At 73.9% G+C, this 56,310-nt stretch carries 58 protein-coding genes (1 of these 58 only partly in view); 17 read left to right on the plus strand and 41 right to left on the minus strand.

Going from position 1 to position 56,310, the window contains the following annotated elements:
- The 7 genes from rplS to proS form a co-directional block, all read right to left on the minus strand.
- On the minus strand, positions 1–340 hold a 340-nt coding region (rplS, locus tag FXF50_RS10180), incomplete at its 3' end, for a 50S ribosomal protein L19 (protein ID WP_148426986.1).
- Positions 341–482: 142 nt separating this feature from the next.
- Entirely contained in the window at positions 483–1,271 is a 789-nt protein-coding gene (gene trmD, locus FXF50_RS10185) for a tRNA (guanosine(37)-N1)-methyltransferase TrmD (RefSeq protein WP_148426987.1), read from the minus strand.
- A 15-nt stretch (positions 1,272–1,286) separates the two neighbouring features.
- Positions 1,287–1,880 carry a ribosome maturation factor RimM gene (gene rimM / locus FXF50_RS10190; RefSeq protein ID WP_148426988.1) on the minus strand — a complete coding sequence of 198 codons (594 nt, stop codon included), beginning with the start codon at positions 1,878–1,880 and terminating at the stop codon, positions 1,287–1,289.
- Complete coding sequence (locus FXF50_RS10195; protein ID WP_187399607.1) at positions 1,880–2,140, minus strand: RNA-binding protein; 261 nt, start codon at positions 2,138–2,140, stop codon at positions 1,880–1,882. Before FXF50_RS10195 ends, rimM begins: the two co-directional genes overlap by 1 nt.
- Entirely contained in the window at positions 2,115–2,573 is a 459-nt protein-coding gene (gene rpsP, locus FXF50_RS10200) for a 30S ribosomal protein S16 (protein WP_148426989.1), read from the minus strand. Before rpsP ends, FXF50_RS10195 begins: the two co-directional genes overlap by 26 nt.
- 242 nt (positions 2,574–2,815) lie before the next feature.
- Positions 2,816–3,436, minus strand: coding sequence for a DUF402 domain-containing protein (locus tag FXF50_RS10205; RefSeq protein WP_148427262.1), 621 nt, complete (start codon positions 3,434–3,436; stop codon positions 2,816–2,818).
- 49 nt (positions 3,437–3,485) lie between these two features.
- A complete protein-coding gene (proS, locus tag FXF50_RS10210; protein WP_148426990.1) occupies positions 3,486–4,892 on the minus strand; it encodes a proline--tRNA ligase in 1,407 nt (468 codons plus the stop codon).
- Positions 4,893–4,984: 92 nt separating this feature from the next.
- On the opposite strand from proS, the gene FXF50_RS10215 reads away from it, so the two are divergent.
- A complete protein-coding gene (locus tag FXF50_RS10215) occupies positions 4,985–5,620 on the plus strand; it encodes a TetR family transcriptional regulator (RefSeq protein WP_148426991.1) in 636 nt (211 codons plus the stop codon).
- A 13-nt stretch (positions 5,621–5,633) separates the two neighbouring features.
- On the opposite strand, the gene FXF50_RS10220 is transcribed toward FXF50_RS10215, so the two are convergent.
- The 12 genes from FXF50_RS10220 to ftsY form a co-directional block, all read right to left on the minus strand.
- A complete protein-coding gene (locus FXF50_RS10220) occupies positions 5,634–6,713 on the minus strand; it encodes an amidohydrolase family protein (protein ID WP_148426992.1) in 1,080 nt (359 codons plus the stop codon).
- An 18-nt stretch (positions 6,714–6,731) separates the two neighbouring features.
- Positions 6,732–7,310: a Uma2 family endonuclease gene (locus FXF50_RS10225; protein WP_148426993.1), complete on the minus strand. Its 579-nt coding sequence runs from the start codon at positions 7,308–7,310 to the stop codon at positions 6,732–6,734.
- 68 nt (positions 7,311–7,378) lie between these two features.
- Entirely contained in the window at positions 7,379–8,932 is a 1,554-nt protein-coding gene (ffh, locus tag FXF50_RS10230) for a signal recognition particle protein (protein WP_148426994.1), read from the minus strand.
- Between the two features lie 148 nt (positions 8,933–9,080).
- Positions 9,081–9,737, minus strand: coding sequence for a response regulator transcription factor (locus FXF50_RS10235; protein WP_148426995.1), 657 nt, complete (start codon positions 9,735–9,737; stop codon positions 9,081–9,083).
- Complete coding sequence (locus FXF50_RS10240; RefSeq protein ID WP_148426996.1) at positions 9,734–10,864, minus strand: sensor histidine kinase; 1,131 nt, start codon at positions 10,862–10,864, stop codon at positions 9,734–9,736. Before FXF50_RS10240 ends, FXF50_RS10235 begins: the two co-directional genes overlap by 4 nt.
- A 20-nt stretch (positions 10,865–10,884) precedes the next feature.
- Positions 10,885–11,706 carry an ABC transporter permease subunit gene (locus FXF50_RS10245; protein ID WP_148426997.1) on the minus strand — a complete coding sequence of 274 codons (822 nt, stop codon included), beginning with the start codon at positions 11,704–11,706 and terminating at the stop codon, positions 10,885–10,887.
- On the minus strand, positions 11,696–12,598 hold the full coding sequence (locus FXF50_RS10250) for an ABC transporter ATP-binding protein (protein WP_148426998.1): 903 nt from the start codon (positions 12,596–12,598) through the stop codon (positions 11,696–11,698). Before FXF50_RS10250 ends, FXF50_RS10245 begins: the two co-directional genes overlap by 11 nt.
- A gap of 76 nt (positions 12,599–12,674) precedes the next feature.
- A complete protein-coding gene (locus FXF50_RS10255; RefSeq protein ID WP_148426999.1) occupies positions 12,675–14,966 on the minus strand; it encodes a [protein-PII] uridylyltransferase in 2,292 nt (763 codons plus the stop codon).
- A gap of 16 nt (positions 14,967–14,982) precedes the next feature.
- Positions 14,983–15,321: a P-II family nitrogen regulator gene (locus FXF50_RS10260; RefSeq protein WP_013284578.1), complete on the minus strand. Its 339-nt coding sequence runs from the start codon at positions 15,319–15,321 to the stop codon at positions 14,983–14,985.
- A gap of 25 nt (positions 15,322–15,346) precedes the next feature.
- Positions 15,347–16,708: an ammonium transporter gene (locus tag FXF50_RS10265; protein ID WP_148427000.1), complete on the minus strand. Its 1,362-nt coding sequence runs from the start codon at positions 16,706–16,708 to the stop codon at positions 15,347–15,349.
- 230 nt (positions 16,709–16,938) lie between these two features.
- Positions 16,939–17,835 carry an aminoglycoside phosphotransferase family protein gene (locus FXF50_RS10270; RefSeq protein ID WP_187399608.1) on the minus strand — a complete coding sequence of 299 codons (897 nt, stop codon included), beginning with the start codon at positions 17,833–17,835 and terminating at the stop codon, positions 16,939–16,941.
- The gene (gene ftsY, locus FXF50_RS10275; RefSeq protein ID WP_148427001.1) at positions 17,810–19,003 is read right to left on the minus strand and encodes a signal recognition particle-docking protein FtsY; all 1,194 of its coding nucleotides are present in this window, start codon (positions 19,001–19,003) and stop codon (positions 17,810–17,812) included. Before ftsY ends, FXF50_RS10270 begins: the two co-directional genes overlap by 26 nt.
- Before the next feature lie 146 nt (positions 19,004–19,149).
- On the opposite strand from ftsY, the gene FXF50_RS10280 reads away from it, so the two are divergent.
- The 5 genes from FXF50_RS10280 (at position 19,150) to FXF50_RS10300 (ending at position 24,106) form a co-directional block, all read left to right on the plus strand.
- Positions 19,150–20,862, plus strand: coding sequence for an alkaline phosphatase D family protein (locus FXF50_RS10280; RefSeq protein ID WP_148427002.1), 1,713 nt, complete (start codon positions 19,150–19,152; stop codon positions 20,860–20,862).
- Between the two features lie 13 nt (positions 20,863–20,875).
- Entirely contained in the window at positions 20,876–21,301 is a 426-nt protein-coding gene (locus FXF50_RS10285; RefSeq protein WP_091312461.1) for a MarR family winged helix-turn-helix transcriptional regulator, read from the plus strand.
- A gap of 113 nt (positions 21,302–21,414) precedes the next feature.
- Entirely contained in the window at positions 21,415–23,034 is a 1,620-nt protein-coding gene (locus tag FXF50_RS10290) for an MDR family MFS transporter (protein ID WP_148427003.1), read from the plus strand.
- 4 nt (positions 23,035–23,038) lie between these two features.
- Positions 23,039–23,527 carry a universal stress protein gene (locus tag FXF50_RS10295; protein WP_148427004.1) on the plus strand — a complete coding sequence of 163 codons (489 nt, stop codon included), beginning with the start codon at positions 23,039–23,041 and terminating at the stop codon, positions 23,525–23,527.
- Between the two features lie 42 nt (positions 23,528–23,569).
- The gene (locus FXF50_RS10300; protein WP_148427005.1) at positions 23,570–24,106 is read left to right on the plus strand and encodes a DinB family protein; all 537 of its coding nucleotides are present in this window, start codon (positions 23,570–23,572) and stop codon (positions 24,104–24,106) included.
- A gap of 61 nt (positions 24,107–24,167) precedes the next feature.
- On the opposite strand, the gene FXF50_RS10305 is transcribed toward FXF50_RS10300, so the two are convergent.
- The 3 genes from FXF50_RS10305 to FXF50_RS10315 all read right to left on the minus strand — a co-directional run bounded on the left by FXF50_RS10305 (position 24,168) and on the right by FXF50_RS10315 (position 28,880).
- Positions 24,168–24,788, minus strand: coding sequence for an HAD-IA family hydrolase (locus tag FXF50_RS10305; RefSeq protein WP_148427006.1), 621 nt, complete (start codon positions 24,786–24,788; stop codon positions 24,168–24,170).
- Positions 24,785–28,384 carry a chromosome segregation protein SMC gene (gene smc, locus FXF50_RS10310; RefSeq protein ID WP_148427007.1) on the minus strand — a complete coding sequence of 1,200 codons (3,600 nt, stop codon included), beginning with the start codon at positions 28,382–28,384 and terminating at the stop codon, positions 24,785–24,787. The genes FXF50_RS10305 and smc overlap by 4 nt, the downstream gene beginning before the upstream one ends.
- Positions 28,385–28,685: 301 nt before the next feature.
- Entirely contained in the window at positions 28,686–28,880 is a 195-nt protein-coding gene (locus FXF50_RS10315) for a hypothetical protein (RefSeq protein ID WP_007456482.1), read from the minus strand.
- Positions 28,881–29,253: 373 nt separating this feature from the next.
- Between FXF50_RS10315 and FXF50_RS10320 the strand changes: the two genes are divergently transcribed.
- Both FXF50_RS10320 and FXF50_RS10325 read left to right on the plus strand, forming a co-directional pair.
- On the plus strand, positions 29,254–30,576 hold the full coding sequence (locus FXF50_RS10320; RefSeq protein WP_148427008.1) for a CAP domain-containing protein: 1,323 nt from the start codon (positions 29,254–29,256) through the stop codon (positions 30,574–30,576).
- A gap of 122 nt (positions 30,577–30,698) precedes the next feature.
- Entirely contained in the window at positions 30,699–31,592 is an 894-nt protein-coding gene (locus FXF50_RS10325; RefSeq protein ID WP_255509976.1) for an endo alpha-1,4 polygalactosaminidase, read from the plus strand.
- 179 nt (positions 31,593–31,771) lie between these two features.
- On the opposite strand, the gene FXF50_RS10330 is transcribed toward FXF50_RS10325, so the two are convergent.
- Positions 31,772–31,921, minus strand: a complete 150-nt coding sequence (locus FXF50_RS10330) for a hypothetical protein (RefSeq protein WP_255509977.1) — start codon at positions 31,919–31,921, stop codon at positions 31,772–31,774.
- Positions 31,922–32,099: 178 nt separating this feature from the next.
- Here FXF50_RS10330 and FXF50_RS10335 point away from each other — a divergent pair, with 178 nt between their 5' ends.
- Both FXF50_RS10335 and FXF50_RS10340 read left to right on the plus strand, forming a co-directional pair.
- Positions 32,100–32,315 (plus strand): AlpA family transcriptional regulator, encoded by a 216-nt coding sequence (locus tag FXF50_RS10335; RefSeq protein WP_244167843.1) that lies wholly within the window; start codon positions 32,100–32,102, stop codon positions 32,313–32,315.
- A 54-nt stretch (positions 32,316–32,369) separates the two neighbouring features.
- On the plus strand, positions 32,370–32,669 hold the full coding sequence (locus FXF50_RS10340) for a hypothetical protein (RefSeq protein WP_255509978.1): 300 nt from the start codon (positions 32,370–32,372) through the stop codon (positions 32,667–32,669).
- 95 nt (positions 32,670–32,764) lie between these two features.
- On the opposite strand, the gene FXF50_RS10345 is transcribed toward FXF50_RS10340, so the two are convergent.
- From FXF50_RS10345 to rsmD, 10 genes are all read right to left on the minus strand, one after another.
- Entirely contained in the window at positions 32,765–34,270 is a 1,506-nt protein-coding gene (locus FXF50_RS10345; protein ID WP_148427009.1) for an MFS transporter, read from the minus strand.
- Between the two features lie 168 nt (positions 34,271–34,438).
- On the minus strand, positions 34,439–36,658 hold the full coding sequence (locus FXF50_RS10350; protein WP_148427010.1) for an MMPL family transporter: 2,220 nt from the start codon (positions 36,656–36,658) through the stop codon (positions 34,439–34,441).
- A 236-nt stretch (positions 36,659–36,894) separates the two neighbouring features.
- Positions 36,895–37,752: a bifunctional DNA-formamidopyrimidine glycosylase/DNA-(apurinic or apyrimidinic site) lyase gene (gene mutM, locus FXF50_RS10355; protein ID WP_148427011.1), complete on the minus strand. Its 858-nt coding sequence runs from the start codon at positions 37,750–37,752 to the stop codon at positions 36,895–36,897.
- Positions 37,745–38,539, minus strand: a complete 795-nt coding sequence (rnc, locus tag FXF50_RS10360; RefSeq protein WP_148427012.1) for a ribonuclease III — start codon at positions 38,537–38,539, stop codon at positions 37,745–37,747. The genes mutM and rnc overlap by 8 nt, the downstream gene beginning before the upstream one ends.
- Entirely contained in the window at positions 38,536–39,495 is a 960-nt protein-coding gene (locus FXF50_RS10365) for a phosphate acyltransferase PlsX (RefSeq protein WP_255509998.1), read from the minus strand. Before FXF50_RS10365 ends, rnc begins: the two co-directional genes overlap by 4 nt.
- Before the next feature lie 128 nt (positions 39,496–39,623).
- A complete protein-coding gene (rpmF, locus tag FXF50_RS10370; protein WP_091312500.1) occupies positions 39,624–39,797 on the minus strand; it encodes a 50S ribosomal protein L32 in 174 nt (57 codons plus the stop codon).
- Positions 39,798–39,802: 5 nt separating this feature from the next.
- Positions 39,803–40,366: a DUF177 domain-containing protein gene (locus FXF50_RS10375; protein WP_148427014.1), complete on the minus strand. Its 564-nt coding sequence runs from the start codon at positions 40,364–40,366 to the stop codon at positions 39,803–39,805.
- Positions 40,367–40,530: 164 nt separating this feature from the next.
- The gene (locus FXF50_RS10380; RefSeq protein WP_091312510.1) at positions 40,531–41,028 is read right to left on the minus strand and encodes a hypothetical protein; all 498 of its coding nucleotides are present in this window, start codon (positions 41,026–41,028) and stop codon (positions 40,531–40,533) included.
- Positions 41,029–41,174: 146 nt separating this feature from the next.
- A complete protein-coding gene (gene coaD / locus FXF50_RS10385; protein ID WP_091312514.1) occupies positions 41,175–41,651 on the minus strand; it encodes a pantetheine-phosphate adenylyltransferase in 477 nt (158 codons plus the stop codon).
- Complete coding sequence (gene rsmD / locus FXF50_RS10390; RefSeq protein WP_148427015.1) at positions 41,648–42,211, minus strand: 16S rRNA (guanine(966)-N(2))-methyltransferase RsmD; 564 nt, start codon at positions 42,209–42,211, stop codon at positions 41,648–41,650. Before rsmD ends, coaD begins: the two co-directional genes overlap by 4 nt.
- 242 nt (positions 42,212–42,453) lie before the next feature.
- On the opposite strand from rsmD, the gene FXF50_RS10395 reads away from it, so the two are divergent.
- The gene (locus FXF50_RS10395) at positions 42,454–43,590 is read left to right on the plus strand and encodes an LPXTG cell wall anchor domain-containing protein (RefSeq protein WP_148427016.1); all 1,137 of its coding nucleotides are present in this window, start codon (positions 42,454–42,456) and stop codon (positions 43,588–43,590) included.
- A 51-nt stretch (positions 43,591–43,641) separates the two neighbouring features.
- Here the strand turns inward: FXF50_RS10395 and FXF50_RS10400 are convergent, their stop codons facing one another.
- From FXF50_RS10400 to FXF50_RS10410, 3 genes are read right to left on the minus strand one after another with little or no spacing between them, the layout of a single operon-like run.
- Complete coding sequence (locus FXF50_RS10400) at positions 43,642–44,562, minus strand: serine hydrolase (protein ID WP_148427017.1); 921 nt, start codon at positions 44,560–44,562, stop codon at positions 43,642–43,644.
- Between the two features lie 44 nt (positions 44,563–44,606).
- Positions 44,607–46,808 (minus strand): ATP-dependent DNA helicase RecG, encoded by a 2,202-nt coding sequence (gene recG, locus FXF50_RS10405; protein WP_148427018.1) that lies wholly within the window; start codon positions 46,806–46,808, stop codon positions 44,607–44,609.
- Positions 46,805–48,415, minus strand: coding sequence for a DAK2 domain-containing protein (locus tag FXF50_RS10410; RefSeq protein ID WP_148427019.1), 1,611 nt, complete (start codon positions 48,413–48,415; stop codon positions 46,805–46,807). Before FXF50_RS10410 ends, recG begins: the two co-directional genes overlap by 4 nt.
- A gap of 226 nt (positions 48,416–48,641) precedes the next feature.
- Between FXF50_RS10410 and rpmB the strand changes: the two genes are divergently transcribed.
- Both rpmB and FXF50_RS10420 read left to right on the plus strand, forming a co-directional pair.
- A complete protein-coding gene (gene rpmB / locus FXF50_RS10415) occupies positions 48,642–48,833 on the plus strand; it encodes a 50S ribosomal protein L28 (protein WP_013284551.1) in 192 nt (63 codons plus the stop codon).
- A gap of 186 nt (positions 48,834–49,019) precedes the next feature.
- Positions 49,020–50,276, plus strand: coding sequence for an ATP-grasp domain-containing protein (locus FXF50_RS10420; RefSeq protein WP_148427020.1), 1,257 nt, complete (start codon positions 49,020–49,022; stop codon positions 50,274–50,276).
- A gap of 6 nt (positions 50,277–50,282) precedes the next feature.
- Here FXF50_RS10420 and FXF50_RS10425 read toward each other — a convergent pair whose 3' ends face one another.
- Positions 50,283–50,750 (minus strand): GNAT family N-acetyltransferase, encoded by a 468-nt coding sequence (locus tag FXF50_RS10425; RefSeq protein WP_148427021.1) that lies wholly within the window; start codon positions 50,748–50,750, stop codon positions 50,283–50,285.
- A gap of 64 nt (positions 50,751–50,814) precedes the next feature.
- A complete protein-coding gene (locus FXF50_RS10430; protein WP_148427022.1) occupies positions 50,815–51,762 on the minus strand; it encodes a thiamine-phosphate kinase in 948 nt (315 codons plus the stop codon).
- A 164-nt stretch (positions 51,763–51,926) separates the two neighbouring features.
- Here FXF50_RS10430 and FXF50_RS10435 point away from each other — a divergent pair, with 164 nt between their 5' ends.
- Together FXF50_RS10435 and FXF50_RS10440 are read left to right on the plus strand one after the other, a co-directional pair.
- A complete protein-coding gene (locus FXF50_RS10435; RefSeq protein ID WP_013284547.1) occupies positions 51,927–52,160 on the plus strand; it encodes an Lrp/AsnC ligand binding domain-containing protein in 234 nt (77 codons plus the stop codon).
- Positions 52,161–52,775: a DUF3515 family protein gene (locus tag FXF50_RS10440; protein ID WP_148427023.1), complete on the plus strand. Its 615-nt coding sequence runs from the start codon at positions 52,161–52,163 to the stop codon at positions 52,773–52,775. It begins immediately after the preceding gene.
- Positions 52,776–52,797: 22 nt separating this feature from the next.
- On the opposite strand, the gene FXF50_RS10445 is transcribed toward FXF50_RS10440, so the two are convergent.
- A complete protein-coding gene (locus tag FXF50_RS10445) occupies positions 52,798–53,892 on the minus strand; it encodes a D-alanine--D-alanine ligase family protein (protein ID WP_107078968.1) in 1,095 nt (364 codons plus the stop codon).
- 286 nt (positions 53,893–54,178) lie between these two features.
- The gene (locus FXF50_RS10450; protein WP_148427024.1) at positions 54,179–54,409 is read right to left on the minus strand and encodes a hypothetical protein; all 231 of its coding nucleotides are present in this window, start codon (positions 54,407–54,409) and stop codon (positions 54,179–54,181) included.
- A 268-nt stretch (positions 54,410–54,677) separates the two neighbouring features.
- On the opposite strand from FXF50_RS10450, the gene FXF50_RS10455 reads away from it, so the two are divergent.
- Together FXF50_RS10455 and FXF50_RS10460 are read left to right on the plus strand one after the other, a co-directional pair.
- On the plus strand, positions 54,678–55,523 hold the full coding sequence (locus tag FXF50_RS10455; protein ID WP_148427025.1) for a helix-turn-helix transcriptional regulator: 846 nt from the start codon (positions 54,678–54,680) through the stop codon (positions 55,521–55,523).
- A 5-nt stretch (positions 55,524–55,528) separates the two neighbouring features.
- Positions 55,529–55,726, plus strand: coding sequence for a DUF397 domain-containing protein (locus FXF50_RS10460; RefSeq protein WP_148427026.1), 198 nt, complete (start codon positions 55,529–55,531; stop codon positions 55,724–55,726).
- A 25-nt stretch (positions 55,727–55,751) separates the two neighbouring features.
- Here FXF50_RS10460 and FXF50_RS10465 read toward each other — a convergent pair whose 3' ends face one another.
- A protein-coding gene (locus tag FXF50_RS10465) for an ROK family protein (RefSeq protein WP_148427027.1) crosses the window boundary here: on the minus strand, positions 55,752–56,310 show its 3' portion. Its footprint extends 494 nt past the window's final position; only the last 559 of its 1,053 coding nucleotides appear in the window; its start codon lies beyond the right edge, outside the window — the gene reads right to left on this strand; the stop codon is at positions 55,752–55,754.

Consider the following 56,310-nt stretch of genomic DNA (forward strand, 5'->3'; position numbering starts at 1 on the left):
CGCGCAGCTCCTTGATCTTGGCCTTCTTGCCCCGCAGCTCGCGCAGGTAGTAGAGCTTGGCGCGCCGCACGTCACCGCGGGTCACGACCTCGATCCGGTCGAGGGCCGGGCTGTTCAGCGGGTAGGTGCGCTCCACACCCACGCCGAAGCTGACCTTGCGGACCGAGAAGGTCTCGCGCAGACCGTCACCCTGGCGGCGGATGACGACGCCCTGGAAGATCTGGACCCGGGACCGGTTACCCTCGACAACCCGCGCGTGCACCTTGACGGTGTCACCGGCGCGGAAGTCGGGCAGGTCAACGCGCTTCGACTGGGCGTCAAGGGCGTCCAGGATGTTCATCGCTGTGTCCTCGTGAGGCTCACGGCGCACCGTCAGTCGATGCGCGGATGGGTGATTCTGACCCCCGGGTGGTGCCGGCGACGCCGACCCCGGTCGAGGGTCCTCGCAGCCGCCCACGGCGTGAACGGATGCGGCAACCCCTCTACTTTGCCACATCCCCCGCCGGTGGCTGAAATCCACCCCGGTCCAGCGCCGCCCGGTCCCGCTTGTCCAGGCTCTCCGGGGGCAGCGCGGCGATCATGTCGGGGCGTCGGGACGCCGTCCGCAGCAGCGCCTCGTCGCGCCGCCAGCGGGCGATCCTGCCGTGGTCGCCGGAGCGCAGCACCTCGGGCACCTCGTGCCCGCGCCAGTTCGCCGGCTTCGTGTACATGGGGGCTTCCAGCAGCCCGTGGGCGTGCGACTCCTCGTCCAGCGAGCCGGCGTTGCCGAGCACCCCGGGCAGCAGCCGGGTGACCGCCTCCAGGATGACCAGCACGGCGACCTCGCCACCGAAGAGCACGTAGTCGCCGAGGGAGACCTCGGTCACCCGCATCCGGTTCGCCGCGTGGTCGAGCACCCGCTGGTCGATGCCCTCGTAGCGGCCGCAGGCGAAGAGCAGGTGCGACTCGGCGGCCAACTCGTGCGCCATGGCCTGGGTGAACCGGACGCCGGCCGGCGAGGGGACGAGCAGCCGGGGCAGGGTGTGCCCGTCCGGGCTCAGCTCGTGGGGGGCCAGGGCGTCGAGCGCCTCGCCCCACGGCTCCGGTCGCATCACCATGCCGGGGCCGCCGCCGTAGGGGGTGTCGTCGACCGTGCGGTGCACGTCGTGGGTCCAGGTCCGCAGATCGTGTACGGCCAGCCGCAACGTGCCGCTCGCCCGGGCCTTGCCGATCAGCGACAGGTCCAGCGGGGCGAAGTACTCGGGGAAGATCGACACGATGTCGACGCGCATGAGGGGTGGCTCCAGTCAGAGGTCGAGCAGCCCGCCGGGCAGCTCCACCACCACGCGTCCGCCCGGGACGTCGACCTCGGGCACGATCGCCTTGACGAACGGGATGAGCGCGGTCCGCCCGTCGGGACGCCGCAGCACCAGCAGGTCGGAGGCGGGGGCGTGGTCGATCCGGGCCACCTCGCCCAGCCGCTCGCCGGCCGGGGTCACCACGGCCAGGCCGACCAGCTGGTGGTCGAGGAACTCCTCCGGGTCCGCCGGCGGTGCGACGGTGGCGCTGTCCACGCCGAGCAGGGTGCCGCGCAGCGCCTCGGCGACGTCGCGGTCCAGCACGCCCTCGAAGGCGACCAGCAGCCGCCCCTGGTGCCAGCGGGCGGACTCGATGGTCAGCTTGTCCGGCACCCGGTAGGCCCCGGGCGCCGGAGGCGCGACCGCCCCCGGCTCGGTGCGCAGCACGCGCCTTTGGGACTCAGCCGGGGGCACCGCCCCGGGCGTGGTGCGCAGCACCATGCCCGGGGCGAAACGTGCTTCGGGCTCATCGGTCCGCACCTCCACGGTGACCTCACCGCGGATGCCGTGCGGCTTGCCGATCCGGCCGACGATGAGAAGCATCAGTACGAGTCGACGATGTCGACGCGCACCCCGCGCCCACCGATGGAGCCGATCACCTGGCGCAGCGCCTTGGCGGTCCGGCCGGACCGCCCGATCACCGTGCCGAGGTCCTCCGGGTGCACGCGGACCTCGAGCCGCTTGCCCCGACGGGAGTCGACCATGCGCACCCGGACGTCGTCCGGGTGGTCGACGATCCCCTTGACCAGGTGCTCCAGGGCGGGACGCAGCGCCATGTCAGGCCTGCTCGCCGGACTCGACACCGGTCTGCTCCTCGGCCTTCGGCGCCTCGGCCTCGGCGGCCGGAGCCGCAGCCTTGGCGGCCTTCTTGGCCGGCGCCGGGGTCTCCGCCACGCCGGCGGCGGCCTTCGCCTCGGCCTCGTACGCCGCCTTGCGGTCGGCCCGCTCCGGGGCGACCTTCAGCGGCGGCGGGGCCGGCAGGCCCTTGAACTTCTGCCAGTCACCGGTCAGCTCCAGCAGGCGCTGCACGGCCTCGCTCGGCTGCGCGCCGACCGACAGCCAGTACTGGACCCGCTCCGACTTGACCTCGATCACCGAAGGGTCTTCCTTCGGCTGGTACACACCGACGAACTCGATCGCGCGACCGTCACGCTTGGTGCGCGAGTCGGCGATGACGATGCGGTACTGCGGGTTGCGGATCTTGCCCATCCGCAGGAGCCGGATCTTTACGGCCACAGTTGTTTCGCTCCTGTTGCGATCTCACCGGCCCGGTGCGGGCGGTGTGGCGGGTGAGCGCCGACCGGCACAGTGGGGTTGGGCCGGAGACTGCTCGGTTAACTGGCGACGCGCCCGGGTTAGAGGGCGCCGGACGCGCGCCGGATACCAGCGACCCATTCTGCCATGTCCGGCCCCGATCTCTCACACCGGACCCGGACAGCTCCCGCGGGTCGCCCGCGACGGTGACGAACGACACGCGGTCAGCGCACCGGCGGGCGGTCCCAGCCGGGCGGCAGTTCGTCCGGTACGTCCCATTCGGCGGGCGGGGTGAAGTCACACCAGGTGCCGTCGAAGGGGAACTCGCCGGCCTCGGCGATGCGGATCACCCGCTCCCCCTCGGCCCGGACCGCCTTCTCGTCGGTCACCCAGTAGTGCCCGGGGAAGGCGAGGCGCTCGACGAACTCGTCCTCGTCCTTCCACTCCCAGCTCAGGTCCGGGTGGACCACCACGTCGAGGTCCTGGTCGACCATGTCCACCCCGGCCACCGCGCCGTCGTCCCAACGGACGCCGGGCTCCTCCAGGTTGACGTACCAGTTCTGGAAGCGACCGTGCGCGTCCCGGAACCACCAGACCGAGTGGGCGGCGCCGCTGGGCAGGAACTTGAGCACCGGCGGTCCGCTCCAGCGCCCCCGGGCCAGCCGGTAGGTGGAGGTGATCCACTCGGCGAAGGGCACCGCCCGCATGCCCAGCCCCGCCTCGGTCACCTCGTGCGCCACCGGCGTGTTCCGGGCCACCCAGAGCAGCAGGCCCCGGTCGTCGTCGGACACCACGCGGGCCGGCCGGACCCAGCCGATCCGGCCGTGCCGCACGTTCCGGTGCATGATCAGCCGGCCCGGCGCGAACCGGCCGGCCGGGCCGCCCGGCCGCACCTCAGTAGGCGCGGGCCAGGACGGCGACCAGGTCGGGCTCGTCCTCGGAGTCCGGCACCGAGCCGTCGGCCCGCAGCAGGCACCGGACGGTGACGCCCTGGCCGTTCGCCTCGGCCTCGCCCTGGACGCCGACCGCCGACCACGGCACCTTCGCCCAGCCGGTGGCGGCCGCCTCGATGGCCTCGGCCAGCGTGCCGACCTCTACGGTGCGGGACTGCCGGAACGCCAGCGCCTGGTCGTGCAGCGCCTGCTGGTCCGCCTCCAGCGCGGCGAGCACCGCGCCCACCACGTCGGCGACCGCGACCGGCGCCTTCGAGCCGTCCGTACGCCGGACCACGACCGCGTTGCCGGCGGCCAGGTCGCGGGGGCCGACCTCGACGCGCACCGGGTAGCCGCGCAGCTCGGCGTCGACGGCGCGGCGGCCGAACGCGATGTCGGTCCGGTCGTCCAGCGCGACCCGGACCCCGGCGTCGCGCAGCGCGTCGCGCAGCTTGGCCGCCGCCTCGCCCACGCCCTCGCCGTCCTTGACGATCATCACGTACGCCTGGACGGGCGCCAGCTTCGGCGGCACCCGCAGCCCGTTGTCGTCGCCGTGGCACATGATCAGGCCACCGAGCATCCGGGTCGAGGTGCCCCAGGAGGTGGTCCACGCGTGCTGCCGGCCGCCCTCGGCCGAGGAGTAGCTGATGTCGAACGCCTTGGCGAAGTTCTGGCCCAGCTCGTGGCTGGTGCCCAGCTGGAGCGCCTTGCCGTCGCCCATCATGCCTTCACAGGTGTAGGTGGCGGTCGCGCCGGCGAAGCGCTCGCGGGCGGTCTTGAGGCCCACCACCACCGGGATGCCGAGCACGTTGACCATCAGGTCCTCGTACGCCTCGTGCAGGATCCGGCGGGCGTAGGCCCGGGCGTCCTCACGGGTGGCGTGCGCGGTGTGCCCCTCCTGCCACAGGAACTCGCTGGTACGCAGGAAGATCCGGGGGCGCAGCTCCCAGCGGACCACGTTCGCCCACTGGTTGAGCAGCAGCGGCAGGTCCCGGTAGGAGTCGATCCACTTGGCCATGAACTCGCCGATCACCGTCTCGCTGGTGGGGCGCACCACCACCGGCTCGGCGAGCTGCTTGCCACCGCCGTGGGTGACCACGGCCAGCTCCGGCGAGAAGCCCTCGACGTGCTCGGCCTCGCGCTTGAGGTAGCTCTCCGGGATGAACAGCGGGAAGTACGCGTTCTCCGCGCCGGCCGCCTTGATCCGGGCGTCCATCTCGGCCTGCATCCGCTCCCAGATGGCGTAGCCCGCCGGTCGGATGACCATGGTGCCCCGCACCGGGCCGTTGTCGGCCAGCTTCGCCTTGGCGATCAGGTCCTGGTACCAGCGGGGAAAGTCCTCCGCACGGGGAGTGAGCACGCGTGCCATGACCGCACATCCTATGCGCCGGGCGGGCCGGCGCTGCGCCCGGGAGTCGGCGCACGCCGTGTCGCGCCGCCCGACCGTAGACTTCGACACCGATGGGTGAGCTTCCGAACGACAGCGCCGGGCCGGCGCGCGGCGTGCCCGAGTCGAAACAACGGCTGCGGGACGCGATCGTGGACGCCGCCCGCGCGCAGGCGATCGCCGCCGGCTGGGACGGCGTGCGGATGGGCGGGGTGGCGCAGGCCGCCGGGGTGAGCCGGCAGACCGTCTACAACGAGTTCGGCAGCAAGGCCGACCTGGCCGAGGCGCTCGCCCGGCGCGAGGTGGACCGGTTCGTCGGCGAGGTCCGCGCGGCCCTGGCGACGCACGGCCCCGACGTGCGGGCGGCGGCGCACGCGGCCATCCGGCACACCCTCGCCGCGGCCGCAGACAACCCGCTGGTCAAGGCGATCCTGACCAGCGCCCGGGGCGGCTCCGACGAGCTGCTGCCCTACCTGACCACCCGGTCGGAGCTGGTGCTCGCGGAGTCGTCCGCGGCCCTGCTGGAGTGGGCCGGTCAACACCTGCCGGAGGGCGACCCGGCGGCCCTGACCTTCGCCGCCGACACCATCGTCCGCCTGGTGGTGAGCCACATCGTGCTCCCCCAGTCACCCGTCGACGAAACCGCCGACCAACTGGCGAACCTGGCCCTGCACCTCTTCCACACCGCCGCCACCCGCCCAGCGGGTTGAGAGCGCAGGCCCGTCAGCGCAGGACGCGGCCGCGTAGCACGATGCGGGACGGGGCGCGGACCACACGCAGGTCCACGCGGGGGTCCTCGGGGTAGACGGTCAGGTCGGCCAGGCCGCCCTCGACCAGGCCGGGGAAGCCGAGCCACTCCCGCGCCCGCCAGGAGGCGGCCGCGAGCACGTCCTCGGCGGCCATGCCGGCCTGCTCGTGCAGGAGCAGCATCTCCTCGGCGGCCAGCCCGTGGTCGATGCCGCCGCCCGCGTCGGTGCCCACGTAGATCGGCACCCCCGCTTCGTGCGCGGCGCGGACCACCCCGGGGAAGCGGTCGCGCAGGGCGAGCATGTGGTCGGCGTACCCGGGGAACTTCGCGCGGGCCTGGTCGGCGATGTGGCCGAAGGTCCGGATGTTGATCATGGTGGGCACCAGCGCGGTGCCCTGCCGGGCCATCAGGTCGATGAGGTCGAGGCTCAGCCCGGTGCCGTGCTCCACCGAGTCCACCCCGGCCCGCACCATGATCTCCACGGCCGACTCGGAGAAGGTGTGCACGGCCGCGCGTGCCCCGGCGGCGTGCGCGGCGGCGACCGCCGCGGTCAGGGTGTCGGCGTCCCAGGCCGGCGCGAGGTCGCCCACCCCGCGGTCGATCCAGTCGCCGACCAGCTTGACCCAGCCGTTGCCGGCGGCGGCCTGCGCGGCGACCGTCGCGGCCACCTCCGCCGCGCCGACCTCCACCCCGATGTCGCGCAGGTAGCGCTTCGGCGGCGCGACGTGCCGGCCGGCGCGGGCCAGTCGCGGCAGGTCCGGCTCGTCGTCGAGTTCGGGGTACGGGTACGGCGAGCCGGCGTCACGGATGGCCAGCACGCCGGCGTCCCGGTCGGTGCGGGCCAGCTCGCGGGCCTGGTCGAGGGAGGTGATCGGGGCGCCGCCGCGGGCGATGCCGATGTGGCAGTGGGCGTCGGTCAGGCCGGGCAGGACGAAGCCGCCGTCCACGACCGTCTCGGCGCCGGGCATCGGTTCGAAGGTGACCCGGTCGTCAACCAGCCAGATGTCCCGGACCTCGTCGTCCGGCAGGAGCACACCGCGCACATGCAGAGCCATGTGCACAGTCCTACCGGATCACTCCCCCTCGGGGGCGAGCAGGTCGTTCTTCCGGGCCGTAAGCGCCGGCAGGTCGACGCTGACCTTCCACGGCTTCTCCGTGACGAACAGGTCCTCGGTGTTCGCCACCTGCTCGTACTCGCGGTTGGCGCCGAGCGCGTACTCGGTGAGCGCGATCCGCTCCTGGATCGGGTCCACCACCCAGTACGAGCGGACGCCGGCGTGCGCGTAGACCTTCGCCTTGTCGTACATGTCGCGGAAGGTGGAGGTCGGCGAGACCACCTCGACGGCGAGCAGCGCGTCCTCGACCGGCACCGGCGACTGTCCGGCGTGCCTGCGCCGGATGACCACCACGTCGGGACGGGGCTCGTTGCGGCGGTCGACCCGCATCGAGAGGTCGATGCTGACCAGGTATTCCGGCGGGCAGTTGACGCGGAGGGCGAGCAGCAGCTCCACGCACAGCTCTTGGTGCACGGCAGTCGGCGACGGCACGATCAACCTTCCGTTGATCAGTTCGTACGGAAGGTCCTTGGGCAGGTCACCCAGGTCGTCGACCGTCCACTCGTGCCGTTCGGGCAGGATCGGTGCCGCGGTCATGACATCTCCTTCCAGGGGGCGACACGACTTTAAGTGATGATCGCATCGCCTACCGTCACCGACACGCGTCAGCGCGGGCCCTTGTCACCGCCCTTGCCGAGCTTGTTGAAGTCGATCTTCGGCAGCTTGAAGCCCGGCGGCAGGCCCTGGCCGCCGGCCAGGTCGCCCGGGTCGAGGCCCGGCGGGAGCTGCGGCATGCCGCCCGGGAAGCCGCCCGGCACCCCGGCGCCGGTGCGCGGCCGCCCGCCGCCCTTCGTGCCCTTGCGCTTGTTCTTCGGCGACTTGGTCGCCTTGCGCCGGCCCCCACCGGGGAGGCCCATCATGCCGCCCATCTGCTTCATCATCTTCTGCGCGTCGGCGAAGCGGTTGAGCAGCTGGTTGACGTCCATGACGGTCACCCCGGAGCCGGCCGCGATGCGGGCGCGGCGGGAGCCGTTGATGATCTTCGGGGTGGTGCGCTCGGCCGGGGTCATCGACCGGATGATCGCGGTGACCCGGTCGAAGTGCTTGTCGTCCAGCTCGGCGAGCTGGTCCTTCATCTGCCCCATGCCGGGCATCATGGCCAGCACGTTGGCGATCGGGCCCATCCGCCGGACCGCGATGAGCTGATCGAGGAAGTCCTCCAGGGTGAACTGCTCGCCGCCCATCAGCTTGGCGGTCATCTTCTCCTTCTGATCGGCGTCGAAGGCCGCCTCGGCCTGCTCGATCAGAGTGAGGACGTCGCCCATGCCGAGGATCCGGCTGGCCATCCGGTCGGGGTGGAAGACGTCGAAGTCCTCCAGCTTCTCGCCGGTGGAGGCGAACAGGATCGGCTGCCCGGTGACCTCCCGGACCGACAGCGCGGCGCCACCGCGGGCGTCGCCGTCGAGCTTGGAGAGGACCACGCCGGTGATGCCGACGCCGTCGCGGAACGCCTCGGCGGTGCGGACGGCGTCCTGGCCGACCATCGCGTCGATGACGAAGATGACCTCGTCGGGCTGGACCGCGTCGCGGATGTCGGCGGCCTGCTGCATCATCTCGGCGTCGATGCCCAGCCGGCCGGCGGTGTCGACGATGACGATGTCGCGGGCGGCCCGCTTGGCGTGCTCGATCGAGTCGCGGGCGACCTGCACGGGGTTGCCGACGCCGTTGCCGGGCTCCGGGGCGTACACCTCGACGCCGGCCCGGCCACCGAGCACCTGGAGCTGCCCGACGGCGTTGGGGCGCTGGAGGTCGGCGGCGACCAGCATCGGCTGGTGCCCCTGGGCCTTGAGCCAGCGGGCCAGCTTGCCGGCGAGGGTGGTCTTACCGGAACCCTGGAGGCCGGCCAGCATGATCACGGTCGGCGGGTGCTTGGCGAACTGGAGCCGCCGCCCCTCGCCGCCGAGGACGTTGATCAGCTCCTCGTTGACGATCTTGATGATCTGCTGGGCCGGGTTGAGCGCCTCGGAGACCTCGGCGCTGCGCGCCCGCTCCTTGACGTTCGCGATGAAGCCCTTGACCACCGGCAGGGCGACATCGGCCTCCAGCAGCGCCATGCGGATCTCGCGCGCGGTGGCGTCGATGTCGGCGTCGGTGAGCCGACCCTTGCCGCGGAGCTTGGTGAAGATCCCGGACAGGCGGTCACTCAAGGTGTCAAACACGCGAACATCCCGTTTGTCGGTTTGGCGAGCACAGTCGGCCGGCACGCAGACGTCCGGCTACCCGCAAGGGTAACGGTCCCGTCCCCGCACTGCTTCCCGCCGGCCCGACCCCCACCAGGAGATCACCACGGCCCGCGCGGCCGGCCGATCAGGACGCGACCAGCCCCGACTGGTACGCGAAGACCACGAGCTGGGCCCGGTCCCGGGCGCCCAGCTTCACCATGGCCCGGCTCACGTGGGTCCGCGCGGTGGCCGGGCTGACCACCAGCCGCTCGGCGATCTCGACGTTGCTCAGCCCCTCGCCGACCAGACCCACCACCTCGCGTTCCCGGTCGGTGAGGGCGCCGAGCCGGGGGTGCGGGCGGGGCACCCGCGCCGGCCGGGTGGCGAACTCCCGCACCACCCGCCGGGTCACCGACGGGGACAGCAGCGCCTCCCCCTCGGCGACCAGTCGGATGGCCCGCAACAGCTCGGCCGGGCGGGTGTCCTTGGTCAGGAAGCCGCTGGCGCCGTGCCGGAGCGCGTCGAAGACGTACTCGTCCAGCTCGAAGGTGGTCAGCACGACCACCCGGGTGCCGGCCAGCGCGGGGTCGCCGACGATCCGGCGGGTCGCCTCGATGCCGTCGACGCCGGGCATCCGCACGTCCATGAGCACCACGTCGGGACGTTCCCGGCGGGCCGCCTCGACGGCCGCGAGCCCGTCGGCGGCCTCGCCGACCACGGTGAGGTCGTCCTCGCTCTCCACGAGGGCCCGCAGCCCGATCCGGACCAGGTCCTGGTCGTCGGCGAGCAGCACCCGGATCATGTGACCTCCTCCACGGGCAGTGTGGCGGACACCCGGAAGCCGCCGGCGGAGGCGGGGCCGGCGGCGAACGAACCGCCCAGCGCGGTGACCCGTTCCCGCATGCCGGCCAGCCCGTATCCGCCGGAATCGCCCGCCGGGGCGGCCGCGCCGCGGCCGGTGTCGGTGACCTCCACGGCGACCTCGGTGGGCGCGTACCCGATGCGAACCGTGGCGGTGGCCGGGCCGGCGTGCCGCAGCACGTTGGTCAGCGCCTCCTGCACCACCCGGTACGCGGCCAGGTCGACGGCGACCGGGAGCGGGCGCGGCGCCCCCACCACCTCGACGGTGACCGGGAGCCCGGCGCCGGCCAGCCGCTCGCGCAACTGCGGGAGCTGGGCCAGCCCGGGCGCGGGGGCCCGCTCGTCGTCGGCGGACTCGTCGCGGCGGACCACGGTCAGCGTCACCCGCAACTCGTCGAGCGCCTCCTTGCTGGTCCGGCTGATCGCGGTGAGCGCCGCCTCGGCCTGCTCGGGCTTGCGGCCCAGCAGGTGCAGGGCGATCTCGGCCTGGAGGTGGATGGCGGCGAGCCCGTGCCCGACCACGTCGTGCACCTCCCGCGCCACCCGCAGGCGCTCGGCGTCGGCCAGCCGGCGCGCCTCGTCCGTGCGGCTGCGCGCCGCGTTCTCCCGGCCCAGCCGCACGGTGACCCCCACGGCGAAGGGCACCACCACCCAGGCGGCGGCCGGCATGAGCCCGACGAGGCCGGGCGGGCGCACCCCGACGAAGACGTGCATGAGCAGCACGAGCAGCGCCACCCCGGCGGCCGACGCCGCGAGCCTCGCCGGCCGGTACGCGGCCACCGTGTAGACCGCGACGAAGAACGACAGGAGGATCGGGCCGTACGGGTAACCGAGCACCAGGTACGCGGTGCTCGCCGCGGTGACCACGGCCAGGGTGGCCAGCGGCCAGCGCCGACGGACGGCCACCGCGAGCGCGGCCACCACGACCAGCGGGTAGGCGGCCGGCCCGGCCTTCACGCCCTGGTTGAGGCCGGCCGGCGCGGTGCCGGCCAGCCCGATCACCAGCAGGGCCAGGGCGACGAGGCCGTCCAGGAGCCGGCGGCCCCGGTCGCCACGTTCGCGGTCCACGTGCCCTCCCCCGCCCCGCCTCAGCCGATGTCCCGCCGGCGCAGCAGCACCGCGCCGACCGCCGCGAACCCGACCAGGTACGCGGCCACCACCACGGCCGCCTGCCCGCCACCGACGGTGGACGCCACCCCGGGGGTGTCCCCGGGAGCGCCGAGCGCGGCGGCCAGCGAGCCGGCGTTCGGCCCGGGCAGCCCCTCCTGGGCCGTCGCCACCCAGTCGACCAGCGGCGCGGCGATCGTGGCGAGCAGGTTCTGCACCGCGAGCATCCACACCAGGCCCAGCCCGACCGGCAGCGCCACGGCGCGCAGCGCGACGGCGAGCACGGCACCGAGCATGGCCCACATCGTCGCGATGAGCCACCCCGCCCCGATCCCGGTGAGCAGGTCGCCGGCCGCCGGCCAGGTCACCGGCTGCGCCTCGGCGGACGCGATGAGCAGGCTGGCCACCGCGCCGACCGCGAAGACGGCGAACACCACGGCCAGCGCGGCGGCGGCCAGGGCGAGCAGCTTGCCGGCGTACACCTCCAGCCGCGTCGGGCCCTGGGTGAGCACGGTCTTCCAGGTGCCCCAGCCGTACTCGCCGCCGACGGTGAGCACGCCGAGGATCAGCAGGATCGCGCCGAGGAAGACCGGCAGGCCGCCGAGGGAGTTCCCGACCAACTGGTCCGGGAGCAGCGCGGGCAGGCCCCGGTCGGTGTTCGGCCCGTCGGTGCCGCCCGCGACGCCGGCGTACGGGAAGACGTAGGTGAAGATCAGCGATAGCACCAGGGTGATGGCCAGCAGCAGCCAGGTGGCCGGCCGCCGGACCAGCTTGACGGTCTCGGCGCGGAAGCTACGCGACATCGGCCGTTCCCTTCTCCACGAGGTCGAAGAAGACCTGTTCCAGGTCCCGTTCCCGGGGGCGCAGCTCGCGCACGGCGAGCCCGGCCCCGACCAGCTCGGCGTTGAGCCAGGCGGCCTGCTCCGGCGCGACGGCCAGCTCCAGCCCGCCGTCGACCACCCGGACCCGGTCGGCGCCGACCAGGTTCCGCGCCCGTTCGGCCGCGGCGTCCAGCGGGTCGGCGAGCAGCCGCAGCCCGGCCGCCCCGCGCAGTTCGGCGACGCTGCCCTCGGCGACCAGGCGGCCCCGGGCGATCACCCCGACCCGGTCGCAGACCTGCTCGACCTCGCCGAGCAGGTGGCTGGAGACCAGCACGGTGCAGCCGGCAGCGCCGAGCCGGCGGATGAGGGTGCGCATGTCCGCCATGCCGGCCGGGTCGAGGCCGTTGGTCGGCTCGTCGAGGATCAGCAGGCGGGGGTCCTTCAGCAGGGCGGCGGCCACCCCGAGCCGCTGCTTCATGCCCAACGAGTAGCCGGCGTAGCGGTCGCCGGCCCGGTCGGTGAGGTCGACCAGGTCGAGCACGAGCGCGACCCGGTCGGCGCCGACCCCGGCGTAGCGGGCCAGCACCCGCAGGTTGTCCCGACCGGAGAGGTACGGGTAGAAGGCCGGCCCCTCGATGAGCGCGCCGACCCCGGTGAGCCGGCCGGCGGCGGGTGGGCGGCCGAGCAGCCGGACCGTGCCCGCGGTGGGGCGGACCAGCCCGAGCAGCATGCGCAGGGTGGTGGTCTTGCCGGCGCCGTTCGGGCCGAGGAAGCCGTACACCTCGCCGGCCCGGACGGTGAGCTGGAGGTCCTGCACGGCGGTCAGGCCGCCGTACCGCTTGGTGAGCCCTTCGGTCTGCACTGGCAGGTTCATGCCACCGAGCGTCCCGTCGGGCGGCCCCCGGCACGTCGCCCCGGCGGCGGCTTCCGGCGTACGTCCGCTGACGTAGTCAGACGGCGGCGAGCACGGCGGCCTCGATCCGGGCCCGGTCGGCGTCGGACGGCCAGCCGCCCACCAGGTAGAACGCGTCCACCACGTCGCCGCCGAGGGTGGAGATCCGGGCGGCCCGCACCTGGGCGCCGGCCTCGTCGAGGGCGCAGGCGACCCGGTAGAGCAGCCCGGCCGCGTCGGCGGCCCGCAGCTCCAGCAGCACCGCGTCGGTGGCGGCCTCGCCGTGCCAGACCACCCGGGGCGCGGCGCCCTGGCCGCGCGCGGCCAGGGCCCGGCCGCGCAGCCGCTGGGTGACCGAGACGTCGCCGCCGACCGCGCGGCGCAGGTCGGCGCGGAGCGCGATGGGGTCCGGCGCCAGGCCGTAGCGCGGCTGCACCCGGCACTGCACCAGGGCCCGGCCGTCGACCGTGGCGGCGTCCGCGGAGATCACCTCCAGTCGGTGCAGGGCCAGGCAGCCGGCCACCGTGGCGAGCAGCCCCCGCCGGTCGGCCGCGGCCACCGACACCCGGTCCTCCCCCAGGTGTACGACGGGCAGCGGCCCGGCGACCAGCGCCGGGTCGGGGGCCGGCGGGGCGGGCACCACGCCGGTGTCCAGGGCGGTGCGCACCCGCGCGACGAGTTCGGCGATCAGCCGCCCCTTCCAGTCCGACCAGGCGGCCGGCCCGGTGGCCGCGGCGTCGGCCCGGACCAGGCCGTGCAGCAGGTCCAGCGTGGTGGTGTCGCCGACCCGCTCGGCGACCCCGGCGACGGTCTTCGGGTCGGAGAGGTCCCGCCGGGTGGCCACGTCGGGCAGCAGCAGGTGCAGCCTCACCAGCCTGCCGATGAGCGCCGCCTCGTCGTCGGGCAGCCCGATCCGGGTGGCCACCGCCTCGGCCAGGGGTGCGCCGACGGTGCTGTGGTCGCCGGGGAGCCCCTTGCCGATGTCGTGCAGGAACGCGCCGAGCAGCAGCAGGTCGGGGCGGTCCACGTCGCGGGTGTGCCGGCTCGCCTCGTACGCGGCCTGCACGAGGTGCCGGTCGAGGGTGAACCGGTGGACGGGGTTGTGCTGCGGCAGGCTGCGCAGCCGGGTCCACTCGGGCAGCCAGCCGTCCACGAGGCCGTACCGGTCGCAGGTCTCCCAGGCGGGCACCAGGCCGGGACCGGCGCCGAGCAGGGTGATGAGCGCGGCCCGGGCGGCCGGCGGCCAGGGCGCGGGCAGCGGCGGGCAGTACGCGGCCAGCCACTCGCAGGTGGCCCGGGCGATGGGCAGCCGGGTGGTGGCCGCCGCGGCGGCGACCCGCAGCGACAGGCTCGGGTCGGGGCGGGCGCCGATGGCGGCGCGGGCGAGCACCAGCTCGCCGTCCTGCTCGACCACGTCCCGCGCCACCGGGCGACGCAGCGGGCGGCCGCCGGCGGTCCGGTGCCGGCCGGCGCGGAGCCGGTCGGCGGCCCGCCAGGCATCGTCCAGGGCGTGGCTGACCGTCCGGGCGTCCCCGGCCACCCGGCGCAGCAGCGCGTCCCCGTCACCGATGACGCCGCCGGCCTCGGCGGCGCGCAGGCCGAGCAGCGCGGCGACGCCGTCGCGTTCCTGGGCGACGAGCCGGTCGACCCGGCGGCCGACCTGCTGGTGCAGGGCGTCCCGGGTGTCGAGGAGCCGCCGGTGGGCGGCGTGGACGGCGGGGCGCAGCGCGTCGGTCACCCCTGCGGTGGCGATGGCCCGGAGGATGCCGACATCGCGCAGACCGCCCGCGGCCTCCTTGAGGTCGCCTTCGAGGAGGAACGCCAGCTCACCGTGGGTCTCCCAGCGGGCCGCGGTGATCTCCCGCAGGCCCGGGAGCTGCCGGACGGCGGTGCGCCGCCAGTGGTCGGCCGCGGTGCGGACGAGCTGGTCGGCCAGGTCCGGGTCGCCGGCCACGTGGCGGGCGTCGAGCAGCCCGAGGGCGACCTTGACGTCGTCCTGGGCCACCGAGAGCGCCTCGGGGACGGTCCGCACCGAGTGGTCCAGCCGCAGCCCGGCGTCCCAGATCGGATACCAGAGCGAGGCGGCGAGCTCGTCGATGCCGGGCACCCCCGCGTGCAGCAGCACCAGGTCGAGGTCGCCGTAGGGCGCGCACTGCCGCCGTCCCAGCCCGCCGACCGCGACCAGGGCGATCCCCGCCCGCGCGGGGAAGATGCCGCGCAGCCAGGCGTCCAGGGCGTCGGCCCGGGCCGCCCGGGCCTCGGCGCCGATCCCCGCGGGTACGCCGACGACCTCGTTGACCACGAGCGGGCCGTCCCCGGTGGGGCCGGTCGTCGTGGTCAACGAGGTCACGTCGTCGGATCCGGTGTCAGAGGGCGTCGAGCCCGCGCTCGCCGGTGCGGACCCGGACGACCTCCTCGACACCGGTCACCCAGACCTTCCCGTCGCCGATCTTGCCGGTCCGGGCGGCGCCCACGATGGCGTCGACGATCTTGTCGACGTCCATCTCGTCGGTGAGCACCTCGACCCGGATCTTGGGCAGGAACTCGACCGTGTACTCGGCACCCCGGTAGACCTCGGTGTGCCCCTTCTGCCGGCCGTAGCCCTGGACCTCGCTGACGGTCAGGCCGGCCACGCCGAGGGCGTGCAGGGCCTCCTTCACCGCGTCCAGCTGGTACGGCTTGATGACCGCGGTCACCAGCTTCATGTCCAACCCCTCCATCCCAGGAACGTTAACCGGCGACCTTCTCGCTGACCGGCTCGGCGGGCTCCTCCGCCGGGTCGGTGGGTTCCGGGGCCGGCCTGGCGGCGCCGATCCCGGCCATCGCGAACGCGCCCCCGCCGCTGCCGCCCGTGCTGGGCGACAGGTCGTACGCGCTCTCCGCGTGCTCGGCGACGTCGATGCCGTCGACCTCGGCCTCGGCGGAGATCCGGAACCCGATCGTCTTGTCGATCACGAAGCCGAGGGCGTAGGCGACCACGAAGGAGTAGACCGTGACGATCAGCGCGCCCAGCGCCTGCTTGCCCAGCAGGGTGGCGTCACCGCCGACCAGCAGGCCGTCGCTGGCGACCAGCGAGCTGACCGAGGCGGTGCCGAACAGGCCGATCCACAGGCAGCCGATCCACCCGCCGACGAAGTGCACGCCGACCACGTCGAGGGAGTCGTCGTAGCCGAGCCGGTACTTCAGGCCCACGGCCAGGGCGCAGACCGCACCGGCGACCAGACCCAGCAGCACCGCCGCGGCCGGGGTGATGAAGGCGCACGCCGGGGTGATGGCGACCAGACCGGCCACCGCACCCGAGGAGGCGCCCACCAGGGTCGGCTTGCCGTCGCGCACCCACTCCACCACGATCCAGCCGAGCAGCGCGGCGGCGGTGGCGACCTGGGTGTTCATGAAGGCCAGCGCGGTGACCCCGTCGGCGGTCAGCTCGGAGCCGGCGTTGAAGCCGAACCAGCCGAACCAGAGCAGGCCGGCGCCGAGGGCGACCAGCGGGATGTTGTGCGGCTTGGTGCTCTCCCGAGGCCAGCCGACCCGCTTTCCGAGGACCAGCACGAGGGCGAGCGCCGCGGCGCCGGCGTTGATGTGCACGGCCGTGCCGCCGGCGAAGTCGAGGGCGCCGATGTCGCCGCCGATCAGGCCGCCGCCCCACACCATGTGGGCCACCGGGAAGTAGACCAGGGTGGCCCAGCCGGCCGCGAACAGCAGCCAGCCGGCGAACTTCGTCCGGTCGGACAGCGCCCCGCTGATCAGCGCGACGGTGATGACGGCGAACATCATCTGGAAGGCGATGAAGACGTAGAGCGGGATACCGGTCTCGCCCCACAGGTCGCTCTCACCGACGAACGTCTTGGTGCCCAGGTACTGGCCCAGGTCACCGATGAACTTGCCGCCCTCGCCGAAGGCGACGGTGAAGCCGTAGAAAAGCCACAGGATGCTGACGAGCCCGATGGACGAGAAGCTCATCATCATCATGTTCAGCATGCCCTTGGAACGGTTCAGCCCGCCGTAGAACAGGGCCAGACCGGGCGTCATGAGCAGCACGAGCGCAGTCGAAACAAGCAGCCAGGCAGTGTTCCCGGTATCGATCTCCACGCTGCCTCCTCTCGGTGTCGTATTCCTCCCTCCGACTGAGACCTGGCAGCATCGCCCGTCAGCCGGTTGCGCGGAAGCTTGCTCGGCGGCTGTTTCCTTCACCGACACCGCTCGATTTCCGGCGCGTGACGGGTTGTTTCCGGCGTGTGAAGAACGACGATCATGCCCGGGGAGAACGGAAGAAGTGGCCGGTCCCACGCGGAACCGGCCACTCCTCCTCGACAACTCGGTCAGCGCAGGGCGTACTCCAGGGCGTGCCGCTCGTAGTCGAGCAGCCGCAGGTCGCGCATGGGCCGGCGCAGGTGGCCCTTGTGCACGATCCGGACGAACGCCGGCTCCCCGGCGGCGGCCATCCGCCGGATGCCCTCCACGTGGTCGACGATCCGCTTGCGGATGGTCCGGATCAGCCGGTGCCGGTCCCGCGGGATCAGCCCGTACGCGTCTGCGAAGAGGCGCAGCCGGCGCGGCCGGTCCGGGTGCTTCCAGCCGAGGGTGATCGAGTCGCGGTCGGAGAAGATCGGCACCCAGGTCCACGCCGCGTACGCCACGTCGTAGATCCGGGCGCCGGGCGAGGCCAGGTCGAAGTCGATCAGCCCGAGGGTGCCGTCGGGCCGCCAGATCACGTTGTGCGGGGCGGCGTCGTGGTGGCAGATCACCTCGGTGTCCGGCGGCGGTGGGCCGAACGAGCGCCAGACCGCGCCGGGCGGCGGGGTGAAGCCGTACTGGGCGTCGTGGAACATCCGCAGCATGGTGGCCACGGTGACCAGCGCCTCGTCGGTTACCCAGTGCGGGGCGAGGGGATACTCCCCGCACTCCCCCTCCAGGTACGACAGGACCTCGCGGTTGCGCTCGTCCATGCCCAGGGCGCGGGGCGCGCCGGTGAAGCCGACGTACTCCAGGTGGCGCAGCAGCGCGTGCACCGAGGGGGTCCACGGGCCCGCGTTGCGCCGGACCGTGTCGCCCACCCGGACGACGGTGCTCACGTTCCCGCCGTGCAGCGGGATCTCCTGCGAAGTCACGTACGGTCTCCCGAGGCGTGGCGACGGGTGGCTGGGGTCGCGCCACCCCGCGTAGGCGCGATCGTCAGTCGTCACGTCGAGGCTACGCGTCCCGGGCGAGCGGCTCATTGCCGAGCAGCGCGTCGACGAACTGCGCCGGGTCGAACGGGGCCAGGTCGTCGGGGCCCTCGCCGAGGCCGACCAGCTTCACGGGGATGCCCAGCTTGCGCTGCACGGCGATCACGATGCCGCCCTTGGCCGTCCCGTCGAGCTTGGTCAGCACCACGCCGGTCACGTTGACCACCTCGGTGAACACCCGGGCCTGCTCCAGGCCGTTCTGCCCGGTGGTGGCGTCGAGCACCAGCAGGGTCTCGTCGATCGGGCCGTGCTTCTCCACGACGCGCTTGACCTTGCCCAGCTCGTCCATGAGGCCGACCTTGTTCTGAAGCCGGCCGGCGGTGTCCACCAGCACGGTGTCGACGGCCGTGTCGATGCCCCGCTTGACCGCGTCGAAGGCGACGCTGGCCGGGTCGGCGGCCTCGGGGCCGCGGACGGTCTCCGCGCCCACCCGGGCGCCCCAGGTCTCCAGCTGGTCGGCGGCGGCGGCCCGGAAGGTGTCGGCCGCGCCGAGCAGCACGGTCCGGCCGTCCGCGATGAGCACCCGGGCGATCTTGCCGCAGGTGGTGGTCTTGCCGGCGCCGTTGACACCGACCACCAGCAGCACGGCCGGGACGCCGTCCTTGGGGGCGGTCTTCAGCGACCGGTCCAGGGTGGGGTCGAGCGCGTTGACCAGTTCGGCGGCGAGCAGCGTGCGCAGCTCGTCGACCGACCGGGTGCCGAGCACCCGGGTCCGCTCGCGCAGCCGGTCGACGATCTCCCGGGTGGAGTCGATGCCGACGTCGGCGGTGATCAGGCTGTCCTCGATCTCCTCCCACGTGTCCTCGTCGAGGCGGTCCCGGCTGAGCAGGCCGAGCAGGCCCTTGCCGAAGACGTTCTGCGAGCGGGACAGCCGGGAGCGCAGCCGGACCAGCCGGCCGGCGGTGGGCTCGGGGACCTCGATGGTGGGCAGCGGCGGCGCCTCGACCACGGGCGGCGGCTCGACCAGCACGCCGGTGCGCAGGTCCGACTCCGCCGCTTCGACCGGCGGTCCGGCCAGGTCCTCCTCGGCCCTGGTGTCGACCTCCGTCTCCGGCAGCGGCGGCTCGGGGCGCCGGCGCAGCCGGGGCACCACGAGGCTGAGGCCGCCGAGGATCAGCGCCACGAGCAGGGCGAGTGCGACGAGGAGGTATTCCTTCATGCCCGAAATCCTGTCAGATGCCGGCGACGGCGTCCCACTCACCGCCTCGGCACGTGAACAAGCTGCGAGTACGCTCGCGGCTGGAAGGCGTGCCGCAACCGCCGGCCGGGTAGGAAAGGGTTAATGATCTTCGTCGGAGGTGCGCCGTGACCGGTCCCCGTCTGCTCATCGGCCCGCTGCTGCGCCGCGTCGTGGGCACGCGCGCCACCGTCTGGGTGGAGACCAGCGCCCCCGCGGTGGTCACCGTCCGCACGGCCGGCGGGGCCACCGGCAGCGCGCCCACCTTCTCGGCGTACGACCACCACTACGCGATGGTGGTGGTGTCGGGGCTGGCCCCGGACAGCAGCACCACCTACGAGGTGCTGATCGACGACGAGGTGGCCTGGCCGGTGCCGGAGAGCGGCTTCCCGGCCAGCGTGATCCGGACCCGGGCAAAGGACGACCGGGACCAGAAGGTGACCCTGCTCTTCGGCTCCTGCCGGGAGACCACCCAGCACGCCACGGCCCGCCGGCTGCCCCCGGACGCGCTGGACGCGTACGCCCGGCGGCAGATCGCCACCCCGGACCCGGGCTCGCTGCCCGACCTGCTGGTGCTCCTCGGCGACCAGGTCTACGCCGACGAGACCTCGCCGACCGTGCGCCGGCTGCTCAAGCGGCGGCGGCGCCGCCCGAAGGGCGCCCCGGCCACCCAGGTGGTCAGCTTCGACGAGTACACGAAGCTCTACCTGGAGTCCTGGCGGGACCCGGAGATCCGCTGGCTGCTCTCCACCGTGCCGAGCGTGATGATCTTCGACGACCACGAGATCATCGACGACTGGAACACCTCGGCGTCCTGGCGGGCGGACATGCGCACCCAGCCCTGGTGGGCGGAGCGGATCCGCAGCGGCCTGGCCTCCTACTGGGTCTACCAGCACCTGGGCAACCTGGCGCCGGACGAGATCGCCGCCGACCCGGTGTACGCCAAGGTGATGGCCGCCGAGGACGCCACCGGCGTGCTGCACGAGTTCGGCGAGCGGGTCGACAAGGAGGCCGACGTCGCGCACGACACCGAACGCTGGCGGGCCGTGCAGTACCAGTGGAGCTACGCGCTGGACCTGGGGCGGACCCGCCTGGTCATGCTGGACAACCGCTCCAGCCGGGTGCTCGACTCCGGCAACCGGGCCATGCTGCCGCCCGGCGAGTGGTCGTGGTTCCTGGACCGGGCGCACGGCGTCTACGACCACCTGGTGGTCGGCGCCTCGTTGCCCTGGCTGCTGCCGCCCGGCATCCACCACGTCGAGTCGTGGAACGAGAAGCTCGCCGACTCCCGCCGCCCCTGGGTGGCGAAGGTCGCCGAGCAGATGCGCCGGGCCTGGGACCTGGAGCACTGGGCCTCGTTCCGACGCTCCTTCGACGCGCTGGGCGAGTTGTTCGCCCGGCTGGGCAGCGGCACGGCGCCACACGAGGGGGCGCGGGTCGGCGCGGGCCCGGCGTACTCGCGGCCGGCCTCGATCAGCGTGCTGTCCGGGGACGTGCACCACTCGTACGTGGCCCGGGCCCGGTTCGCCGACCGGAGCGTCCGCACCCCGGTGCACCAGCTCACCTGCTCCCCGATCCACAACCAGGTGCCGGCCGGGATGCGCCCGCTCATGAAGCTGGGCTGGAATCCGGGGCCGGCCGGCGCGGCCCGGGCGTTGGCCCGCTCGGCCGGGGTGCGCCGCCCGCTGGTGCGGTGGAAGAAGCTGGCCGGACCCTACTTCGGCAACGCGGTGGCCACGCTGACCCACGAGGGCCGGACGGCCGACGTGGTGATCGAGGGCACCACCAGCGACGGGCACCTGCGTACGGTGGCGCGACAGCGGCTCAGCGACGAGGGGTGAGTACCCTCTCAGCGTGGACGAGAGCCTGCGCGCCGTGGAACACGAACTGACCGCGCTGCTGCGGCGTGGGCGCGCCCTGTCCTGGGAGATCGCCCGCGAGGTCCACCCCAACCTGGAGCCCAACGCCTACGGGCTGCTGCTCTGGCTGCGCCGGTCCGGCTCGACCCGGCTCACCGACCTGGCCGGGAAGCTGGGCATCGGCAAGGGCACGCTGAGCCGGCAGATCGGCGGCCTGGAGGCGCTGGGGCTGGTCCGCCGCGACCCGGACCCGACCGACCGGCGGGCCGCCCAGCTCAGCCTCACCGAGGAGGGCACCCGCCGGTTCGACGCGGCGCGGGCGGCCCGACTCGGACAGATCCGGCGCTCGCTCGAATCGTGGCCGAAACAGGACGTCGAGGACTTCGCCCGGCTCATGCACCGGTTCAACGAGACCTTCTGACCGGTTCCGCCCCGGAATAAGACCTGCGCCACGTGCAGTTGTTGCTTGAGGCAACCAAGCCATACGGTTGCCCGAGGCAACCCTTCCCCCGTCCTTCCCGGAGGCATTCCACGATGACGCAGGCGACAGCGCCCACCCGGGCGACCGCCGTCGACATGTCCCACCGGCAGATCCTGGAGGCGCTCTCCGGCCTGCTGCTGGGCATGTTCGTCGCGATCCTCTCCTCCACGGTCGTCTCGAACGCGCTGCCGCGGATCATCACCGAGCTGCACGGCGGCCAGTCCGCGTACACCTGGGTCGTCACCTCGACGCTGCTGGCGACCACCGCGACCACCCCGATCTGGGGCAAGCTGGCCGACCTGACCAGCAAGAAGATCCTGGTCCAGCTCGCCCTCACGATCTTCGTGCTGGGCTCGGTGCTGGCCGGGCTCTCCCAGTCCACCGGCCAGCTCATCGCGTGCCGGGTGCTCCAGGGCGTCGGCGCGGGCGGCCTCACCGCCCTCGCCCAGGTGATCATGGCGACGATGATCGCCCCGCGCGAGCGCGGCCGGTACAGCGGCTACCTCGGCGCGGTCATGGCCGTCGGCACCATCGGCGGCCCGCTGATCGGCGGCGTCATCGTCGACACCGACTGGCTCGGCTGGCGCTGGTGCTTCTACGTGGGCGTGCCGTTCGCCGTCCTCGCCCTGGTCGTGCTCCAGAAGACCCTGCACCTGCCGGTGGTCAAGCGCGAGGCGAAGATCGACTGGTGGGGCGCCACCCTCATCACCGCGGCCGTCTCCCTGCTGCTCATCTGGGTCACCCTGGCCGGCGACAAGTACGACTGGATGTCCTGGCAGACCGCCGTCATGGTGGCCGGCGCCGTGCTGCTCGGCGCGCTCGCCCTGCGGGTGGAGAACCGGGCCGCCGAGCCGATGATCCCGCCGCGCCTGTTCCGCAACCGCACCATCACCCTCGCCGTGATCGCCAGCATCGCGGTCGGCGTGGGCATGTTCGGCGCCTCGGTCTTCCTGGGCCAGTACTTCCAGATCAGCCGCGGCGAGAGCCCGACCATGTCCGGCCTCATGACCCTGCCGATGATCCTCGGCCTGCTGATCGCCTCCACCGTGGTCGGCCGGATCATCACCAACACCGGCCGCTGGAAGCGGTACCTGGTGGCCGGCTCGGTGCTGCTCACCGCCGGCTTCGCGCTGATGGGCACCATGCGGGCCGACACCCCGTACTGGCGGCTCGCCGTGTTCATGGCGCTGATCGGCCTCGGCCTGGGCATGACCATGCAGAACCTGGTCCTCGCCGTGCAGAACACCGTCGGCCCGCACGAGCTCGGCGCGGCCAGCTCCGTGGTGGCCTTCTTCCGCAGCCTCGGCGGCGCCATCGGGGTGAGCGCGCTCGGCGCGATCCTCGGCCACAAGGTCAAGGACTACCTCGCCGAGGGACTCGCCGGACTGGGCATCCCCGCCTCCAGCTCGGGCAGCGGCGGTAGCCTGCCCAACGTGCACGCCCTGCCCGCACCGATCCGCGCGGTCGTCGAGGCCGCGTACGGGCACGGCGCCGGGGACATCTTCCTGGCCGCCGCCCCGTTCGGGCTGATCGCGCTGATCGCGGTGGTCTTCATCAAGGAGGTGCCGCTGCGCCGGACCAACGGCGACGCGATCTCCGCCGAGGTCGAGCGCGAGTCGACCGTCGCGGCCGGCGCGGCCGCCCCGGTGGTACGCACGGGCGGGCGGGACTGACCCGATGGACGCACCCGAGCGCGAGAGGTACGGCCCGGAGGCCCGGCCGCTGCCGTTCGAGCGCGGCACGGACGGGCCCCGGGTGGTGCTGGTCGGCGTCGACGGCAGCCGCACCTCGCTGCGCGCCGCCGCGTACGCCGCCGGGCTGGCCCGCCGGCAGGGCTCCGGGCTGGTGGTGGTCTTCGTCAGCTCGCCGGCCCCGTACGCGGGAATCATGTCCGGGGTGGTGGCCGGGGCGGTCCAGCAGACCCACGACGAGCTGGCCGCCGAGCTGCGCGAGGAGTGCCGGCGCGGCGCCGAGGAGCTGGGCCTGCCGGTGACCTTCCTGTGCCGGCGCGGCGACGCGTACGCCGAGCTGTGCAAGGCGGCCGACGAGCACCGCGCGGACCTGGTGGTGGTCGGGTCGTCCGAGCAGGCCGGCCACAAGCTGGTCGGCTCGGTCGCCACCCGGCTGGTCCGCACCGGCCGCTGGCCGGTCGTGGTGGTGCCCTGAAATCGGGTCGCGGCCGTCGTCGGCGGGCCGGAGGATGGCCGGATGACCTGGAGAGCACCTGAGATCGACCGCAGCCACGAGCCCTACGTCGGTGACGAGCGCACCATGCTGGAAGGCTGGCTCGACTACCACCGCGACACCCTGCTGTACAAGTGCGCCGGCCTTACCGCCGAGCAGCTCCGGACGGCGAGCGTCGAGCCGTCCACCCTGACCCTGCTCGGGCTGGTCCGCCACATGGCCGGTGTGGAGCGCTGGTGGTTCCGGATCCGCGCCGCCGGGGAGGACGTCCCCGTCCTCTACGACGACGACGAGGACGAGGACGCGGATCTGAACGCCGTCGCCGACGCCGACCCGGCGGAAGCCTTCGCCACCTTCCGCGCCGAGGTCGAGGCGGCCCGGAAGACCGCCGCCGGCCTCTCCCTGGATCAGACCTTCCAGCGCACCCGGCGTGACGGGAGCGCCGAGACCCGGACGATCAGCGTCCGCTGGGTCTACGTGCACATGATCGAGGAGTACGCCCGGCACAACGGCCACGCCGACCTGATCCGCGAGCGCATCGACGGCGTCACCGGCGCCTGATCCTCCGCGGCACGGCGAGGTGGCGGCGTCCCGGTCGACCGGAACCCGCCACCCGGCCGGCTCAGTACGCCAGCGCCGCCCGCAGGTAGCGCAGGTCCGCCGGGCCGCTCCAGCGGTGCGCGGAGAGCCCGGCCACCCGGGCGCCGGCCACCGCCCGGTCCTCGTCGTCGACGAACAGGACCCGGGCCGGCGGGGTCCCGAGCGCCTCGCAGGCCGCCTGGAAATACTCCTTCGCCGGCTTGTGCACCCCGATCACCGAGGAGTTGACCACCACGTCCAGTTCGTCGGTGAGGTCCAGCGCGGCCAGGTCGGCGTCGAGCACGTCGGTGGCGTTGGTGCCCAGCCCGACCCGGACACCGGCCGACCGGACCTCCCGGATGAAGGCGAGCACGTCGGGGTCGACCTCGCCCCGGTAGCGCTGCCAGGCGTCCACCGCGGCCCGGGCCCGGTCCGCGTCACCGACCGAGGGGGTGAGCGCCTCGGCCACGCTGTTCATCCACTCGGCGTGGCTCACCTTGCCGGTGAGCACCGGCTGGAGCAGCCCCCAGGACATGGCGATCTCACCGAGGACGCCCTCGGTCAGCCCGTACTCCCGCTCGACCCGGGCGGCCACCGCCGGATCCCAGCGGCGCAGCACGCCGTCGAAGTCCACCAGGAGCGCCGTGGCGCGTTCCCGACTCACTCGCTGTTCCCCTGCCCCTCGTCGTCGGCCCGGTTGAGCCGCTGGCTGATCACCTGCGTGACCCCGCTGCGCATGGTCACGCCGTAGAGCGCGTCGGCGATCTCCATGGTCCGCTTCTGGTGCGTGATCACGATGAGCTGGCTCTTCTCCCGGAGCTGGGCCAGCAGCGTGATGAGGCGGCCGAGGTTGACGTCGTCGAGGGCCGCCTCCACCTCGTCCATGATGTAGAACGGGCTGGGCCGCGCGCGGAAGATCGCCACGAGCATGGCCACCGCGGTGAGCGACCGCTCCCCGCCGGAGAGCAGGGAGAGCCGCTTGATCTTCTTGCCGGGCGGCCGGGCCTCGACCTCGACGCCGGTGGTGAGCAGGTCCTCCGGGTCGGTGAGCACCAGCCGCCCCTCGCCGCCGGGGAAGAGCACGGTGAACACCTGCTCGAACTCCCGCGCGGTGTCCTCGAACGCGCTGGCGAAGACCTCCAGGATCCGGTCGTCGACGTCCTTGACCACGGTGAGCAGGTCCCGGCGGGTGGCCTTGAGGTCCTCCAGCTGCTCGGAGAGGAACTTGAAGCGCTCCTCCAGCGCGGCGAACTCCTCCAGCGCGAGGGGGTTGACCTTGCCGAGCAGGGCCAGTTCCCGCTCCGCCTTGGCGGCCCGCTTCTCCTGCACCGGCCGCTCGTAGCGGACCGGCTCGGGCACCGGCTTGCCGTCCTTCTCCGCGGCGGCGACGTCGGCGTCGGTGGGCGGGACGAGCTGGTCGGGGCCGTACTCGGCGATCAGGGTGGCCACGTCGAGGCCGAAGTCCTCGGCCGCCTTCGCCTCCAGCTGCTCGATGCGCAGCCGCTGCTCGGCGCGGGCCACCTCGTCCCGGTGCACCTGGCTGGTCAGCCGCTCCAGCTCGGCGCCGAGCCGCTTGGCCGCGCCGCGTACCTCGGACAGCTCGGCCTCCCGGGCGGCGCGCTCGCGGGCCACCTCGTCGCGGTGCTCCTCGGCCCGGGCGATCGAGACGGTGAGCCGGGTGAGCGCCTCGCGGGCGCCGCCGACCACGGCCCGGGCGATCTCCGCGCCGCGGGTGCGGGCCGCGCGCCGGGCGGCGGCGCGCTCCCGCGCGGCCCGCTCGGCGGTCGCCTGCCGGGCGAGGGAGTCGGCGCGGCCGGCGATCGAGGAGACCCGCTCCTCGGCGGTACGCACGGCGAGCCGGACCTCCATCTCGTTCTGCCGGGCCTGCGGCACCATGGCGGCGAGCTGGTCGCGTTCCTCGGTGGACGGTTCGGCGTCGAGCGGGGTGGCCTCGGCGAGGCGGAGCCGCTCCTCCAGCTCGGCGAGGGCCTGGAGGTCGCGTTCCCGGGCCGCCTCGGCGCGGGCCCGCGACTCGCCGAGCCGGTCGGTCTCCGCCTTGGCCGACCGGGCGGCCGCGCCCAGCTCGGCGAGGCGGCGGGCGGCGGCGTTGCGGTGGCTCTCGGCCTCCCGCTTGGCGGCGGCGGCGTGCTGCACGGCCTCCTTGGCGGCGGCCACCTCGGCGCGCGCCTCGACCAGTTGCTCGCGCAGCTCGGCGCTGGTCCGCTCGGCGGTGGCCCGGTTGGCCCGCGCCTCCTCCACGGCCGCCTGCACCTCGATGTAGCTGGGCGCCTTGGCCGACCCGCCGGCCGCCGCGTACGCCCCCACCACGTCGCCGTCGGGGGTGACCGCGCGCAGCTCCGGGTTGCCGGCGACCAGCTCGGCCGCGGCGGCGAGGTCGTCGACAAGCGCCACGTCGCGCAGCGCCCGGTGCACCGCCGGGCGCAGCTCGGCGGAGCACTCCACCAGGTCGGGGGCCCAGCGGGCGCCCTCGGGCAGCTTCGGGCGCAGCGCGTCGGCGGAGCCGGCCATGCCGGGGCCGGCGGGGCTGCCGACCAGCAGGCCGGCCCGGCCGGCGTCGGAGATCTTGAGCAGCCGCATGGCCTCGACGGCCTCGTCCACGCCGCTGACCGCGACGGCGTCGGCGAGCCCGCCGAGCGCGGCGGCGAGCGCCGCCTCGTTGCCCGGTGCCACGGTGAGCAGGCCGGAGAGGCTGCCGAGCAGGCCGGGCACCTGGTCGGCGCGCGCCAGCAGGGCGCCCGCGCCGTCCTTGCGGCGCAGGCCGAGGGCGAGCGCCTCCTCGCGGGCCGTCCAGGTGGCGGCGTCCTTCTCGGCGGCCCGCTCGGCGTCGGCGAGGCTGCGCACGGCGGCCTGGGCCTGTTCGTGCACGGCGACCGCCTCGGCGTGCCGGGCGTCCAGGTCGGCGTTGTCCCGGTCGGCCTCGGTGGACTGCTCGGCGACGGCGTCGAGTTCGGCCTGGGCCTTCTCGGCGCGGGTCAGGGCGTCGGTGTGCGCGGCGGCGAGGCGTTCGATCTCCTCGCCGGCGCTGGTGGTGCGGGCCCGGGCGGAGTTGACCTGGCCGGTCAGCCGGGCCAGTCCCTCCCGCCGGTCGGCGATGGCCTTCGCCGCGGCGACCAGTTCCCGCTCGGCGGCGGCGAGCTGCCGTTCCAGCTCCTGCCGGTGCTCGACCGCCTCGGCGAGCCGGACCTGGTCCTCGGTGAGCGCCGCGCGCAGCTCCTCCTCCTGCTCGCGGACCCGCCGGGACTCGGCCTCCAGCTGGTCCGGGTCGCGGCCGGGGCGCTCGTCGTCGCCGGTGGCGCTGAGGTGCCGCAGCCGTTCCCGGGCGAGCTGCTCGATGGAGCGGAACCGCTCCTGGAGCGCGGAGAGCTTGTACCAGGTGTCCTGGGCCGCGGCGAGCAGCGGGGCGTCCTCGGCCAGCGCGGCCTCCAGCTCGCCGAGGCGGGCCTGCACCTCGCCGTGCTCGCCCTCGATCTGCTCGCGCCGCTCGCGCAGCGCGGTCTCGTCGGCGATCTCCCGATCCAGCGTGGTGCGCAGGGTGTGCAGGTCGTCGGCGAGCAGCCGCAGCCGGGCGTCGCGCAGGTTGGCCTGGATCGCGGCGGCGCGGCGGGCCACCTCGGCCTGCCGGCCCAGCGGCTTGAGCTGGCGGCGCAGCTCCGCCGTGAGGTCGGTGAGCCGGTTGAGGTTGGTCTGCATCGCGTCGAGCTTCCGCAGCGCCTTCTCCTTGCGCTTGCGGTGCTTGAGGACGCCGGCCGCCTCCTCGATGAACGCCCGCCGGTCCTCCGGCTTGGCGTGCAGCATGCCGTCGAGCCGGCCCTGCCCGACGATGATGTGCATCTCCCGGCCGATGCCGGAGTCCGAGAGCAGCTCCTGGATGTCCAGCAGCCGGCAGGAGTCGCCGTTGATCTCGTACTCGCTCTCGCCGGAGCGGAACATCCGGCGGGTGATGGAGACCTCGGTGTACTCGATCGGCAGCGCGCCGTCGGTGTTGTCGATGGTGAGGGTGACCTCGGCCCGGCCGAGCGGCGCCCGCCCCGCGGTGCCGGCGAAGATGACGTCCTCCATCTTGCCGCCGCGCAGCGCCTTGGCGCCCTGCTCGCCGAGCACCCAGGCGATGGCGTCGACGACGTTGGACTTGCCGGAGCCGTTCGGGCCGACCACGCAGGTGATCCCGGGCTCCAGCTTCAGCGTCGTCGCGGAGGCGAAGGACTTGAAGCCCTTCACCGTCAGGCTCTTGAGATGCACCTTCTCGTTCCTCGTCCGGTGGCCGCCGTACCGTCGCCGGCTGCGCGGACCTGGTGAACCCGCAGACTAACCCGCGGGCGGGGAGAGCCTGGTACGCGACCCACCCGGTGCCGGAGCTGTCCGGTTTCAGGCGATGTGGCGTACGCCACGGAAAAGTGCAAGATCAGAATTGCCGGACGCAATTCCGGGAGGCCCGTCAAGATCGCGAATTGCGGCCCCGAAAACAAAAAGCTGCGCGCCGGCACTGGGTGTCGGCGCGCGTTTTCTGTGTGGTGCGATTCAGTTTTCCGACAACCGGAGATCAGGTCAGCGCGGGCTCGGCCAGACGGAGGAGGTCGTCAGCCTCCGCCGCAGCCGCCGCAAGCCGATCGTTGTCGGCGCGCAGACGCGTGATCTCGAACTCCAGTGCCTGAACCCTGGCACGCAGTCGGGTGACCTCGTCGAGCAGACGCCGGTCGGGCGCTGCACCTACGTGGCCGTAGAGGGCCTTCGCCATGCTGACTCCTTGATATGCGCTGCCGGAAAGGCCGGCCAACGCGCGCCCATGATGTTCGCGGCTGCCATCCCCGCGAAATCCGGGCATGGCTGGGCGCGACTGGCGACACCTATATATTGAGCCGAAACCCCCTCCTTCGTCAAGTTCCCGCAGGCCGTAGATCATCTCCACGTCGCCCGGTCCACTTGTCGGGGGGTTGCCACAAGGCGCGGACACGCTCTGTCCGGACGCCTTTACTGTACGCCCGGGAATGTGTGAACGCCTCACCCTTGCTGTCTGGTTCCCCTTAACTCTTTCTTAGCCACGTTGCCGCAGCTCGCGGCCCGCCCGTAGCGTCACTGCGGCCCGCAACCGACCCGTGGAGGGGACAGGCGTGTACCGCTGGACCGATCCGATCGAACCGGATGGCGTTCCCCGACGCCCCGAGCCGCCGACCGACGAGGGACCGGCCTGGCTCACCGACCGGCCCGAGCCGCGGTCGTCGTACCTCTTCGGGGACGAGCCGGAGCAGCCCGGCCCGCACCGGACCGAGGCGCCCACCGGCGCCGGGGGGGCCGACGCACCGGCCACCCCGTGGCGGGACGACCACACCGCGGAGCGCACCGGCACCCTCCCCGCCGCCGGTGCCGCGCACGGGTGGGCCGACGCCGGGCGGTACGCCGACGCCGACCGGACCGGGTACTCCCCGGCCGTCGAGCCGCCGGCGTACGGCCCGGCGGCCCACCCGGGCGCGCCGTACGAGCGGGCCGCCGGCTGGCACCCCGAGCAGCAGCGCGCCGACGCCTGGCGCCCCGAGGAGCAGCCGACCACCGCGTGGCGCCCTGAGGAGCAGCCCGCCGCCTGGCGGCCCGAGGAGCAGCCGACCGCCGCCTGGCAGCCGGTCGCCGACGAGCGGCCCGCGGCCGCCTGGCAGCCGGTCACCGACGATCCCGCGGACGACACCGGCCGGCACCGGCAGCGGCGCCGGCTGCCCCGTCCCCTCCTCATCGGTGGGGCCGCCGCCGCGGCGACCCTTGTGGTGAGCCTCGGCGTGGGTGCCGTGCTGCTGCCCGGCGACGACCAGCGGACCGAGCCCACCGCCGCCGACGGCCCGGTGGCCGCCGCCCCGCTGGCGTCCGACGGCGCCGAGACGGACGCCGCCGACGCGCTCGCACCGGAGTCGGCCAGCCCCAGCGCCGCGCCGACCACCGTCAAGCCCAGCCCGACGAAGAAGCCGGCCCCGACGCCGAGCCGGACCACCGCGCCGTCCCGGCAGCTGCCGCGCAGCACCGCGCCGAGCGGCACGGGCGCCACGACCGCCTCGACCAAGGGGATCACCGCCGAGCTGCGGCAGGTCGTCGACCTGGTCAACCAGGAGCGGGCCAAGGCCGGCTGCAAGGCGCTGACCATCGACGACAAGCTGATGCTCGCCGCCCAGCGGCACAGCCAGGACCAGGCCGACCACAAGACCATGTCGCACGACGGCAGCGACGGCAGCGACGTGGGCGACCGGCTCGACCGGGTCGGCTACGCCTGGCGGTCCTACGGCGAGAACGTGGCCTGGAACCAGCAGAGCCCGGCCGCGGTGATGGACGCGTGGATGAACTCCCCCGGTCACCGGGCGAACATCCTGAACTGCTCGTTCACCGAGATCGGCGTGGGCGTGGCGCGGAGCAACGGGCCGTACTGGACGCAGGACTTCGGCACGCCGCGCTGAGCGGCGCGTCGTGACCGGGGCCGCGCTCGTTGACCGGGTGAGGTACGCCGGGGACGCCTGAGCGGCGCCGGCCCGGTGGCCGGCGCGGCGGGGCCACCGGAGACGTACCGGCAGGGGGCGGGGTGCCGCCCGCGACCCGGGAGCTGTCCATGCGGATCCGGCCGGCGTGGGCCATGCTGCCCCGGCCGGTCCGCGTCCGCCGACGCGGGCCGCGCCGGGGCGTTGCGGTGGTGCTGACGGCGCTGCTGCTCGCCCCGGTGCCAGCCTGCCGGGAGCCGATCGTCCCGCCCGGGGCGCCCACCCCGTGGCCGGTCGCGCAGGCCCGCCACTGGCAGTGGCAGTGGCAGCTCACCGGCCCCGTGGACGTCACCGTCGACGCCGACGTCTTCCTGCTCGACGCGGTACGCACCACCTCCGGCGAGACCGGCGCGCTGCGCGCCCGCCACCGCCGCCTGGTGTGCCAGGTGCGGGTCGGCACGTACGCGGCCACCGACCCGGACGCGAGCCGCTTCCCGGCGGCGGTACGCGGCACGGCGGTGCCCGGTCGGCCGGGCAGCCGGTGGCTGGACGTCCGCCGGTGGGACTCGCTGGAGCCGGTGCTGGCCGACCAGTTCCGGCTCTGCCGGGGCAAGGGTTTCGGCGCGGTGGCGCTCGACGACGCCGACGGCTACCTGCACCGCTCCGGCTTCCCGCTCACCTTCGACGACCAACTGCTGTTCAACCGGCGGCTGGCCGCGCTGGCCCGTCGGCTGGAACTCTCCCCCGGGCTCGTCGACGCCCTGCCGCAGGTGGCCGCGCTGGCCCCCGACTTCGACTTCGCGGTCAACCAGGAGTGCGTCCGCCGGGGCGGGTGCGACAAGCTGCTCCCCTTCACCGACGCGCACAAGCCGGTCTTCCACGTCGAGTTCACCGGCGACCCGGCCGACTTCTGCGTCACCACGGTCGGCTACGGCTTCGCCTCCATCCTCAAGGACCGCAAACTCGACGCCTGGCGCGAACCCTGCACGCTGCCGTAGGGATCCCGGTCAGATCGAACGACGTGCGACGCGTGGCCGCTGCCGTGGTCGCAGGTGCCTCTCCTTGTGCTGCCTGACCATCTCGTCCCACACCTCCTGCGGGAAGTCCGCATCCGGCGGGATCCACCTGTGCGAGTTGTCGGAATAGTGGAACTTCTCGTCGCCCGGCTTGACCACGCTCACGGCAACCAGCCGAGGAAGCGACGATGGAGCAGGCCGGCCGGAGCCCAGCCCATGTCCTGAGTGGCGGACACCAGGTGCGCGGCCATGTAGAGGGCGAGGGACACCGGGGCGCCCTCGTACTCCGCGAGCAGCCGCCGGCGGCGCATGGGACAGGGCCAGGGCAGGCTGCACCCCCCGCGCAGGTCCAGATCGGCTGGACGGGCCCGTGATCAGTCATGGACGGTGCAGGTCGTTCGCGGCATACGACCACGATGCCGGTCAGCCAACCGGTTAGTCAACTAGCAATATCCAATAGACTAGCGGCCATCTACCTACGTTCATGCCATGGACCGAGGGCCGGGGCAGCTCATGGGGCCCTACGAGATCGCCCAGCGCCTGGGCGTGTCGCGGCAGCGGTTCCAACAGCTCGCCAGGTATCCCACCTTCCCGAAGCCGTACCAGGAACTGCGCGGCATGAAGGTGTGGCTGGCCGACGACATCGAGCGCTGGATCAAGGAGTACCGCCAGCCCCGCCCCACCGAGGACGACACACCGGCCTGATGCCGGACAGCGCGCATCCGCCGACCATCTCGTGCTGTGCGGCAGGATGACGAGGTGAGTACCGAGATTCTGTTGGCGAGCCTGGCGCGTCGGAACCCGGGACTGGTGCGCGAGGCACTGCCCACCGTGCTGCCCTGGGTGCGGTTCCTCCCTCCGGTGGATGCCAATCAAATGGCCGACGAAATCGTTGCCACAGCGGAGGCCGCCGCCGTGGGCAACACGTCGCCGGTGTCGCAGTTGGTCACCGAGTGGCGGCACACCGCCGAGATCCACGCCGACCACAACCTGCACCGTGTCCTGGCCGCGCCCAGCGCCGACGACTTCGGGCCGGTCGCGCGCCCAACCGGCGAGTGAGCGCGAAGCAAGGCGACGCGGGGCGCGTACCCCTGGAGAAGCGGCACCGCCCCCGGCCTGGACGGGCGGGGGCGGTGCCGGGGGGGCGGCGGAGGTCAGCCCGGGGCGCCGCCGGTGACCGGGGCCGGGGTGCCGGCGCCGCGCTGGGACGGGATGCCGGCGTGTTCGGCGCTGAGCGGGGTGGCCAGTTCCTCCAGGGACTTGCCCTCGGCCTTGACGCCGAGGGTCAGCTCCACGAGGCCACCGATGATCATCACGGCGGCGCCGATGACGAAGGCGACCACGGTGTCGCCGACCTTGCCGGTGCCGACCAGCTTGGCGAAGAGCAGCGGGCCGGTGATGCCACCGGCGGCGGTGCCGATCGCGTAGAAGAACGCGATGGCCATGGCCCGGGTCTCCATGGGGAAGATCTCGCTGACCGTCAGGTACGCGGCGCTGGCGCCGGCGGAGGCGAAGAAGAGCACCGCGCACCAGCAGGCGGTCATGGTCACCGCGTTGAGCACGCCCGAGTGGAACAGCCAGGCGGTGCCGAGCAGCAGGACGCCCGAGCCGATGTACGAGCCGGCGATCATCGGCACCCGGCCGACGGTGTCGAAGAGCCGGCCCAGCAGCAGCGGGCCGAGCAGGTTGCCGACCGCGATCACCGCGAAGTAGTAGCCGCTGTTGCCCGGCGGGACGTCGAAGAACGTCTGGAGGATCTGGGCGAAGCCGAAGGTGATCGCGTTGTAGAGGAACGCCTGCCCGATGAAGAGCGAGAAGCCCAGCGTGGCGCGCTTCGGGTAGCGGGCGAACAGCGTCTTCGCGATCTCCAGGAAGTTGGTGCTCTTCCGCTGCTTGATCTCGATGTAGTCGTCCGCCTCGGCGAGGTCCTTGCCGGTCTCCCGCTTCACCTCGGCCTCGACCGAGTCGACGAGATGGTTCGCCTCGTCGGCGCGGCCGTGGATGAACAACCAGCGTGGGCTCTCCGGGACGTGCCGGCGGACCAGCAGGATCACCACGCCGAGCACCGCGCCCAGGCCGAACGCGACCCGCCAGCCGAGGTTGGTCGGCAGGCCGTTGAGCAGCGGCACGGTCAGCAGGGCGCCGAGCGCCGCGCCGAGCCAGAAGGTGCCGTTGATGATGATGTCGATGCGGCCGCGGTGCCGTGCCGGGATCAGCTCGTCGATGGCCGAGTTGATGGCCGCGTACTCGCCGCCGATGCCCATGCCGGTGAGGAACCGGAACAGGAAGAACCACCAGGTGTCGAAGGACAAGGCGGTCAACGCGGTGGCCACCAGGTAGAGCCCGAGGGTCAGCAGGAACAGCTTCTTGCGCCCGAACCGGTCGGTGAGCCAGCCGAAGAAGAGCGCGCCCGTGCAGGCGCCCGCCACGTAGAGCGCGGCGGCCAGGCCGGTGACCTGGCTCTGGGTCATGCTCAGGCCGCTGCCCGGCTCGGCGAGCTTGCCGGACAGGTTGCCGACGATGGTCACCTCGAGGCCGTCGAGGATCCACACCGTGCCGAGGCCGATCACGATCATCCAGTGCCAGCGGGACCACGGCAGCCGGTCCAGGCGGGCCGGGACGTTGGTCCGTACGGTGCCGGTCCGCACGTCGGTGCTCATGACGCGCTCCGGAGGGCTGCGAGGGCCGGGGCGCGACGGGCCGCCGGCGTGAGCTGTTCGTCCATGGCGGCCCAGATGCCCCGGCGTCGCGGCCGTTAATCCTGCGGTGACGCCCCCGTCACACGGGGAAGGGCGGACCGACCGGCCCGCCCTCCCCCGTGCCCCCGGTCAGCGCGCGCCGACCAGCTCCGGTGCCGGCGCGGGCGGCTCGGCCGGCGGGGTCGCCGCCCGGCCGCGCAGGAACCGCGGCGCCCACCAGTTCGCGTCGCCCAGCAGGGTCATGAGCGAGGGCAGCACCACCGCCCGGATGATCGTGGCGTCGAGCAGGATGGCCGCGGCCAGGCCGATGCCGAGCTGCTTGAAGTCGATGGTGCTCAGCGTCGCGAAGATCGAGAAGACCCCGACCATGACGATCGCCGCGCTGGTCACCACGCCCGCCGAGGAGGTGATCCCGTACGCCACCGCGTCCTTGTTCGACATCCCCTGGCGGATCCCCTCGCGGATCCGGCTGACCACGAAGACGTGGTAGTCCATGGAGAGCCCGAACAGCACCACGAACAGGAACATCGGCAGCCAGGTGACGATCGCGTCCATCGAGGTGAAGCCGAGCAGCCCTTCCGCCCAGCTGCCCTGGAAGACCAGCACGAGCAGGCCGTACGCGGCCCCGGCGGAGAGCAGGTTCAGCACGATCGAGGTGAGCGCGACCACCACCGACCGGAACGTCCAGGCCATCACGAGGAAGGTCAGCGCCAGCACGAAGGCCGCCACCAGGGGCAGCTTCGCCCAGATGTGGTCCGCGTAGTCCTCGCTGGCCGCCACGCCGCCGCCGACCGCGTACTCGACGCCGGGGATGCCCTTCAGCGCGGCCGGCACGAGGTCCTGGCGCAGCTCGTGCAGGGACCGGGACGCCTCGTCGGTGCGGCTGGCGTACGGCGTGGCCACCTCCAGCACCGACACCCGCCGGTCCGCCGACACCTTGATCTTCGGGCCGTCCCCCTCGGCCGGCGCGAAGAGCGGGTCGGCGCCGGCCCGGTCGGCCAGCCCGGTCAGCGCGGCCTTCACCCGGTCGGCCTGCTCGGCCGGGGCCTTCACCGCCACGGTGTGGCTGGTGCCGTTGCTCGGGAAGGCCGCGGTGAGGCGGTCGTACGCCTGCATGGCCGCCGTGGTGCGCGGCACGTCCTCCATGCCGGGGAACTTCAGCTTCATGCCCAGCGCCGGGGCGGCCAGGGCGAGCAGCAGCCCGACCGAGACCACCAGGGTGGCCAGCGGGGCGCGCAGCGCGGGCTTCAGCACGGCCGGCCAGAACCGGGGCCGGGCGGGCTGGCCGTGCCGCCCGGCGCGCGGGGCGGTGAGCCGCCACAGCAGCGGCACGCGGGGCCGGTCGACCCAGCGGCCCAGCTTGGCCAGGAGCGCCGGCAGCACGGTCAGCGAGCCGATCACCGCGACCGCGACCACCAGGATCGAGCCGACGGCCAGCGACGAGAAGATGGCGTCCTGGGCGAGCAGCAGCCCGGCCATCGAGATGATCACGGCGGTGCCGGAGACCACCACGGCGTGCCCGGAGGTCTCCGCCGCGATCTCCACGGCGTCGAGCCCGGAGCGGCCCTTGGCCCGTTCCTCGCGTTCCCGCCGGACGTAGAAGAGCGAGTAGTCCACGCCGACCGCCATGCCGATCAGCAGGATCACGCTGGCCGTGGTGTCGGTGGCCGGCACCAGGTGCGAGGCGAGGGTGGAGAGCCCCATGGCCGCGGCCACCGAGGAGAGCGCGAGCAGCACCGGCACGCCGGCCGCGATCAGCGCGCCGAACGCGATGATCAGGATGGCCAGGGTGACCGGCAGGCTGAGCAGCTCCGCCCGCTTGAAGTCCTTGCCGAGGGTGTCGTCCAGGGCCTTGCCGATCGACGGGCCGCCGACCTGCTCGACGCGCAGCGCCGGGTGCGCCTCCTGGACCTTCGCGGTGGTGTCGCGCAGCGGCTGCACCCGGTCCGCGGCGGTCTCCGGGTCGCCCGACATGGTGATCGGCACCAGCACCGCGTTGCCGCCCCGAGACGGCAACGGCGCGCCCACCGAGGTCACACCCTCGACCTGCCGCAGCCGGGCCGTCGCGTCGGCGGCGGCGGCCTTCGCGGCGGCCTGGTCCAGCGTGCCCGCGCGGGGAGTGATCAGCACGTTCTCGATGGCCGGCTCGTGGAAGCCGCCACTGTCGACGATCAACTGCGCCCGCCCGAACTCGCCGATCGCCTGGTCGTCGTCGGTCGCCTCGTTCAGGCCGGCGGCGTTGCCGCCCACGAAGCACACCGCCACGAACACCACCCAGAGCGCGATGGCCCGCCACGGATGCTCCGCACTCCACCGTGCCAGCCGCACGGTCACCGGTCGCCTGCCCATACCTGGGATCCCCCTCCAGACGTCGGCCCAGTGCCGACGTCTGCTGACGCTAGGGAGTGGGGCGGGCCCGGACATCGGGGAACGGCCCCCGCTCGTCCCCCATCCGGCCGGCTCCGGCCGGGCGGCCGGAATCGGGTCGACCATCCGGACAGAAAGGACTTTTCAGGGTACGACCGGGGGACCCGCCGGGCGGCGTCCGGTGCGGCACACCGGCGCAACCCCGAGCCCGCTCGGGGTCATCCCCGAAGACCGCCCCGGGGGCGGGGCTGGCAGCGCGGGCAACTGTAGGACGAACGGTTCATGAACGCCTCGCGCCGGATCGGCGTACCGCACCGGGGGCAGGGCTCACCCTCCCGGCCGTACGCGTTCAGCGACCGGTCGAAGTAGCCGCTCTCGCCGTTGACGTTCACGTACAGCTCGTCGAAGCTGGTGCCGCCCTGCTTGATCGCCTCGCCGAGCACGTCCCGGACGTGGCCGAGCAGCCGGCCGGCCGCCGGGCCGGTCAGCGCGTCGGTCGGCCGGGCGCCGTGCAGCTTCGCCCGCCAGAGCGCCTCGTCGGCGTAGATGTTGCCGACGCCGGAGATCAGCGTCTGGTCGAGCAGCGCCCGCTTCACCTCGGTCCGCCGCTTGCGCAGCGCGGCCACGAAGGCGGCGTCGGAGAACTCGGGGTCCATGGGGTCCCGGGCGATGTGCGCGATCTCGGCCGGCAGCTCGGCCCCGCCCTCGGAGACCGACAGCCCGCCGAACGTCCGCTGGTCGACGAACCGCAGCTCCGGGCCGTCGTCGGCGAACCGGAACCGGACCCGCAGGTGCAGCTCGTCGGCCGCGCCGACCGGCTGGAGCAGCAGCTGGCCGGACATGCCGAGGTGGCCGATGAGGGCGTCCCCGCTGTCCAGCGGCAGCCACAGGTACTTGCCCCGCCGCCGGACGTCGGTGATCGTCCGGCCGGTCAGCACGTCGGCGAAGTGCTCGCCGCCCGGCTCGTGCCGGCGGACCGCCCGGGGATGACGCACCTCGACGGCGCTGATCCGCCGGCCGATGACCCACTGGGCCAGCCCCTGCCGGACGGTCTCGACCTCGGGCAGCTCAGGCACGGCCGGCGCCGGTCTCGGCGGGGTCCCCGGCCGGCTCCACCCCGTCGGCGGCGGTCTTCGCGGCGGCCTCCGCCTCGGCCTGCTCGGTCAGCATCCGCCAGGCCGACTCGGCGGCCCGCTGCTCGGCCTCCTTCTTGCTGCGTCCCTCCGCGCCGCCGTACCGGTTGCCGGCCACCACCACCCAGGCCGTGAAGGTCTTGAGGTGGTCCGGGCCGGTGCCCTCGATCCGGTACTCGGGAACACCCAGCCCCAGCGCGGCGGTCAGCTCCTGGAGGCTGGTCTTCCAGTCCAGGGCCGCGCCCCGGCCGGCCGACTCGGCCATCAGCGGGTCGAACAGCCGGTGGATCACGATGGCCGCGGTGTCCAGGCCGTACTGGAGGTAGATCGCGCCGAGCAGCGCCTCCAGGGTGTCGGCCAGGATGCTGGCCTTGTCCCGGCCGCCGGTGGCCTCCTCGCCCTTGCCCAGCAGCAGGTACGCGCCCAGTCCGTCCGGGCCGAGGCCACGCGCCACGTCCGCGAGGGCCCGCATGTTGACCACGCTGGCCCGCAGCTTGGCGAGCTGCCCCTCGGGCAGGTCCGGGTGGTTGTGGAAGAGCGCCGTGGTGATCACCACGCCGAGGACCGAGTCGCCGAGGAACTCCAGCCGCTCGTTGGTGGGCAGGCCACCGTTCTCGTACGCGTAGGAGCGGTGGGTCAGTGCGCGCTCCAGCAGTTCCGGGTCGAGCGACACCCCGAAGGCCGCCTCCAGGTGGCCGACGGGAGCACGCCGCCGCTTGTCGTTGGTCATGGCGCTACCTCGGTGTCGTTACGGTCAGGTGCGGGATGCTGCGGGACGTCGTCGAGCAGGGTCGAGACGGTGTCGGTGGCGCCCCGGCGCCACAGGTGGGCGGCGAGGGCGATGCCGGAGGCGACGTCGTCGGGCCGGGCCGCGCCGTGGCAGACCACCACGGTGCCGGCCACCCCGAGCAGGGCCGCCGCGCGGGGCGCGCCGCCGCTCGCCGGGGGGCCACCGGCCATGGCGTACGCGCCCTCGATGGCCTTGAGCAGCACGTTGCCGGTGAAGCCGTCGGTCACCACCACGTCGGCGCGGGCGCCGAGGGAGACGTCGTACCCCTCGACGAGGCCGACGTAGCGGGCGCCGCAGGGCAGCGGCACGGCGGCGAGGGCGGGGTCGGCGGAGCGGCGCAGGCGGTCGCCCTTGCCCGCCTCGACGCCGACGGAGAGCAGCCCGACCCGGGGCGCCACGACGGCGTGCGCCACGGCCGCGTAGGCGGCGCCGAGCACGGCGTGCCGGGCCAGGGTGGCGGGGCCGGGTTCGAGTGTGCCGCCGACGTCCAGCAGCACCACCGGCCCTTCGACGGCGGGCAGGGTGGCGACCAGGGCGGGCCGGCGTACGCCGGCCCAGCGGCCGAGACCGAGCGCGGCGGCGGTGACGGTGGCGCCGGTCGAACCGGCGGAGACGAGCGCGTCGGCGATCCCGTCGCGGACGGCGTGCACGGCCGCGCGGACGGTGCTCTCCCCGCGGGCGGCGGTGGGATGGTCGGCCATGCCGACGGCGGTCCGCACCGGGCGGACGGTGACCCGGCTGCGCTGCTCCGGGTCGAGCGCACCGATCAGCCCGTCGGCGACCTCGGTCGGTCCGACGAGCAGCAGGTGCAGGTCAGGGTCGGTACGCACGGCCCGCAGAGCGCCGTCAACCACGACGGCGGGAGCATCGTCCCCGCCGAGGAGGTCGACGGCGATCCGCGCGGTGCCCGGCTCCGTCGGCGCGCCGGCCGGGGAACGGCCGGCGGTGGAGGGAGCCGGGGCACCGGGCGAGAGCCTTGGTGCGTGCGCCACCCGACCGGTGGTCGGGGACGTCACTCGGCGCGTCAGACCTCGAGGACCTGACGGCCGTTGTAGGTGCCGCAGACGGAGCAGGCGGCGTGCGGCAGCTTGGCCGACTTGCACTGCGGGCAAGGCACGGTCGCGACCGCCGTGGCCTTCCAGTTCGCCCGGCGGGCGCGGGTGTTGCTGCGCGACATCTTGCGCTTGGGGACGGCCACGGTTCTTACTCCTCTGTACGGGTCAGTTGCGACAGGCCCGCCCAACGCGGGTCGATCTGCTGGTGACTGTGGTCGGCCGGCAGATCGTCCCAGTGCACCCCGCACTCGGGGCACAACCCTGGGCAGTCCTCCCGGCAGAGCGGGTTGGTCGGCAGTGCGAGCACCACCGCGTCCCGCAGCGCCGGCTCCAGGTCGATCAGATCGCCCTGCATCCGGCCCACCTCGTCCTCGTCGGTCGTGTCGTCCGTGGTGCTGTTCTCGTACGCGTACAGCTCCTGGATCGTCACGGCCACCGAGTCGTCGATCTCGCGCAGGCAGCGGCCGCACTCGCCCTTGACGGGACCGGTGACGGTCCCGGAGACGAGCACGCCCTCGGACACCGACTCCAACCTCAGGTCGAGGTCGAGGTCCGCGCCCTCCGGCACAGTGATCAACTCCACGCCGAGGTCCGCCGGTGCCGGCACGACGCGCCGATGCGTACGCAACGCGCCAGGCCGACGCGGCAGGTCCCTCGTGTCGAGGACCAGCGGCGACCTGGGGTCGAGTTGGCTTGGCGTGTGTTTGGGCATAGTTAGACTCCGGCCGGTGAGAGGCCGACAAAGAAGGTTACCTGGACGACCGGCGGACCGTCGAACCGGGGCGTCGTCCCTGGCCCGTCGGGTGCCGGCTGTCGGCCACCGGCCCGCGTGCCGCTGGCAAGCGTAGCGCGGTCGCCGACCGCCGCCGGCGGCGCTCAGAAGGGCAGCGGGCGGTCCGCCTCGTCGCCGGCGAAGGTGCCGATCTCCCGCAGCGCGTGCATCTTGTCCCGGCCGCGCTCTATCGAGGCGAGCGCCCGGGTGAGGAACTGCTCGAAGTTGGCCAGGGCGGTGTCGACGTAGTCGTCGACCTCCTCGCGCAGGCGCTGCGCCTCCGCCCGGGCCTCGGCGATGATCCGGGCGCCCTCGTGCTCGGCGGACACGGTGATCTCGTTCACCGAGACGAGGCGGGCGTGCTCCGCCTCACCCTCGCTGATGATCCGGTCGGCCTCGCGCTTGCCGGCCTCCATGATCTTGTCCCGCTCCTCCAGCAGCGCGGCGGCCCGGCGCAGGTCGGCGGGAAGCTCCACGCGCAGCTCGTCCAGGGCGGCGATCATTTCGCCCCGGTCGACCATGCAGTTGTTGCGGGACATCGGCACGGAGCGGGCCTGCTCCACCATGGCGATCAGTTCGTCGATGCGATCGAGCGGGTCCACCGGTACCTCACTCCTGTCGTTCGTCGGCCGACCTTCATGATGCGGCCTGCGCCCGGGTTCGGCGCTGCACACATCATGTAACGCGCGCTCCAGCCGCGCCGCTGCACCCCTACCCGGCGCGTCGCCGGGCAGGGCCGGCGGGCCGGTCAGCGGCGGAGGCGGGCCACCAGCTCCTCGCGGACCACGTCGGGGACGTGGGCAGAGATGTCGCCGCCCCACTTGGCCACGTCCTTGACCAGGCTGGAGGAGAGGAAGGAGTAGAGCGGGTTGGTCGGCATGAAGAGCGTCTCCACGCCGGCCAGGCCGATGTTCATCTGGGCCATCTGGAGCTCGTAGTCGAAGTCGCTGACCGCGCGGAGGCCCTTGATCAGCACGCTCGCCTGCTGGGCGCGGCAGAAGTCGACCAGCAGGCCGCGGAACGACTCGACCCGCACGTTGTCGTACGAGGACGTCACCTCGCGGAGCATGTCGATCCGCTCCTCGACCGTGAACAGCCCCTGCTTCGACTGGTTGACCAGCACGCCGACGATCACCTCGTCGAAGAGCCGACTGGCCCGGCCGATGATGTCGAGGTGTCCGTTGGTGACCGGATCGAACGAGCCGGGACAGACCGCACGTCTCATGATCGGCGACCGTACCAAAGGGTGGTCTCGCCGTAGCGGCGGCTGCGCCCGGCAGTGATGCCCTCCACCCACTCGACCTGGCCGCTGCGGCTGGACCGCTCGACGACCACCACGGCGTCCGGGGCCAGCCAGCCGCCGCCGACCAGCGCGGCCAGCATCGCGGTGATCTCCTCGCCGGGTACGGCGTAGGGCGGGTCGGCGAAGACCACGTCATACGGCCCGCCCTCGGGACCGGCGGCGAGCACGGTGGCGACCTTGCCGGTGACCAGGCGGGCGGCCGGCGCGGCCCGGAGCGCGGCGATGTTCTCCCGGATCACCCGGGCGGCCCGGGGGTCGGACTCGACGAGCAGCACGTGGGCGGCGCCCCGGGACAGCGCCTCCAGCCCGACCGCGCCGGAGCCGGCGTAGAGGTCGGCGACGCGGGCCCCGTCGAGATCCAGCTCGGCCTGCACTGCGCTGAACAGCGCCTCGCGGACCCGGTCCGAGGTCGGCCGGGTGCCGGCGCCGGGCGGCGCGGCGATCCGCCGGCCACCGAGCGCCCCGGCCACGATCCGGGTCACCGCCTGCTCCCCCTCATGCCCCAGACGCTACGCGACCGCGGGACCGGGCCGGGCGGACCACCCGGCGCGACGGCCGATCACCTGCCGTACATCAATGATCTCAAATAGATAACAGTCCGTTTACACACCGTCGATCGCCGTAACGCCCACGCTGTCGATTTCGCTAGGGTCTGCCCGGTTGTCGGGCCCGCGGCTCCGGTCCGCCCGGCACACTCCTCCGATTCCCCTCACCAGGAGTAGACGTGAACCGTCTGAACCTCCGGCGTGCCGTGGCCGTTGTCGCCGGCGCGCTGCTCGGCCTCACCGGCGTCGCCACGCTGGCCGCCCCCGCCAGCGCCCACCACAGCGAAATCAAGGTCACCGCGGAGTGCGACACCGCCGCCGGCGAGTGGGTGACCACCTGGACCGTGCGCACCTACGCGCCGCAGGGAGTGGACACCTACCGGCTGACCAAGGTCGACGGCACCAGCCGGACCGCCACGGCCACCGCCCCGTTCACCGTGGACGGCATCCAGGCCACGACCGACGACTCGTACCCGTACCAGGTCTCGCAACCCGTGGTCGGCACCGCCCGCCTCAGCGGTGATGTCGCCGAGGCGTCGCTGACCGTCCGGGCGCAGTGGGACAACGAGTACCAGGAGGACAGCGACAAGAGCGCGTCCATCAGGTTCAGTGAGAGCTGCGACAAGGTGGTCACCCCGCCGCCGGCCCGGCCGAACCCCAAGGCCACGGTGACCGCCGACTGCACCGGCGACGTCGCCGTGAAGCTCGCGAACGGACCGGAGGCCACGAGAGACGCCGACTTCACCGTCACCGGCACTGACGGCTTCACCAAGGCCGCGACCGTCGGGCCGGGCAAGGACGAGACGATCACCGTGCCCGCCAGGAACGCCGGGAAGATCAGGGTGACCGAGGCGAGCCAGCAGAAGCCGCTCTTCGACGACGAGCCGGCCGCGGCCGAGGACTGCGTCAAGCCGGGCGAGCCGACCGGCAGCTACCGGTCGACCTGCGACGAGCTGATCTTCCAGGTGGAGAACCCGAAGGACGGCGTGGTCGTCAAGGTGACCCTCACCCCCAACAAGGGCGAGGCGCAGACCCTCGTCGTGAAGCCGGGCGAGACCGGGACCGCGAAGTTCGGGGCGCACGAGGGCCTGACGGTCACCCCGAAGGCCGAGGGCCTGGATGACAGCTCGCCGATCGCCTGGAAGAAGCCGGCCGACTGCGCGCCCGGTGGCGGCGGCGGTGACCAGGACGGCCCGGCCCTGCCCGTGACCGGCGCGGCCGCCGGCGTCATGGCGGCCGTGGCCGGTGCCCTGGTGGCCGCCGGCGCGGTGCTCTTCGTGGTGACCCGACGGCGACGGATCCGCTTCACCGCCTGACGTGAGCCTGCCCGAGGGCGCGCCGACCACCCCGGCCGGCGCGCCCTCGACTCATTCCAGCTCCGCCATCAGCAGCGCGCGGTCGATCTCGGCCTGGTTGGTCAGCACCACCAGGCGGCGGTCCGAATCGGGGAACCAGGCCGCCAACGCCTTGTGGCCGCCGTTGTCCCCGGAGTGGTGGATCGCCCGCTCCCCGCCCAGCGGGCCGACGAACCAGCCGTAGCCGTACGCCTCGCCGGGGCGGCCGGTCGGCGCGTGCGGGGTGATCATGGCGGCCACCGCAGCGGGCCCGAGCAGCCGGCCCCGGCGTGGCACGTCCAGCCAGGTGAGCAGGTCGGCACCCGTGCACCAGACGTCCCCGGCGCCCATGCTCACCGTGTCCAGGTTCCAGGACGGCACCGGCCGGCCGCCCTCGTGCCCCGTCGCCACGTCGTCCCGCCCGGCGGCGTCGCCCGCGAAGCTGCCCGTCATGCCGAGCGGCGCGAAGACCTCCTCGGCGAGGAACTCGGCGTACGGGCGGCCGGAAGCGCGTTCGACGGCCCGGGCCAGCAGGACGTAGCCGGGGCTGCTGTAGTGCCAGCCGGCACCGGGGGCGAACAGCGGCGGCACGCCGGCGAAGACCGCCAGCAGCTTGTCCGGCTCGGCCGGCCCGGCCAGGTCGATCATCGGGTATTCCTCCCAATGGCCCAGGCCGGAGGTGTGGGTGAGCAGGTGGTGCGGGGTGATCCCGGACCAGGCCGCCGGCGGGTCCGGCAGCCAGCGGTTGATCGGATCGTCCAGGCGCAGCGCGCCCCGATCGGCGAGGAGCAGCACCGCGACGGCGGCCATCTGCTTGCTGATCGAGGCGATCTGGAACCGGGTCGCGGGGGTGCAGGGCGATCCGGCGCCGGCAGAGCCGGTGACCCGCTCCACCAGGAGATCGTCGCCCCGCGCCAGCAGGAGCACACCGCGGTCGAGGGATGGGGTCGGCATCGCCCGAGCCTAGGCCCGGCCGGCCGGCCGGTGGGGGCGCCGGATCAGCCCTTCTCCAGGTATTCGGCGCGCTCCTCGTCGACCAGGGCGGCGACCGAGGCGGCCAGCGCCGGGTGGCGGGCCAGCTCCGGGTCCTCCTCGACCAGGGCGATCGCCTCCGCGCGGGCGTCCCGGATGAGCTCGGTGTCGCGCAGCAGCGACAGCAGCCGCAGGTGCGACCGGCGGCCGGACTGGGTGGCGCCCAGCACGTCGCCCTCCCGGCGCTGCTCCAGGTCCAGCTCGGCGAGCTTGAACCCGTCCGTGGTGGAGGCGACCGCGTCCAGCCGTTCCCGGGCCGGGGAACCCTCCATCGCCTCGGTGACCAGCAGGCAGAGGCCGGCGGCGGAGCCCCGGCCCACCCGGCCGCGGAGCTGGTGCAGCTGGGAGACGCCGAACCGGTCGGCGTCCAGCACGATCATCACGGTGGCGTTGGGCACGTTCACGCCCACCTCGACCACCGTGGTGGCCACCAGCACGTCCAGGTCACCGGCGGCGAAGGAGCGCATCACGGCGTCCTTCTCGTCGGCCGGCAGCCGCCCGTGCAGCACCCCGATCCGCAACCCGTGCAGCGGCCCCTCGGCGAGCAGCGGAGCCACCTCGGTCACCGCCAGCGGGGGCCGGCGGCCGTTGTCGTCCTCGCGAGGGGCCTCCTCGTCCGAGGCCGGCCCCTCCCCGATCCGCGGGCACACCACGTACGCCTGGTGCCCCTTGCCGACCTCCTCGCGGAGCCGGCGCCAGGCCCGGTCGAGGAAGGCCGGCTTCTCGGCGGCCGGCACCACGTGCGAGGCGATCGGCGAGCGGCCCTGCGGCAGCTGGGACAGCGTGGACGTCTCCAGGTCGCCGTAGACGGTCATGGCGACCGTGCGCGGGATCGGGGTGGCGGTCATGACGAGCACGTGCGGCGGCTGGTCGGCCTTGGCCCGCAGCGCGTCCCGCTGCTCCACGCCGAACCGGTGCTGCTCGTCGACCACCACGAGCCCCAGGTCGTGGAAGTCGACCCCCTCGTAGAGCAGGGCGTGGGTGCCCAGCACGATGCCGGCGCGCCCCTCGGCCACCTCGGCGAGCGCCCGCCGCCGGGCCGCCGCGCCCAGCGAGCCGGTGACCAGCTCCACCCGGGTGGCGTCGTCGGCGGCGCCCAGCTCGCCCGCCTGCGCGAGCGGGCCGAGCAGGTCGAGCATGCCCCGGTGGTGCTGGGCGGCGAGCACCTCGGTCGGGGCGAGCAGCGCGGCCTGCCCGCCGGCGTCGACCACCTGGAGCATGGCCCGCAACGCCACGACGGTCTTGCCGCTGCCCACCTCGCCCTGGAGCAGGCGGTGCATCGGGTGCGCGGTGGCCAGGTCGGCGGCGATCTCCCGGCCGACGGCCTGCTGGCCGGAGGTCAGCTCGTAGGGCAGTCGGGCGTCGAACGCGTCCAGCAACCCGCCCGGCTTCGCGGGCCGCGCCTTCGCGGGCCAGGCCGCCGCCCGGTGCTTGCGCTGCACCAGGGTGAGCTGCACGGCGAACGCCTCGTCCCACTTGAGCCGGCGGCGCGCTTTGTACAGCTCCTCCTTGCTGGACGGCCGGTGGATCTCGCGCAGCGCGGCGCCGATGCCGACCAGGTTCCGGCTGGCTCGCACGGTGGCGGGCAGCGGGTCGTCGGGCGGGGTGAAGGTGTCCAGCACCACCCGGACGCAGCGGGCGATCACCCAGGTCGGCACGGCCGCCGCGGCCGGGTAGACCGGGATCAGCGCCCCGGCGAACTCCTCGACCTCCTCGTTGGCCGCCGCCTCGCCGTCGCCGCCCTCGCCGAGCAGCACGTACTCCGGGCCGTTGAGCTGCCGCTTGCCCCGGAACTCGGTGACCTTGCCGGCGAACAGCCCCCAGCGGCCGGGGCGCAGCTCCCGTTCCCGCCACGCCTGGTTGCCGAAGAAGGTCAGGGTGAGCACCCCGCCGGAACCGTCGCCGACGGTGACCTCCAGCAGGTTTCCCCGGCGCTGCCGCATCGGCCGGACCGCGGTGCGCTGCACCTGGGCCAGCACGGTGACCTGCTCCCCCACGTCCAGCGAGCGGATGTCGGTGTGCTCGCCGCGCTCGTCGTAGCGGCGCGGGAAGTGGTAGATCAGGTCGCCGGCGGTGTGCAGGTCGAGGTGGCTCGCCAGGGCCTTGGCGGTGCGCTCACCGACCAGCTTCTTCAGCGGCGTGTCCACGGTGGCCGGTTCGCTCGTCATTCGACCCCCACGAGGAGCGGATAGTGCGGCTGCCCGCCCTCGTACGCCTGCACCTCGACGAACGGCCAGGACCGCTCGACGTGCTCGCGTACGCGGTCGGCCAGCCCGGCCGGGGCGTCCGCCCCGCAGAGCAGGGTGACCAGCTCGCCACCGCCGCCCAGCATCCGGTCGACCATGGCCGTGCAGGTGTCGAGGAGGTCGGCGCCGATGAGGTGCACCTCCCCCTCGACCAGCGCCAGCACGTCGCCCGGCCGGCACGGCCCGGCCACCGTGAGCGCCTCCCTGCTCGCGTGGCAGACCTCGGCGTAGCGGCAGGCGCCGGCGGCCTCGGCCATGGCGATGACGTCGTCCTCGAAGCGCCGCTTCGGGTCCCGCACGGCGAGGGCGGCGAGGGCCTGCACGGGGGACCGGGTGGGCACCACGCTCACCTTCACCCCGAGCCGGTGCGCCTCCCGGGCGGCCGCGCTCGCCACCGACTGGGTGTTGGGGTCGTTGGGCAGCACCACCACCCGGGCCGCCCCGGTGGCCCGGATCGCGTCGAGCAGCTCGCCGGTGGACGGGTTGGCCGGCACCACGGTGGCGCCCTCGGCGGCGAACAGCTCGGCGATGCCGGCGCCGGTGGCCACCACCACGGCGGCCCGGCCGTCGGGCAGCGGCGTCGGCAGGGGCGCGGCCGGGGCCACCTGGTCGGCGAACCGGGTCACCGTGATCCGGTGCGGACGGCCGGCCACCACGCCCGCCTCGACGGCCGCCCCGACGTCGTTGACGTGCACGTGCACGTTCCACGTGCCGCCGTCACCCACGATCACCAGGGAGTCGCCGAGGCCGTCCAGCTCGCCGCGCAGCCGGGCGACGGCCTCGTCGGTGGCGTCGAGCAGGTACTGCACCTCGTAGGCGTACGCCGGGGAGCCGGTCTCCCGGACCGCGGTGGCCGGCGGGCGGACCGCGGGCGGCGCCGGCGCCGGCCGCGCCGGGCTCTCCCCGGTGACCACCTCGACCAGCGCGTCGAGCAGCAGGCAGAGGCCGCGCCCGCCCGCGTCGACCACGCCGGCCCGGGCCAGCGCGGGCAACTGCTCGGGGGTGCGCGCCAGCGCGCGGGCCGCCCCGCCGGCCGCCGCCCGGGTCACCGCCCGCAGGTCGTCGGTGTCCGCCTGCTCGGCGGCGCGGGCGGCGGCGGCGACCACGGTGAGCAGGGTGCCCTCGACCGGGTGGGCGACCGCGGCGTAGGCGGCCGTGGCGGCGTCGGCCAGCGCCGCGGCGAGTTGCCGGCCGCGGACCGCCGGAGCGGCGGCGAGCGCGTCGGCGAAGCCGCGCAGGATCTGCGAGAGGATCACGCCGGAGTTGCCCCGCGCCCCGAGCAGCGCGCCCCGGGCCATCAGCCGCAGGGCGTGCCCGTGCGGGGTGTGCCCGTCCTCGGGCAGGGTCTCCAGGTCCATGGCGAGGGCCTGCTGGGCCGAGGTGAGGGTGAGCACCAGGTTGGTGCCCGTGTCGCCGTCGGGGACCGGGTAGACGTTGAGGTCGTCGATCTCGCCCTGGTGCTGCTGGAGTGCGGCCAGCCCGCTCGCGCACCAGCGGCGCACCGCGGCGGCGTCGAGGGTCTCCAGCACGTCGGGAAGCCTACTGGCGCGCACCGACACGCGCCGGGTCCGGCCGCCTCCGGCCGGCGTGTCCGGCGTACCCGGGCCGGCGCGGCCCGTCGGCGCCCCCGGGTACGCTGGGCCGGTCCCGACCGGGCCGGTTGGGCGTCCCGGCCTGTCATCGGGTAACCTGGCCAGGTTGCCCGGGCTGCGCCTGGCGGCGACCTCATGAACGTTTCAATCCCAGGAGTATCCCGTGGCTAGCGTGTGCGACGTCTGTGGCAAGGGGCCGGGCTTCGGCCACAACGTGTCCCACTCGCACCGGCGGACCAACCGCCGCTGGAACCCGAACATCCAGTCGGTGCGTACCCCGGCCGGTGGTGGCACCACCAAGAAGTTGCAGGTCTGCACCTCGTGCATCAAGGCCGGCAAGGTCACCCGCGCCTGACGCGGTAGCACCGCCCCCACAGTTTCGCCGGATGCCGGCGGACCCCTCGGGTCCGCCGGCTTCTGTCGTGTCCACGGCCCCGCGCTGACCGTTCCCCGACCGGACGGCGGCCGACCGGGCCGGCCCGGTTAGGGTGCTGCTGCGCCGGGCGTCCGTTCCGGCGCCAGGCGTGGGGAGGAACGACCGGTGGAGCTGGACCTGGGGCGGGAGCAGCTGGTGGTGGTCGGCGGGTCGTTCGGCTCGCTGCGCTGGTTCGCCCAGGAGCTGCCGCCGGGCAGCGTGGTCCTGGTCGAGGAGCCGGACGTGATCCGCCGCCGGGGCCTGGAGCGCTTCGCCGCCGGGCTGCCGATGGTCGCCCGGCTGGTGCCGGCCGAGTACCAGACCGGCTTCGACGCCGACGCCCTGCTCGCCCGGGAGCCCGGCCTCGCCACGGCCCGGCTGGTCCTGCCCGGCCTGGAGTACGCCGTCGGCGCCGCCGCCCGGCTCGCCGACCGGCTCGGCCTGCCCGGCGCCGGGGTGGCCGCCGCGGACGTGTTCTCCGACAAGCACCGGATGCGGCTGCTCGCCGACGCCACCGGCCTGGCCAACCCGGCGTACGAGCTGGTCGACGACCCGGCGCGGGCGGCGGAGTTCGCCCGGGCGCACGGCGGCCGGTGCGTGCTCAAGCCCACCCGCCGCTCCGGCAGCCTGGGCGTGCAGCTGGTCACCGACCCGGCGGAGATCGCCGCGTGCTGGGCGGCCAGCGCCACCCCGCCCGAGCCGGCCGAGGCCACCGAGCGTGGCCTGCCCACCGGGGTGCTCGTGGAGGAGCTGCTGGTCGGCTCGGAGCACAGCGTCGAGCTGCTGGTCGTCGAGGGCGAGACGATCTTCGCCAACGTCACGGACAAGCGGATCGCCGGCGGCCGGCACCCGGTGGAGACCGGGCACACCGTGCCGTCCGCGCTGCCGGAGACGCAGCGGCGGGCGTTGCGGGACGCGGCGGTCCGGCTCGCCGAGGCGGCCGGTTTCCGCAGCGGCATGCTGCACAGCGAGTGGATCCTGGTCGACGGCGTGCCGACGCTTGTCGAGTGCGCCGCCCGGATGCCCGGCGACATGATCACCGCGCTGGTCTCGATCGCCTACGAGGTCGACTTCATCGAGGCGTACCTGCGGGTGCTGCGCGGCGAGCGCCCCACGCTGCCGGCGCGGCCGACCGGCGCGGCGGCCGTCGAGTTCCTGGTCGCCCCGCCCGGCCGGGTCACGGCCGTGGACGGCCGGCGGGACGCCCTGCGGGTGCCCGGGGTGCTCGACGTGCAGGTCGAGGCGAAGGTCGGGGACCACGTGCCGGAGCTGCTCTCGTCGGCGCACCGCAGCGGGCACCTGCTGGCCTGGGGCGCCACCCCCGCCGAGGCGGAGAGCGCCGCCCGCAAGGCCGCCGGCGAGATCCGGATCACCGCGGGCTGACCGGGGTCAGAGCGGGCGGCCGTAGGAGAGGCAGCCCGGGGCGTCCTGGTAGAAGCCGAAGTTCGGGATCCGCTCGTAGCCGGCCGAGGTGTACATGGCGATCGCCTCGGGCTGCTTGTCGCCGCACTCCAGGATGATCCGCTTACGGCCCTGGGTCCGGGCGGAGTGCTCGACCGCCGCGAGCACCGCGCGGGCCACGCCCCGGCCGCGGACGGCCGGCGCCGTGTACATCCGCTTCAGCTCGGCCGTCTCGCCGTCGTCGCCGTGGCTGCGCCAGCCGCCGCAGCCCACCGGCTGCCCGTCGAGGTAGGCGACCAGGAAGGTGCCGGCCGGCGGCTCGAACTCGGCCGCGTCGACCGGCGTATCGTCGCCGCTGCCGCCGTACCGCGCCCCGAGGTCGGCCAGGGCCGCCCGGATCAACGCCTGCGACTCGGGCGCGTCGAAGCGCCGCACCCGGATCTCGATCTCGCTCACGACAGGCAAGCCTACGACCGGCCCCCGGTCCGCCCGGGGCCCGATGGCGCGCATCGGACGCAGATCACTCCGCCCGGCGGAAGTGGTCCCAGCCGGCGGCGCCCGCGAAGGGCGCCCCGTCCACGGTCACCCCGGCGCCCTCGGTCACCCGTCCGACCGGCCGCCAGCCCTCGGGCAGCGTCGCGGTCGCCGGGAAGGTCGCCGCCAGGGCGTGGTCGTCGCCCCCGGCCAGGATCCAGGTGTACGGGTCGACGCCGAGCGCCTGCGCCGCGTCGCGCATCTGCCGGGGCACCTCGAACGCCTCCCGGGTCAGGTCGACGGCCACCCCGCTGGCCTTCGCCACGTGCCCCAGGTCGGCCACCAGCCCGTCCGACACGTCGATCATGGCGGTGGCGCCGCGCCCGGCGGCCTCCGGACCGGCCGCGTACGGCACCTCGGGGCGACGAAACGCCTCCACCAGCAGCCGGGGGGTGCGGAACCCCCGGGACAGCACGGTGTAGCCGGCGGCCGCCCAGCCGGTGCGTCCCGCCAGGGCCACCACGTCGCCCGGGCGGGCCCCGGAGCGCACCACCGGCGCCCGGCCGGCCAGGTCACCGAGGGCGGTCACCGCGATGGTCAGCGTCGGGCTGGCCGACATGTCCCCGCCGACCACGCTCGCGCCCACGAGGGCCGCCTCCGCGCCCAGCCCGTCGGCCAGCTCCTCGGCCCAGGCCGGGTCGAGGTCGGCGGGCATGCAGAGAGCGACCAGCAGCGCGGTCGGGGTGGCCCCCATGGCCGCGATGTCGGCCAGGTTGGCCGCCGCCGCCCGGTGTCCCACGTCGCGGGCCCCCGACCAGTCCCGCCGGAAGTGCCGCCCCTCCACGAGCACGTCCGTGGAGGCCACCACCCGCCGGTCCGGCGCCGCGACCACGGCCGCGTCGTCTCCGGGGCCGAGCAGGCAGCTCTCCCCCTGGGCCAACCGGGCGGTCACCCGGTCGATCAGCCCGAACTCACCGACATTCGCGACCGTCATGCCGTCCCCTCGTCGCGCTCTTCCCGCTTGGCCGTCCCGCCACCACTACCCCGACGTGGGCCCGCTCACCGCATCCGGCCGGCGACCGATACGGATCAGGGCCGCTCCGTAGGGTAGTTTCACCCTTCGGGCCGCCCCAGGCGGCGACGGACGGAGGTCGAGTCGTGGTACAGGCGTACATCCTCATCCAGACGGAGGTCGGTCGGGCGCGTGACGTGGCCGGTCTGATCGCGGACCTTGCCGGCGTGGTGCGCGTCGACGCCGTCACCGGGCCCTACGACGTGGTCGTCCTCACCGAGGCGAACACCGTCGACGAGCTCGGCAAACTCATCGTCAGCAAGGTGCAGATGGTGCCCGGCATCACCCGCACCCTCACGTGTTCGGTGGTGCGGCTGTAAGTGGAAGAAGTCACGTCCTCCCCCGCTTCCGACGAGTCCGGCCCGGCGCGTCGCGACCGGTCGAACCGCAGCGCGGCGCTCTGGGCGACGCTGGTCGCGGTGCCGGTCACCCTGGCGGTGGCCGGGTTCACCTTCGCGAAGCTCGCCCCCGACACCCCGGCCGCCGAGCCGAGCCCGTCGGCGAGCGCCGTGCGGCCGCAGTCGACCACGCCGGTCGAACTGCCGGCCCCGGCCCTGGCCGAGCGCCCGGCCACGGTGTGCCGCGCCCTCGTGTCGCAGCTCCCGGCGACCGTCCGTGACCTGGCGCAGCGACCGGTCACCGCGGGCGCCGAGCAGAACGCCGCGTACGGCGACCCGGCGCTCACCGTGGCCTGCGGCGGCACGCCGCCGCTGGTGCAGCCCACCGACGAGGTCTGGTCGGTGAACAAGGTCTGCTGGCACGCCGTGCAGGAGGCGGACGCCACCGTGCTGACCACCGTCGACCGGGAGACCCCGGTCCGGGTGCGCGTCCCGAAGCAGTACGAGCAGCCGCTCCAGTGGGTCACGCCGATCTCCGACGCGGTGGTCGCCTCGGTGCCGGCCGCGAAGACGGCGCCGTCCGGCTGCTCCGCCTGACCGTCGCCGGCCGGCCGCGCAGTCAGCGGCCGGCGCGGCGCAGGGCGGTGCGGATGAGCCGGTTGACCAGCTTCGGATACTCCAGACCGCTGGCCGCCCACATCCGAGGGAACATCGAGGTCGGGGTGAAGCCCGGCATGGTGTTGATCTCGTTCAGGTAGACGTCCAGCTCCGGGGTGACGAAGAAGTCGGCCCGGGCCAGGCCCGAGCAGTCCAGCGCGGTGAACGCGCGGGTCGCGTACTCCCGCACCTGCCGGGTCACCTGCTCGGGCAGGTTCGCCGGGATGTCGTACTCGCAGGCGTCGTCGATGTACTTGGCCTCGAAGTCGTACCAGTCGTGGCCGGAGACCACCCGCACCTCGGCCAGCACCGACGCCTCCGGGGCGCCGCCGGCCTCGCCCTCCAGCACGCCGCACTCGATCTCGCGGCCCACGATCGCGCCCTCGACCAGCACCTTCGTGTCGATCTCCCGCGCGGTGGCGACCGCCGCGTCGAGCTGCGCCCAGTCGTCGACCTTCGTGATGCCGAACGAGGAACCGGCCCGGGACGGCTTCACGAAGACCGGCAGCCCGAGGCGCTCCTTGTCCTCCTCGGTCAGCGTCATCCCGGCCCGCAGCACCACGTACGGGCCGACCGGGATGCCCTCGGCGGCGCAGAGCTTCTTGGTGAACTCCTTGTCCATGGCGGCCGCCGAGGCGAAGACGTTCGCCCCGACGTACGGGATGTCGGCCATCTCCAGCATCCCCTGGATGGTGCCGTCCTCGCCGTACGCGCCGTGCAGCACCGGGAAGACCACGTCCACGTCGGCCAGCGCCACCGGGCCCTGGGTCGGGTCGAGCACCATGAGGCCGCCCACCGCCGGGTCGGCGCGCAGCACCAGCTCGGCGCCGGAGCCGGCGGTGATCTCGGGGAGCTTGCGGTCGGCGATGGCGAGCTGGCCGGGGTCGCCGCTGGCGAGCACCCACTGGCCCTGCCGGGTGATGCCGACCGGCACGACCTCGAACTCGTCGGGGTCGAGGGCGGCCAGCACGCTGCCGGCGCTCACGCAGGAGATGCCGTGCTCGGGGCTGCGGCCGCCGAAGACGATCGCCACGCGGGTCTTGCCTGGGGTGGTCACTGGAGTCACCTCTCCGTTCGCGACTGCGGCTGGCCGTGCTCGCCGGTGGCGCTCACCCGCTGACCTTACTGTGCGTGGCGAGCGCCGGCAGCCGATACCCGGGGAGACGACGCAGCGGCCGGCATCCGGTCAGTGACCCATATACGCGGAGTAACCGGGCGGCTCCGAGAGCGCAGAGGTGAATCGAGGCGGCGCGAGCGGTGGCGAGCCCGGGCGGCCGGTGGCGATCTGCCACCGGCCGCCCGGCTCCCCGCCCCCGTCACCGCGTCCCGGGGGCGGGCCCGGTTCAGTTCAGGTGGTCCGGGGTCCGCGGCCGGCGCCCGACCGCGATGACCTTGACCCGCTGCCGGCCGGCGCGGACCATGCCCAGCGCCATGAAGGCGCCGGCGATCCGCTCCGCCGCCTCGCGGTTGTTCGCGCCGACCACCTGCCGGCGGCGCTCGGGGCTGGTCCGCTCGTTGCGCCAGACCCCGTCGAGGGGGCGCACGTCGGTGAGGACCACGAGGAACCGGGTCATCCCCGTCCACCCCCGGCGTCGCGGGCCGTCGCCGTCATCGCGTCTCCTCCCCGTCTGGCGTGCCGGTACGGGCACGCGGCGATCGGGTCGTGGGGGAGTAAAACCCGATCGCCGCGCGCCCCATCCCCTCCGGTCGCTCACCACCACCGTCGCCACGACAACCGGCGGTGAGGACGCCGTCACAGATTGACAGGTGGACACGCGTGAATGCAACTCTCACCGGAGTTCTCTCATGCCCGACTTCCCATTGATGTGCGACCATCGATGCATGGCGCCGAAGACCGCCCGGGCCCGACGGCTCGGCATCGCCCTGCGGACCCACCGGGAGGCCGCCGGCCTCACCCTGGAGGCCGCGGCCGACGAGATCAACAGCACCCGCAGCACGCTGTCCCGCTACGAGAACGCGCAGACGCTGGTCAACCCGGCCACCGTGCGGGCGCTGCTCACCCTCTACGGGGTGGGCCCCGACGAGATCGCCGCGGCCGTGCAGCTCGCCAAGGACGCCCGCAAGCCCGGGTGGTGGGTCTCCTACTCGTACCTGCTGGACCGCCGGACCATCGACTTCATCGCCCTGGAGGCGGAGGCGACCGGGATCGCCAACTTCGAGCCGTCGGTGGTGCCGGGCCTGCTCCAGACCGCCGACTACATCCGCGGGGTCATGCGCGGCGGCCCGCACACACTCAGCGACGAGCAGGTGGAGCAGCGGGTCAAGCTGCGGCTCGACCGCCAGCAACGACTCACGGGTGACGATCCACCGATCCTCGACGCCATCATCGACGAGGGGGCGTTACTGCGCCCGGTCGGGGACCGGACGGTGATGGGGGGTCAGCTGCAGCACCTGTTGAAGATGGCCGAGCTGCCCAACATCACCGTGCAGGTGATCCCCCTGGCCGCCGGATACCACCGGGGGACGCGGGGGTCGCTGCACATCCTGGAGTTCGCGGATCCGGAGGACCCGATCATCGCCTCGGTGGAGACGGTCGCCGGGCAGATGGTGCTGGACCGGCCGGGCGACCTGCGCACCTGCACCAAGATCATGGAGCACCTGCGGACCGTGGCGCTGAGCCCGGCGGCCAGCCGGGACGAGCTCCTCCGCCTGCTGAACGAGAGGTAGAAGCGATGAACGGCACGAACAGCGGCCCCGCGGCGACCGGTTGGCGCAAGAGCAGCCACAGCGGCGATGAGGGCGCGTGCGTCGAGATGGCCCTGCTGCCGGAGGCGGTCGCGGTCCGCGACTCCAAGGACCCGGCCGGCCCGGTGCTGGTCTTCCCCCCGGCGGCCTGGGCCGCCTTCACCGGCGCCCCGCCGCGCCCCTGACCGGCCGCGGCGGCGACGCCACGGCTCAGCCGGCGACCAGCGGGCCGGCGGCGGCCCCGCCGCGGACCGCCTCCAGCGCCGCGACGGCCACCCCGCGCGCCCCGGCCATGTCCCGGTCCGGCACCAGGGCGAAGGAGGCCACGGCGCGCTGCTCGGCGCGGAGCACGGTGTGCTCCCGCACGGTGGCCAGGAACCAGTCGCGGAACTCCGGCGCGGCCTCCACCACCCCGCCGCCGACGAAGTACGCGTGCGGGTCGGTGAAGTTGGCCGCGATGGTGAACAGCCGCCCCAGCGCCATGGCCTGCTGGGTGAAGACCTCGCGGGCCAACGGGTCGCCCCGCTCGCCGTAGCCGCGGACCAGCTTCGCCGCCCGGGCCGGCTCCTCGGCGGCGAGGGGATGCTCCGGGAACCGGCCCAACCAGTACGGCAGCAGGTTGTTCACGATGGCGGTGAGCGAGGCGACGCTCTCCGCGTCCCCCGCGAAACCGCAGGCGCAGACCGGCACCGCCTGGCCGGGCGCGAGCAGCCCGTCGAGCGGGACGTGCACGTGCCCGAACTCGCCCGCCATGCCGGCGGCGCCGCCG

The sequence above is a fragment of the Micromonospora sp. AP08 genome, from assembly GCF_008085935.1.
Taxonomy (GTDB): Bacteria; Actinomycetota; Actinomycetes; order Mycobacteriales; family Micromonosporaceae; genus Micromonospora; species Micromonospora chersina.

Coding starts and splice junctions, on each gene's coding strand:
- FXF50_RS10220 (WP_148426992.1), bottom strand. CDS start 6,713: ATGGCTCTGCATGTGCGCGGTGTGCTCCTGCCGGACGACGAGGTCCGG.
- FXF50_RS10335 (WP_244167843.1), top strand. CDS start 32,100: ATGGACCGAGGGCCGGGGCAGCTCATGGGGCCCTACGAGATCGCCCAG.
- FXF50_RS10430 (WP_148427022.1), bottom strand. CDS start 51,762: ATGACGGTCGCGAATGTCGGTGAGTTCGGGCTGATCGACCGGGTGACC.
- FXF50_RS10205 (WP_148427262.1), bottom strand. CDS start 3,436: ATGCACCGGAACGTGCGGCACGGCCGGATCGGCTGGGTCCGGCCGGCC.
- FXF50_RS10215 (WP_148426991.1), top strand. CDS start 4,985: ATGGGTGAGCTTCCGAACGACAGCGCCGGGCCGGCGCGCGGCGTGCCC.
- FXF50_RS10460 (WP_148427026.1), top strand. CDS start 55,529: ATGAACGGCACGAACAGCGGCCCCGCGGCGACCGGTTGGCGCAAGAGC.
- FXF50_RS10270 (WP_187399608.1), bottom strand. CDS start 17,835: ATGAGCCGCTCGCCCGGGACGCGTAGCCTCGACGTGACGACTGACGAT.
- FXF50_RS10375 (WP_148427014.1), bottom strand. CDS start 40,366: ATGCCCAAACACACGCCAAGCCAACTCGACCCCAGGTCGCCGCTGGTC.
- proS (WP_148426990.1), bottom strand. CDS start 4,892: ATGGCACGCGTGCTCACTCCCCGTGCGGAGGACTTTCCCCGCTGGTAC.
- FXF50_RS10400 (WP_148427017.1), bottom strand. CDS start 44,562: ATGCCGACCCCATCCCTCGACCGCGGTGTGCTCCTGCTGGCGCGGGGC.
- FXF50_RS10350 (WP_148427010.1), bottom strand. CDS start 36,658: ATGGGCAGGCGACCGGTGACCGTGCGGCTGGCACGGTGGAGTGCGGAG.
- FXF50_RS10345 (WP_148427009.1), bottom strand. CDS start 34,270: ATGAGCACCGACGTGCGGACCGGCACCGTACGGACCAACGTCCCGGCC.
- recG (WP_148427018.1), bottom strand. CDS start 46,808: ATGACGAGCGAACCGGCCACCGTGGACACGCCGCTGAAGAAGCTGGTC.
- FXF50_RS10330 (WP_255509977.1), bottom strand. CDS start 31,921: ATGCGCCGCCGGCGGCTGCTCGCGGAGTACGAGGGCGCCCCGGTGTCC.
- FXF50_RS10225 (WP_148426993.1), bottom strand. CDS start 7,310: ATGACCGCGGCACCGATCCTGCCCGAACGGCACGAGTGGACGGTCGAC.
- FXF50_RS10245 (WP_148426997.1), bottom strand. CDS start 11,706: ATGTCGCGTAGCTTCCGCGCCGAGACCGTCAAGCTGGTCCGGCGGCCG.
- FXF50_RS10250 (WP_148426998.1), bottom strand. CDS start 12,598: ATGAACCTGCCAGTGCAGACCGAAGGGCTCACCAAGCGGTACGGCGGC.
- FXF50_RS10450 (WP_148427024.1), bottom strand. CDS start 54,409: ATGACCCGGTTCCTCGTGGTCCTCACCGACGTGCGCCCCCTCGACGGG.
- FXF50_RS10315 (WP_007456482.1), bottom strand. CDS start 28,880: ATGGCGAAGGCCCTCTACGGCCACGTAGGTGCAGCGCCCGACCGGCGT.
- FXF50_RS10235 (WP_148426995.1), bottom strand. CDS start 9,737: ATGATCCGGGTGCTGCTCGCCGACGACCAGGACCTGGTCCGGATCGGG.
- trmD (WP_148426987.1), bottom strand. CDS start 1,271: ATGCGCGTCGACATCGTGTCGATCTTCCCCGAGTACTTCGCCCCGCTG.
- FXF50_RS10300 (WP_148427005.1), top strand. CDS start 23,570: ATGACCTGGAGAGCACCTGAGATCGACCGCAGCCACGAGCCCTACGTC.
- ftsY (WP_148427001.1), bottom strand. CDS start 19,003: ATGAAGGAATACCTCCTCGTCGCACTCGCCCTGCTCGTGGCGCTGATC.
- FXF50_RS10290 (WP_148427003.1), top strand. CDS start 21,415: ATGACGCAGGCGACAGCGCCCACCCGGGCGACCGCCGTCGACATGTCC.
- rnc (WP_148427012.1), bottom strand. CDS start 38,539: ATGACCAACGACAAGCGGCGGCGTGCTCCCGTCGGCCACCTGGAGGCG.
- coaD (WP_091312514.1), bottom strand. CDS start 41,651: ATGAGACGTGCGGTCTGTCCCGGCTCGTTCGATCCGGTCACCAACGGA.
- rimM (WP_148426988.1), bottom strand. CDS start 1,880: ATGCTTCTCATCGTCGGCCGGATCGGCAAGCCGCACGGCATCCGCGGT.
- FXF50_RS10455 (WP_148427025.1), top strand. CDS start 54,678: ATGGCGCCGAAGACCGCCCGGGCCCGACGGCTCGGCATCGCCCTGCGG.
- FXF50_RS10260 (WP_013284578.1), bottom strand. CDS start 15,321: ATGAAGCTGGTGACCGCGGTCATCAAGCCGTACCAGCTGGACGCGGTG.
- FXF50_RS10295 (WP_148427004.1), top strand. CDS start 23,039: ATGGACGCACCCGAGCGCGAGAGGTACGGCCCGGAGGCCCGGCCGCTG.